The 57,198-nt window shown below is 64.3% G+C and carries 48 protein-coding genes (2 of these 48 cut by a window edge); 28 read left to right on the top strand and 20 right to left on the bottom strand.

Features of this window, described 5'->3' with window-relative positions; all coding sequences use genetic code 11:
* Positions 1-583 carry the start of a sigma-54-dependent transcriptional regulator gene (locus NPS46_RS07375; RefSeq protein ID WP_274105775.1) on the bottom strand. The gene continues 881 nt to the left of window position 1, outside the view, so 583 of the gene's 1,464 nt are visible here — the first part of the coding sequence; its start codon is at positions 581-583; its stop codon lies off the left edge, out of view.
* 220 nt (positions 584-803) lie between these two features.
* Here NPS46_RS07375 and NPS46_RS07370 point away from each other — a divergent pair, with 220 nt between their 5' ends.
* A complete protein-coding gene (locus NPS46_RS07370) occupies positions 804-1,646 on the top strand; it encodes a DUF2242 domain-containing protein (RefSeq protein WP_274105774.1) in 843 nt (280 codons plus the stop codon).
* Positions 1,647-1,710: 64 nt separating this feature from the next.
* Here NPS46_RS07370 and dmpG read toward each other — a convergent pair whose 3' ends face one another.
* From dmpG to NPS46_RS07350, 4 genes are all read right to left on the bottom strand, one after another.
* Positions 1,711-2,739, bottom strand: a complete 1,029-nt coding sequence (gene dmpG, locus NPS46_RS07365) for a 4-hydroxy-2-oxovalerate aldolase (protein WP_274105773.1) — start codon at positions 2,737-2,739, stop codon at positions 1,711-1,713.
* A 10-nt stretch (positions 2,740-2,749) separates the two neighbouring features.
* On the bottom strand, positions 2,750-3,679 hold the full coding sequence (locus NPS46_RS07360; RefSeq protein WP_274105772.1) for an acetaldehyde dehydrogenase (acetylating): 930 nt from the start codon (positions 3,677-3,679) through the stop codon (positions 2,750-2,752).
* 37 nt (positions 3,680-3,716) lie between these two features.
* A complete protein-coding gene (locus NPS46_RS07355) occupies positions 3,717-4,508 on the bottom strand; it encodes a fumarylacetoacetate hydrolase family protein (RefSeq protein WP_274105771.1) in 792 nt (263 codons plus the stop codon).
* 74 nt (positions 4,509-4,582) lie between these two features.
* Positions 4,583-5,356, bottom strand: a complete 774-nt coding sequence (locus tag NPS46_RS07350) for a glucose 1-dehydrogenase (protein ID WP_274105770.1) — start codon at positions 5,354-5,356, stop codon at positions 4,583-4,585.
* A gap of 220 nt (positions 5,357-5,576) precedes the next feature.
* Between NPS46_RS07350 and NPS46_RS07345 the strand changes: the two genes are divergently transcribed.
* The 5 genes from NPS46_RS07345 to NPS46_RS07325 all read left to right on the top strand — a co-directional run bounded on the left by NPS46_RS07345 (position 5,577) and on the right by NPS46_RS07325 (position 12,541).
* Positions 5,577-6,764, top strand: coding sequence for an acyl-CoA dehydrogenase family protein (locus NPS46_RS07345; protein ID WP_274105769.1), 1,188 nt, complete (start codon positions 5,577-5,579; stop codon positions 6,762-6,764).
* Between the two features lie 66 nt (positions 6,765-6,830).
* Complete coding sequence (locus NPS46_RS07340) at positions 6,831-7,853, top strand: ferredoxin--NADP reductase (RefSeq protein ID WP_274105768.1); 1,023 nt, start codon at positions 6,831-6,833, stop codon at positions 7,851-7,853.
* 20 nt (positions 7,854-7,873) lie between these two features.
* Positions 7,874-9,481 (top strand): FadD3 family acyl-CoA ligase, encoded by a 1,608-nt coding sequence (locus tag NPS46_RS07335; protein ID WP_274106039.1) that lies wholly within the window; start codon positions 7,874-7,876, stop codon positions 9,479-9,481.
* Positions 9,482-9,586: 105 nt separating this feature from the next.
* Positions 9,587-11,230, top strand: coding sequence for a DUF1302 domain-containing protein (locus NPS46_RS07330; protein WP_274105767.1), 1,644 nt, complete (start codon positions 9,587-9,589; stop codon positions 11,228-11,230).
* 78 nt (positions 11,231-11,308) lie between these two features.
* Positions 11,309-12,541 (top strand): NADH:flavin oxidoreductase, encoded by a 1,233-nt coding sequence (locus NPS46_RS07325; protein WP_274105766.1) that lies wholly within the window; start codon positions 11,309-11,311, stop codon positions 12,539-12,541.
* Positions 12,542-12,663: 122 nt separating this feature from the next.
* Here NPS46_RS07325 and NPS46_RS07320 read toward each other — a convergent pair whose 3' ends face one another.
* The 5 genes from NPS46_RS07320 to NPS46_RS07300 all read right to left on the bottom strand — a co-directional run bounded on the left by NPS46_RS07320 (position 12,664) and on the right by NPS46_RS07300 (position 19,603).
* Positions 12,664-15,744: an autotransporter domain-containing protein gene (locus tag NPS46_RS07320; RefSeq protein WP_274105765.1), complete on the bottom strand. Its 3,081-nt coding sequence runs from the start codon at positions 15,742-15,744 to the stop codon at positions 12,664-12,666.
* Positions 15,745-15,793: 49 nt separating this feature from the next.
* Positions 15,794-16,612, bottom strand: a complete 819-nt coding sequence (locus tag NPS46_RS07315; RefSeq protein WP_274105764.1) for a sulfotransferase family protein — start codon at positions 16,610-16,612, stop codon at positions 15,794-15,796.
* Complete coding sequence (locus tag NPS46_RS07310) at positions 16,612-17,118, bottom strand: hypothetical protein (protein ID WP_274105763.1); 507 nt, start codon at positions 17,116-17,118, stop codon at positions 16,612-16,614. Before NPS46_RS07310 ends, NPS46_RS07315 begins: the two co-directional genes overlap by 1 nt.
* Positions 17,112-18,191 (bottom strand): hypothetical protein, encoded by a 1,080-nt coding sequence (locus NPS46_RS07305; RefSeq protein WP_274105762.1) that lies wholly within the window; start codon positions 18,189-18,191, stop codon positions 17,112-17,114. Before NPS46_RS07305 ends, NPS46_RS07310 begins: the two co-directional genes overlap by 7 nt.
* A gap of 578 nt (positions 18,192-18,769) precedes the next feature.
* The gene (locus NPS46_RS07300; RefSeq protein WP_274105761.1) at positions 18,770-19,603 is read right to left on the bottom strand and encodes an alpha/beta fold hydrolase; all 834 of its coding nucleotides are present in this window, start codon (positions 19,601-19,603) and stop codon (positions 18,770-18,772) included.
* A 266-nt stretch (positions 19,604-19,869) separates the two neighbouring features.
* Between NPS46_RS07300 and NPS46_RS07295 the strand changes: the two genes are divergently transcribed.
* From NPS46_RS07295 to NPS46_RS07285, 3 genes are read left to right on the top strand one after another with little or no spacing between them, the layout of a single operon-like run.
* Positions 19,870-20,604 (top strand): SDR family NAD(P)-dependent oxidoreductase, encoded by a 735-nt coding sequence (locus tag NPS46_RS07295; RefSeq protein ID WP_274105760.1) that lies wholly within the window; start codon positions 19,870-19,872, stop codon positions 20,602-20,604.
* Positions 20,605-20,615: 11 nt separating this feature from the next.
* Complete coding sequence (locus NPS46_RS07290; protein WP_274105759.1) at positions 20,616-21,389, top strand: SDR family NAD(P)-dependent oxidoreductase; 774 nt, start codon at positions 20,616-20,618, stop codon at positions 21,387-21,389.
* The gene (locus NPS46_RS07285; protein ID WP_274105758.1) at positions 21,389-22,024 is read left to right on the top strand and encodes a nuclear transport factor 2 family protein; all 636 of its coding nucleotides are present in this window, start codon (positions 21,389-21,391) and stop codon (positions 22,022-22,024) included. The genes NPS46_RS07290 and NPS46_RS07285 overlap by 1 nt, the downstream gene beginning before the upstream one ends.
* Before the next feature lie 348 nt (positions 22,025-22,372).
* Here NPS46_RS07285 and NPS46_RS07280 read toward each other — a convergent pair whose 3' ends face one another.
* The 4 genes from NPS46_RS07280 to NPS46_RS07265 are packed head-to-tail and all read right to left on the bottom strand — an operon-like array spanning position 22,373 to position 26,100.
* A complete protein-coding gene (locus NPS46_RS07280; protein WP_274105757.1) occupies positions 22,373-23,251 on the bottom strand; it encodes an SDR family NAD(P)-dependent oxidoreductase in 879 nt (292 codons plus the stop codon).
* Positions 23,252-23,254: 3 nt separating this feature from the next.
* Entirely contained in the window at positions 23,255-23,716 is a 462-nt protein-coding gene (locus tag NPS46_RS07275; protein ID WP_274105756.1) for a nuclear transport factor 2 family protein, read from the bottom strand.
* Between the two features lie 21 nt (positions 23,717-23,737).
* A complete protein-coding gene (locus tag NPS46_RS07270) occupies positions 23,738-24,931 on the bottom strand; it encodes an acyl-CoA dehydrogenase family protein (RefSeq protein WP_274105755.1) in 1,194 nt (397 codons plus the stop codon).
* Positions 24,928-26,100 (bottom strand): acyl-CoA dehydrogenase family protein, encoded by a 1,173-nt coding sequence (locus tag NPS46_RS07265; RefSeq protein WP_274105754.1) that lies wholly within the window; start codon positions 26,098-26,100, stop codon positions 24,928-24,930. The genes NPS46_RS07270 and NPS46_RS07265 overlap by 4 nt, the downstream gene beginning before the upstream one ends.
* 192 nt (positions 26,101-26,292) lie before the next feature.
* Here NPS46_RS07265 and NPS46_RS07260 point away from each other — a divergent pair, with 192 nt between their 5' ends.
* From NPS46_RS07260 to NPS46_RS07215, 10 genes are all read left to right on the top strand, one after another.
* A complete protein-coding gene (locus NPS46_RS07260) occupies positions 26,293-27,183 on the top strand; it encodes a VOC family protein (RefSeq protein ID WP_274105753.1) in 891 nt (296 codons plus the stop codon).
* Positions 27,184-27,197: 14 nt separating this feature from the next.
* Positions 27,198-28,073, top strand: a complete 876-nt coding sequence (locus NPS46_RS07255) for a CoA transferase subunit A (RefSeq protein WP_274105752.1) — start codon at positions 27,198-27,200, stop codon at positions 28,071-28,073.
* A gap of 12 nt (positions 28,074-28,085) precedes the next feature.
* Positions 28,086-28,880 carry a CoA-transferase subunit beta gene (locus tag NPS46_RS07250; protein ID WP_274105751.1) on the top strand — a complete coding sequence of 265 codons (795 nt, stop codon included), beginning with the start codon at positions 28,086-28,088 and terminating at the stop codon, positions 28,878-28,880.
* A 15-nt stretch (positions 28,881-28,895) separates the two neighbouring features.
* Positions 28,896-29,813, top strand: a complete 918-nt coding sequence (locus NPS46_RS07245) for an enoyl-CoA hydratase (protein ID WP_274105750.1) — start codon at positions 28,896-28,898, stop codon at positions 29,811-29,813.
* Positions 29,810-30,934, top strand: coding sequence for an NAD(P)H-dependent flavin oxidoreductase (locus NPS46_RS07240; protein WP_274105749.1), 1,125 nt, complete (start codon positions 29,810-29,812; stop codon positions 30,932-30,934). The genes NPS46_RS07245 and NPS46_RS07240 overlap by 4 nt, the downstream gene beginning before the upstream one ends.
* Positions 30,931-31,683 carry an enoyl-CoA hydratase family protein gene (locus tag NPS46_RS07235; protein ID WP_274105748.1) on the top strand — a complete coding sequence of 251 codons (753 nt, stop codon included), beginning with the start codon at positions 30,931-30,933 and terminating at the stop codon, positions 31,681-31,683. The genes NPS46_RS07240 and NPS46_RS07235 overlap by 4 nt, the downstream gene beginning before the upstream one ends.
* Positions 31,684-31,692: 9 nt before the next feature.
* The gene (locus tag NPS46_RS07230) at positions 31,693-32,856 is read left to right on the top strand and encodes an acyl-CoA dehydrogenase family protein (RefSeq protein ID WP_274105747.1); all 1,164 of its coding nucleotides are present in this window, start codon (positions 31,693-31,695) and stop codon (positions 32,854-32,856) included.
* Positions 32,857-32,866: 10 nt separating this feature from the next.
* Positions 32,867-33,925 carry an acyl-CoA dehydrogenase family protein gene (locus NPS46_RS07225; RefSeq protein ID WP_274105746.1) on the top strand — a complete coding sequence of 353 codons (1,059 nt, stop codon included), beginning with the start codon at positions 32,867-32,869 and terminating at the stop codon, positions 33,923-33,925.
* Between the two features lie 3 nt (positions 33,926-33,928).
* A complete protein-coding gene (locus NPS46_RS07220) occupies positions 33,929-35,080 on the top strand; it encodes an acetyl-CoA C-acetyltransferase (RefSeq protein WP_274105745.1) in 1,152 nt (383 codons plus the stop codon).
* Positions 35,081-35,144: 64 nt separating this feature from the next.
* On the top strand, positions 35,145-36,023 hold the full coding sequence (locus NPS46_RS07215; RefSeq protein ID WP_274105744.1) for an SDR family oxidoreductase: 879 nt from the start codon (positions 35,145-35,147) through the stop codon (positions 36,021-36,023).
* 89 nt (positions 36,024-36,112) lie between these two features.
* On the opposite strand, the gene NPS46_RS07210 is transcribed toward NPS46_RS07215, so the two are convergent.
* Positions 36,113-36,487: a DUF3077 domain-containing protein gene (locus tag NPS46_RS07210; RefSeq protein ID WP_274105743.1), complete on the bottom strand. Its 375-nt coding sequence runs from the start codon at positions 36,485-36,487 to the stop codon at positions 36,113-36,115.
* A gap of 465 nt (positions 36,488-36,952) precedes the next feature.
* Here NPS46_RS07210 and NPS46_RS07205 point away from each other — a divergent pair, with 465 nt between their 5' ends.
* The 9 genes from NPS46_RS07205 (at position 36,953) to NPS46_RS07165 (ending at position 47,369) form a co-directional block, all read left to right on the top strand.
* Positions 36,953-37,738, top strand: a complete 786-nt coding sequence (locus tag NPS46_RS07205) for an SDR family oxidoreductase (protein ID WP_274105742.1) — start codon at positions 36,953-36,955, stop codon at positions 37,736-37,738.
* A gap of 10 nt (positions 37,739-37,748) precedes the next feature.
* Complete coding sequence (locus NPS46_RS07200) at positions 37,749-38,219, top strand: MaoC family dehydratase (protein WP_274105741.1); 471 nt, start codon at positions 37,749-37,751, stop codon at positions 38,217-38,219.
* An 8-nt stretch (positions 38,220-38,227) separates the two neighbouring features.
* Positions 38,228-39,436, top strand: coding sequence for an acetyl-CoA C-acyltransferase (locus NPS46_RS07195; RefSeq protein ID WP_274105740.1), 1,209 nt, complete (start codon positions 38,228-38,230; stop codon positions 39,434-39,436).
* A 173-nt stretch (positions 39,437-39,609) separates the two neighbouring features.
* Entirely contained in the window at positions 39,610-40,584 is a 975-nt protein-coding gene (locus tag NPS46_RS07190; RefSeq protein ID WP_274105739.1) for a WD40/YVTN/BNR-like repeat-containing protein, read from the top strand.
* A gap of 8 nt (positions 40,585-40,592) precedes the next feature.
* Positions 40,593-43,001 (top strand): efflux RND transporter permease subunit, encoded by a 2,409-nt coding sequence (locus NPS46_RS07185; RefSeq protein WP_425312705.1) that lies wholly within the window; start codon positions 40,593-40,595, stop codon positions 42,999-43,001.
* 72 nt (positions 43,002-43,073) lie between these two features.
* Complete coding sequence (locus tag NPS46_RS07180) at positions 43,074-44,318, top strand: LuxR C-terminal-related transcriptional regulator (protein WP_274105738.1); 1,245 nt, start codon at positions 43,074-43,076, stop codon at positions 44,316-44,318.
* Positions 44,319-44,501: 183 nt separating this feature from the next.
* Positions 44,502-45,836, top strand: a complete 1,335-nt coding sequence (locus NPS46_RS07175) for a DUF1329 domain-containing protein (protein WP_274106035.1) — start codon at positions 44,502-44,504, stop codon at positions 45,834-45,836.
* A 200-nt stretch (positions 45,837-46,036) separates the two neighbouring features.
* A complete protein-coding gene (locus tag NPS46_RS07170; RefSeq protein WP_274105737.1) occupies positions 46,037-47,077 on the top strand; it encodes a Rieske 2Fe-2S domain-containing protein in 1,041 nt (346 codons plus the stop codon).
* Between the two features lie 127 nt (positions 47,078-47,204).
* Positions 47,205-47,369 (top strand): hypothetical protein, encoded by a 165-nt coding sequence (locus NPS46_RS07165; protein WP_274105736.1) that lies wholly within the window; start codon positions 47,205-47,207, stop codon positions 47,367-47,369.
* Between the two features lie 130 nt (positions 47,370-47,499).
* On the opposite strand, the gene NPS46_RS07160 is transcribed toward NPS46_RS07165, so the two are convergent.
* The 5 genes from NPS46_RS07160 to NPS46_RS07140 form a co-directional block, all read right to left on the bottom strand.
* Positions 47,500-48,141: an HNH endonuclease gene (locus NPS46_RS07160; protein WP_274105735.1), complete on the bottom strand. Its 642-nt coding sequence runs from the start codon at positions 48,139-48,141 to the stop codon at positions 47,500-47,502.
* 88 nt (positions 48,142-48,229) lie between these two features.
* Positions 48,230-49,726, bottom strand: a complete 1,497-nt coding sequence (locus NPS46_RS07155; protein ID WP_274105734.1) for a TolC family protein — start codon at positions 49,724-49,726, stop codon at positions 48,230-48,232.
* A 59-nt stretch (positions 49,727-49,785) separates the two neighbouring features.
* Entirely contained in the window at positions 49,786-54,105 is a 4,320-nt protein-coding gene (locus tag NPS46_RS07150) for a DUF4347 domain-containing protein (RefSeq protein WP_274105733.1), read from the bottom strand.
* Positions 54,106-54,234: 129 nt separating this feature from the next.
* Entirely contained in the window at positions 54,235-56,334 is a 2,100-nt protein-coding gene (locus tag NPS46_RS07145) for a site-2 protease family protein (RefSeq protein WP_274105732.1), read from the bottom strand.
* A protein-coding gene (locus NPS46_RS07140) for an efflux RND transporter periplasmic adaptor subunit (protein WP_274105731.1) crosses the window boundary here: on the bottom strand, positions 56,335-57,198 show its 3' portion. It continues 456 nt past the right edge of the window; 864 of the gene's 1,320 nt are visible here — the last part of the coding sequence; its start codon lies beyond the right edge, outside the window; it ends in the stop codon at positions 56,335-56,337.

Genomic DNA, 57,198 nt, shown 5'->3' with positions numbered 1-57,198 from the left:
CCGACAGGTCGAAGCGTGCGACCCGCGTGGCCATCTCGCACAAGGCATCCAGCGGCCCGCCGGGGGTGCGGATAATGCGCGCGAAATCGAAGGTGTCGCGCACCCTGGCCAGGGTTTCGCGGCTGCGTTTGCGCAGGGTCGGGGTGCCAGCGCGCAGCTCCAGGTCCAGGTGCTGCATATGCTGGTGCAGCGCCTGGCTCTCCACGGCGTTGCGCACGGTGTTGAGCAGATGTTCGGGCATCCACGGCTTGAGCAGGTATTGATAGATGCCGGCTTCGTTGATGCCGGTAATGATGTCTTCGGCGTCGGTATAGCCGGAGAGCACGATGCGCACCACCTCGGGCCAACGTTCGCGCACTTCCTTGAGAAACTCGATCCCGCTGACCAGGGGCATGCGCTGGTCGCAGAGGATCACCGCGACCCGGTGCTGCTCCAGCAACTCGCGAGCCTGTCGCGCGGAATCGGCCGCGAGCACCTCGAATTCCTGGTTGAGTACGCGGGCCAGGGACTCCCGGGAGCGAAGCTCATCGTCGACCACCAGGATCGTCGGCAGGTCGAAAGGCGTGTCGGGTATCGAGGTCATGGGTCGGCTTGAAAAGAGTGAGCGGTCGCCGCCGGGGCGTGCGGACCGAGGTCAAATCAGGCCGCGATACTAGCATGGCGATTCATGGCCAGTATCGGGATTGTCGGACGAGCCTCAACGACCCGGTCGGGTTTGTAAGACGGGCGAGACACTAAACGGCGCGCCAGCCGTGGCCGATCTGTTGCACAATACGCGCTGATTGTTTTCCTCGGGATTATCGATGTTTAGATCATTTCACCTGCGGGTTGTCGCTCTAGGCTTGTTACTGGCAGGCGCAGCGGGTTGCTCGACCCCCAAGCAGGCCATTTACGAGCATGAGAACTTCGACGATTCCGGGACCTTTTCGCGCAATTACCCGGTCAGTGATGCCGCCTCCTGTGAAGCTGCTCGTCGAGCCTTGCTGAGCCAGGGTTATATCATCACCAGCAGCGATCCCAAGCTGATCAGCGGCAACAAAAGCTTCCAGCAGACCGGCGAGAGCCATCTGCAGATCAGTTTCAGCGTGGTCTGTGCGCCCGATGGCAGTGCGGCGCATCGCTCGACCATGTTCGCCAATGCCCTGCAGGATCGCTATGCATTGAAGAAGGTCAACAACTCCGCGAGCCTGGGTGTCGGGGTGCTGGGTTCGGTGTCGATGCCGATTGGCTCCACCGATGACTCGATGGTCAAGGTCGCGAGCGAGACGGTGTCTTCGGCCAAGTTCTACGAACGCTTTTTCGCCCTGGTGGAGTTGTTCCTGCCACCGGAAGTCAAGCAGGCCGAACCGGTCAGCGAACAGCCCAAGGCCGATCTGGGCGTGCCGGAAGCGCCGCCTGCCAGCGCACCTGCCGTGCCGCCTGCGGCGCCGGTCGTGGCGCCCGAGCCGACCCCAGCCGTCAGTGTCGAGCCGACCCCAGCCCCGGAGCCCGCATCGGCCCCGGTGTTGGAGGATGATCCCGTTACGGTTCCCGCTACAACGCCTGATACGGTCCCCGCGACGGCTCCCGCTACGGCTCCCGCCGAAAGCGCACCGACCGAAACCCCGGCCAGCACACCTTCTCCGGTCGTCCCCCCGGCCCCCTAAAGCGGCAAGCGGCGCAGGCCCGAGCCATCGTGGTCCTGCCGCCCGGCTTGCCGCCGTTACCGGCCTAGGCCTGCTGCCGCTGCCTGGCCAGTGTCATGGCCGTGTCTTCGATCATGTCTTCCTGGCCGCCGACCATCCCGCGTCGGCCCATCTCCACCAGAATCTCCCGGGCCGAGACGCCGTACTTCTTTTCGGCGCGCTTGGCGAACAGCAGGAACGAACCGTAGACCCCGGCATAGCCCATGGTCAGGGCGTCGCGGTCGCTGCGGATCGGGAAGTCCATGATCGGCACCACGAGATCCTCGGCCACATCCTGGATACCAAAGACACTGACACCGGTCTCGATCCCCATGCGGTCGCACACCGCGACCAACACTTCCATCGGCGTATTGCCCGCCCCGGCGCCCAGCCCGGCACAGGCTGCGTCGATCCGGTTAGCGCCGGCAGCGATGGCGGCAATCGAATTGGACACGCCCATGGACAGGTTGTGATGGCCGTGGAAGCCGATCTCCGTTTCCGGCTTCAACGCCGCACGCATGGCGGCCACCCGGGCCGTGACATCATGGGGCAGCAGGTAGCCGGCCGAGTCGGTCAGGTAAATGCAGTTGGCGCCATAGCTCTCCATCAGCAAGCCCTGCTTGACTAGGCCTTCCGGGCTGTTCATATGGGCCATCATCAAGAAACCCACGGTGTCCATGCCCAGCTTGCGGGCCTGGGCAATATGCTGCTCGCTGACATCGGCCTCGGTGCAGTGGGTCGCCACGCGCAGGGTATTGACCCCCAGTTCGTGGGCCACCTTCAGGTGGTCCACCGTGCCGATCCCCGGCAGCAGCAGGGCTGAGACCTTGGCCTGCTTCATCAACGGAATCACTGCCGAGAGGTACTCCTCGTCGGTGTGCGCCGGGAACCCGTAGTTCAGCGAACTGCCGCCCAGGCCGTCGCCGTGGGTTACTTCGATCAGTGGCACGCCGGCGGCATCGAGACCGCAGGCAATGTCTTTCATCTGCTGCAACGTGATCTGATGGCGCTTGGGGTGCATGCCGTCGCGCAGGCACATGTCGTGAACGGTGATTTTCTTGCCGCGAAGGTCCATGGTCGATTCCTTAGGCGAGGGCAGGTTGAGGGGCGGTGGCGCGCAGTACCAGTTCGCCCTTGAGGATTTCCTCGGCAAACATCTCGGCGGTGCGCGCGGCAGCGGCGGTCATGATGTCGAGGTTGCCGGCGTACTTGGGCAGGTAGTCGCCCAGGCCTTCGACTTCCATGAAGATCGACACGCGGTTGCCGTCGAATACCGGCCCGTTGACGAGTTTGTAGCCCGGCACGTAGCGCTGGACCTGCTGGATCATCGCCTCGATGGCGGTGGTGATCGCTGCCTGGTCTGGTTCGGTCTCGGTCAGGCAGTGCACGGTGTCGCGCATGATCAGCGGCGGCTCGGCCGGGTTGATGATGATGATCGCCTTGCCGCGCTTCGCCCCGCCGACCTTTTCCACGGCGCTGGAGGTGGTGCGGGTGAATTCGTCGATATTCTTGCGCGTGCCGGGACCGACCGATTTGGAGGCGGCCGTGGCGATGATTTCCGCATAGGCCACCGGCTGCACGCTGGACACCGCCGCCACCAGAGGAATGGTGGCCTGGCCACCGCACGTGACCATGTTCAGGTTCATCACGCCCAGGCCGAGGTGGGCCTTGAGGTTGACCGGCGGCACGCAATAAGGGCCAATGGCCGCCGGCGTCAGGTCGATCATCAGCACGCCCAGTTCGTTGAGTTTGCGGCTGTTTTCGGCGTGGACATAGGCCGAAGTCGCGTCGAAGGCGATCTGCACCTGGTCGGCCAGGACGTGGGGCAGCAGGCCGTCAACGCCGTCGCTGGTGGTCTTCAGGCCCAGTTCACGGGCGCGGGCCAGGCCTTCGGAGGTGGCGTCGATGCCGACCATCCAGACCGGCTCCAGTACCTCGCTGCGCATCAGTTTGTAGAGCAGGTCGGTGCCGATATTGCCCGGCCCGATCAGCGCGCATTTGATCTTCTTGCTCATGGTCTTTGGCTCCAGGGGAGAGGTTGGGAAAGGGGGCTCAGGGGACGAAGCGCAGGCTGGCCTGACCGAGGCCGCTCATGCTCAGGCTGATGCGATCGCCGGCAACCACTGGCACCAACGGCGCCAGGGCGCCGGACAGGATGATCTCGCCGCGCCGGAACGGAATGCCGAACTCGCCCAGGGTATTGGCCAGCCAGGCCACCGCCGCACAGGGGTGGCCCTGCACCGCCGAGCCCAGGCCGCTGCCGGCCGGCTCGCCGTTTTTCTGTAGGTGCATTTCGACCCGGGCCAGGTCCAGGCCGCGGGGGTCGACCCGCTGATGGCCGAGGGCGAAGACGCCGCAGGAGGCGTTGTCGGCCACGGTGTCCTGGATGCGGATCTGCCAGTCGTCAATGCGTGAGTCGACGATCTCGAAGCAGGGCAGGACCCATTGGCTGGCGGCCATTACGTCGTGCGCGGTGATGCCGGGGCCGTGCAGGTCTTCGCCAAGGATAAAGGCGATCTCGCCTTCGGCCCGGGGCTGGATCAGGTGGTATTGGGCGAAGCTGACATCACTGCCGTCGGCGACCTGCATGGCGTCGGTGAGAAAACCGAAGTCGGGCTGATGCACGTCGAGCATTTCCTGCACGGCGCGGCTGGTCACGCCGATTTTCTTGCCGACCACCTGCTCACCCAGGGCTTCACGGCGTTGCAGGAAGCGCAGGGAAATCCGGTAGGCCTGCTCCAGGGTGATCTCCGGGTAGCGGCGGGTAAATGGCGCGAGCGTGCGCCGCCCGCGCAGGGCGTTGAACAGCTCGTCGCCGAGTTCGGCGATCAGATGGGCATCCATGGGGAACTCGCTCTGTGAGGTGGAGTAAAACGGCCGCCCCCCTCGCAGGGGGCACCGGCACAAAAAGCTGTGGCCTAGCCGGGCCAGACGGTCGAATCGGCGCCGCCGTCGACATCGATGATCTTGCCGGTGACCCAGCGCGAGGCCGGGCTGGCGAAGTACAGCGCGGCGGCCGCGATATCGTCCGGCGTGCCGAGGCACTTGAGGGGCGTGTTGGTTTCCATGGTCAGGCGCATTGCCTCGGGCATCACCTTGGCCAGGGCCTCGGTCAGGGTCGGGCCGGGGGCGACGGCGTTGACCCGCACTTGGGGCGCGAAGTCCTGGGCCAGCAGGCGGGTCAGGTGACTGAGCGCGGCCTTGGCGGTGCCGTAGGCGCTGAAGTGGCGTTGGGCATAGCGCGCCGCCACCGAGCTGATATTGACGATATTGCCGCCGCCGGCTTCGCGCATCAGCGGCACGCACAACTGGCACAGGGCGTAGGCGCTGGACACGTTGAACTGGAGGATTTCCTCGAAGGCCTCGGCGCTCATCGTCAACGGATCGTTGGGCCCGCCGCCGCCGGCGTTGTTGACCAGGTGGGTCACCCGGCCCAGTTGCTCGCGTGTCTGGCTGACCAGGGCCAGGCGCTGCTCGGCATCGGTGACGTCGCAACTGATCGCCAGGGCGCGCCGGCCCAGGGCGCGAACTTCGTCGGCGACGCCTTCGACATCGCTCAGCGAACGGGCACTGCAGACCACATCGGCACCGGCTTCGGCGTAGGCCAGGGCAATGGCGCGGCCGATACCGCGGCCGCTGCCGGTGACGATGGCGACGCTACCGTCCAGCTGGAATCGCTGCAGGATGCTCATGGGCTGTTCCTTCTTTAAAGGTGAATGGGGCTTTGGGCACGCACTGTGCCGAGTATTCCGAGCCCTGTCCGGGCAGGCATCGTCTCAATGGACTAACGCCCGTGGCCTGGGCTTTACAGGGTGGCGTCCTAGTCCGCTTTGACGATGAACGAATGCCCGGGCAATCCGATGATCCATCACGGCTAGCGCACTGGCGCTTCGAGATCGGGAGAATTGACGGATGGAAAGCATGCGAGAAAAGACTCGGGACGAAATGGAGCTGATCGAACGAGCGCGGCGCATGGTGCCAGCGCTCAAGGCACGCACGGCCCAGGCCGACCGCGAGTTCAAGGTGCCGGATGAAACCGTCGCCGAGTTGCAATCGGCGGGTCTGCTGCGCGCCCTGCAACCGCGGGCGTTCGGCGGCTATGAAGTCGATCCGCGAACCTTTTTCGAAATCCAGATGATCCTGGCCGAAGGCTGCATGTCCACGGCCTGGATCTACGGCGTCATGGGCGTGCATCCCTGGCAACTGGCGCGCTACCCGATCGAGGCCCAGCGCGATGTCTGGAGCGACGATCATTCGGCGCTGATCTCGTCGACCTATATGCCTGCAGCGAAAGTCACGGTGGTCGAGGGCGGTTACCGGATCAGCGGGCGCTGGGGGTTCTCCAGTGGCAGCGAGCACTGCCAGTGGGTGTTCCTGGGCGGCATCCTGCCGGCGGACGGCGAGCTGGCGGCCGAGCACGGGACCTTCCTGCTGCCGCGTAGCGACTATGACATTCAGCATAACTGGGATGTCCTGGGCCTGCGCGGCACTGGCAGCCACGATATCGTGGTCGAGGATGTCTTCGTACCGGCCCATCGCGTGCAGCGCACCAATAACTGCACCCTGGATGCCACGCCCGGGCGCCTGGTCAACACCAACCCGATCTACGCAATTCCCTTTGCCCAGGTATTTTCCCGGGCGGTCTCCACCTCCGCCCTCGGTGCATTGCAGGGCGCGATCAATGAGTTTCGCGCCAATGCCGCGCAACATATCGGCAAGCACGGCGCCCGCACGGCCGATGATCCGGTGGCGCAAAGCACCGTGGCCGAAGCGACCATCATCCTCGACAGTCTGAAGCTGGTGCTGGAACGCAACTACGATCACCTGATGCGCCTGGCCCGGGCCGGCGAATTCCCGGATGTGGAAACCCGCTTGCTGTATCGCTACCAGTCGTCCTACGTGACCAATATCTGCGCGGAAAAAGTCAACGAGCTGTTGCGCTGCATGGCGGCCTCGGGGCTCTACAACACCAACCCGGTGGCGCGGCTGTTCCGTGATCTGCACCAGGCTCGTGGGCATATCGCCAATAACTTCATGGCCTACGGCCGCGCCCTCGGTGCGGTGCAACTGGGCCTGCCCAACCCGGACCCCTACGTCTGATCGGCTCCCGTCACCGCCAGTCCCTTCGCCTCTGCCTGCAGCGGCGAGGGGCAACGAGTACCTGATATGACTGACTATCTAGCCTTGCGGGTGGCACGGGTGATCGAGGAGACGGCCGATGCGCGCTCCCTGATCTTCGATGTCCCCGAGCACCTGGCCGAACACTTCCGTTATCGGCCAGGCCAGTTTCTGACCCTGCGCATTCCCTTTGGCGACGATTGGCTGCCACGCTGCTATTCGCTGTCGAGTACGCCGCTGCTGGACGAGCCACTGCGGGTCACCGTCAAGCGCGTGCGTGACGGCCGGGCCTCGAATTGGCTGTGTGGCGAGTTGCAGGAAGGCCAAAGCCTGCAAGTCATGCCACCGGCCGGGGTATTTGTGCCGCGTCAGCTTGACGCTGACCTGTTGTTGTTCGGCGGTGGCAGCGGTGTGACGCCGGTGCTGTCGATTCTGCGTTCAGCGCTGTTGGCCGGGCACGGGCGCATCCTGCTGATCTATGCCAACCGCGACGAAGCTTCGGTGATCTTTCGCGATGAGCTGCGTTTCCTCGCCAGTGCCCATCCAGGTCGCTTGCAGGTCATCCATTGGCTGGACTCGGTGCAGGGGATTCCCGGTGTCGAGCAACTGGCCGAACTGGCTCGCCCGTTTGCCGGCGCCGAAGCCTTTATCTGCGGCCCCGGGCCCTTTATGGACGCGGCGGTCAGTGCCCTGAAACGCCTGGATATGCCGAGCGCCCGGGTGCATGTCGAACGGTTTGTCTCGCTGCCCGGCGAGGGCGAGGTCCTGGACATGCCGAGCAGTGACGCGGCAGTAGCTGCGCAGCTGCAGGTGCGCCTCGATGGTGAAGATTACGCCGTGCCCTGTGACAGCGGCGAGACCTTGCTGGCGGCCATGGAGCGTGCCGGCCTGAACCCGCCGAGCGCCTGCCGGGTCGGTGGCTGTGCGTCGTGCATGTGTACCCTGCAGGAGGGTGAAGTCGAGCTGCTGCACAACGACGCGCTGGATGCCGGCGAGCTGGCCGAGGGCTGGATCCTGGCATGTCAGGCCGTGCCGACCAGCACGGCGCTGCGTATCCGTTTTCCCGAATGATGCCGATGAATGAGCCCGCGATGACCCCGAGCCTTAACCCAGCAACGCCCCTGGCCTGCGCCCCGACCACTATCGCTCAACTGCTGTTTGCCAGCGCCCAGCGGTTTGCCGGACGCGCGGCCATTGAAGACAACGGCCAGCGTACCGATTACGCCGAGTTGCCGACCCAAGTCCTGGCGATTACCCGTGGCTTGATGGCGCTAGGGATTCAGGCCGGCGACCGGGTTGCGGTCTGGGCGCCGAACAGCCGTGAGTGGATCCTGGCTGCCCTGGGCATTCATTGCGCCGGCGCGGTGCTGGTGCCGATCAATACCCGGATGAAGGGCGCTGAAGCGGCTGATGTCCTGGCGCGCAGCGGTAGCCGCGTGCTGTTTGTCAGCCAGCGCTTTCTTGAGGTGGATTATCCGGCACTGCTCGAACCTGTGCGCCCGGACAGCCTGGAGCACCTGGTGATCTTTGATGGTGAGACACCGCCGCGCGCCTGTGACCTGGCCTTCGAGCGGTTCCTGGCCGGCGCCGCCACCATCGAGCCGGCGGCCGCCGAGCGTCGCGCCCTGGCCGTGGGGCCCGAGGACATCTGCGACCTGCTGTTCACGTCCGGCACCACTGGCAAGCCCAAAGGTGTGATGAGTGGCCACGGGCAGAACCTGCGGGCCTTTACCGAGTACGTGAAGATTATCGGCCTGGTGCCGGGCGACCGTTACCTGATTGTCAATCCGTTCTTTCATGCCTTTGGCTACAAGGCCGGTTGGCTGACCTGCCTGATCGGCGGCGCGACCATCCTGCCCCATGCTGTGTTCGATGCTGAAGCCGTGTTCCAGCGTATTGCCCGCGAGCGCGTCAGCGTGCTGCCGGGGGCGCCGACCCTGTACCTGTCGTTGCTGGCCCATCCACGGCTTCAGGAAACCGACCTGTCGAGCCTGCGTATCGCGGTGACCGGCTCGGCCAGTATCCCGCCGGTCCTGATCGAGCGCATGCGCCGCGAGCTGGGGTTCAGTGTGGTCACCACGGCTTATGGGCTGACCGAGTGCGGTGGCCTGGCGACCATCTGCGACCCGCAGGATTCGGCCGAAGTGATTGCCGGCACCAGCGGCAGGCCCATTGCGGGCACCCGGGTCAGTATTCGCGATCCGCATAACCGCGAACTGGCCAGTGGCGAGACCGGGGAAATCTGCCTGCACGGCTTTCATGTGATGCAAGGCTATTTCGACAATCCGGCGGCCACCGCCGAAGCCATCGACACCGAGGGTTGGCTGCATACCGGTGATGTCGGGCGGCTGGACGCGGCCGGTAACCTGATCATCACGGATCGCTTGAAGGACATGTTTATCGTCGGTGGCTTCAACTGCTACCCGGCGGAAATCGAAGCCGGGCTGATCGCCCATCCGGCGATTGCCCAGGTGGCGGTGATCGGCGTGGCTGACGCGCGAATGGGGGAGGTCGGCTGTGCCTGCGTGGTACTGCGCCCGGGCGCGGTGCTAAGCGAGGCCGAGCTGATTGCCTGGAGCCGCGAGCGCATGGCCAATTACAAGGTGCCGCGTCACGTGCGCCTGTTTGAGGCCTTGCCGCTGAACCCGTCGAGCAAGGTCGCCAAGAACGAACTGCGGGCCCGTTTCGCCGACGCGTGATCGGTGGGGCGGGGCAAGCGGACTAAGCCAAATGGATGATGTGCGACCACCCACGGCTTTTCACACTGGCGGCGTAAATCACACAACAAGAATAAGGAGAGGAGCATGTCTAGGTTCAACCGTAGTGCAGGGAAGGGCCATTGCCTGCTGGCTGTTGCCGTCGCCCTGGCCAGTGGCACGGCCAGCGCCGGGCCGAGCTTCCAGTTGGGGGAAAACACCACGCTGGATTCTTCGCTCACCGTCAATTACACCGCCTCGGTGCGGACCGCCAAGCCGGCCCACGAATACCTCAATGACTTCAACAATGACGACGGCACGCGCAACTTCAAGCGCGGTGCGCTGATCAACAACCGCGTCAGCCTGTTTGGCGAATTGCAACTCAAGCATGACAACCTCGGCGCGGTGCTGCGCGGCAGTCACTTCTACGACGATGTCTACCACGAGCGCAACGACAACAACTCGCCGGAGACCGTGAACAAGATCGGCCGCGCCAACGGCTTCAGCGAGGACACCCGGCGCTTGAGCGGCAGCAAGGCGCGTCTGCTCGACGCCTATGTCTACGGCAACTTCGATGTCGCTGACAATCAGTACCTGTCGCTCAAGGCCGGTCGTCATCTGGTCGCCTGGGGCGAGAGCCTGTTCTGGTCCAACATCAGCCAGGGCCAGGCCCCGGTGGATGCGACCAAATTCAACGTGCCCGGCACTGAAGCCAAGGACTCCTACCTGCCGGTGGGGCAGGTCTCGGCATCCTGGTCGCTGAATGAAAACCTCGCACTGGTGGGCTTCTACCAGTACGAGTGGGAAAAGACCCAGCTCAACCCCGTGGGTGACTATTTCGGCAGCGATACATTTGGCCCGGGTGCCGAGTTCTATCGCCTCAATGCCGGAGTGATTGCCAGCCTGCCGGACAAGACCTTCACAGGCGTCAACTATGCCGGCGAAGTCAAACCCAGCGACAGCGGCCAGTGGGGCCTGGGCGTGCGCTATCGGATCACCGAGAACACCGAGGTCGGGCTGTTCCACTACCGCTACCACGAGCGGGTGGGGGCGATGTTCTTCGACTTCAGCGGCCAGACCCAGTATTCCTCCCTCAAGAGTGTCGGCAAGCAGGCCAATACCGGCAGTGCCCCGGCCTATCGCCTGGGTTACTTCGAAGGGGTGGAATTGACCGGTGTGAGCTTCAGTTCCAAGCTGGGTGATTCGGTGCAATTTGCCGGCGACCTGAGCTACCGCGACGGCGCTTCGGTCTACCTGGACAACGGTGTACCGACCACCGGGCAGATCTGGCAGGGCAACCTCAATTCCGTCTACATACTCGGCCCAAGCCCGCTGGCCCAGCAGACCACCTTTATGGCTGAAGTGGTGCACCAGCAGATCCAGGGCGTCGACAAGGTAACGGTCAGCGGTGGCGGTCCCGGCGTGGATGGCACCTTCGACCAGTTCGAATCGGCCACCCAGACACGCGGCTCAACCCTGTTGGGCGTGGGGGTCTATATGGACCATCCGGGGATTGCCGACGGTATCGACCTGACCACCAAAGTGGTCTGGACCCAGAACGTCGATGGCAGTGCCTACCAGGGCCTGGGCCGTGATGAGAAGCGCCTGACCCTGGGCGGCGATTTCAAGTACCTGGGCAACTTCCAGTTCGGCATGACCTACGTGGCCTACCTGAGCTCGCCGGATATTGCCCAGGGCCGCTTGATGGCCGACCGCGACTACTTTTCGGTCAACGCCAAATACACCTTCTGATGCGTGAGACCACGGCGCCGGGCTTCGGCGACGTGGTCGGTTTTCTCCGATAAGCTGCTGTCAAAAAAAAGGCCTGCCATGAACCGTCAACAGCCAGCCTCACCCTTCAGCCCGATTGCCATCGGCCCGCTGACCCTGAAGAACCGCTTTATCAAGGCGGCGACCAACGAAGGCATGAGCGCCCAGGGCCTGCCCTCCAAGCAACTGGTCAAGCTCAATGCCGCGCTCGCCGCCGGCGGCACGGCACTGACCACCGTCGCCTACTGCGCCGTCAGCAGCGATGGCCGCACCTTGCCCAACCAACTGATTCTCGAACCGCGCAGCGTGCCGCACTTCAAGGCCCTGACCGACGCGGTGCACAGCGAAGGCGGCCTGGCCAGCGCACAGATTACCCATGGCGGCTGCTTTACCTTTATTCGCGAGCGCTCGACGCGGCGGCCGCTGTCATCGAGTGGTGGTTTCAACAAGGTTGGCATGCTCAGTGGCATGTTTCTCAAGCAGAAGATGACTGAAGCCGACATGCAGCAAGTGATCCGCGAATTCGCCCAGGGCGCGCGGCTGGCCCGTGAGGCCGGCTTCGATGCGGTGGAAATCCACATGGGTCATGGCTACTTGCTCAGCCAGTTTATTTCGCCGCTGTACAACAAGCGACGCGACCAGTATGGCGGCAGCCTGCAGAACCGCCTGCGGTTTCCGCGCCGAGTATTGCGGGCGGTGCTCGATGCCGTCGGCAAGGACCTGGCGGTGATCTGCAAGTACAGCATCACCGACGGTGTACGTGCCGGCAACAGTGCCGAGGACGGTGCCGAGATCGCTCGTCAACTCGAAGCCGAAGGCGCGCACTTGCTGGTGCTCAGCGCAGGGATGAACGTCGAGTCGATCACCACCATGTTTGGCTCCTCCTTCCCCAAGGAAAACCGCGTCCAACAGAAAAACCCGGTAATCGCCCTGGCCATGGCCATCCAGCGTCTCAACGACCCCGTGGTCGAGTTCCACGAACTGTATCTGCTCGAACATGCGCGCAAGGTCCGTGCGGCCGTGCAGATGCCACTGGCCTACCTGGGCGGGGCGAAAAGCCTGGCGAGCATCGAACAGGTCATGGCCGAGGGCTTTGACTTGATTGCCATGGGGCGCGTGTTGCTGGCCGAGCAGGATTACGTCAATCGGCTGGCCAGCGGGGCGAGCAGGGATTCCATCTGCACCGCATGCAATCGGTGCGTGGCGATGATGTACACGCCCGGAGGTACGTCCTGCGTGTTGGGCCCGCCCGGGGATGCCGAACTGAACCGCCAGCCTGCTGCGGGGCAATGATTCCCTCGCGGATCACCGCCGCCGGAAACCAAAACGCCCTGTGAAAGCTGGCTTTCACAGGGCGTAGATTTTGCCTCCCATTCACCCCGTTGCCGCTGAAGGCGCAACGGGGTGAAGGCGTTTTAGAACGCCCAGCGCGCCTCGGCCGAGGCGGTCTGGTTGAGGTAGTCGCTGCGTTTTTCCAGGTCGTAACGCACGCCCACCTGCACCCGGTCCGAGACCTTGTAGGTCAGGCCGGTGCCGCCGCGTACCAACCAGCGCTGCGCATCGCCACCGTAGGTGGTGAAGCTCGCGCCCGGCGCACCGGCAAAGCTGCTGGTGATCGAGTCCTTGTCCGCCAGGAAGTCATAACCCACACCCAGGTTGCCGCTCACATTGAGCTGCTGGGTCAGGTCATGGCTCAGCTTGCCGTCCACGCCCAGGATGAACTGGTCGGTGGTGCGGCTCTTGGCCTTGAGGTTCAGGTCCTCGGCGCCTTTCTCGCTGTAGGCCTCATCCTTGATCCAGGTGTAGTCAGCCCGTACCGAAGGCGTGAAGCGCGTGGCCGTGCCCAGGCTGATCGTGTGGTCCAGCGACACGCCCGCATGGGCCGTCCAGGAATCGTAGTTGGACTTGGCCTTCAGCCCGGCGAAGTCGATATCGCGCTTGCCTTCGTTATGGTTCTGGCCGCCATCGATCTGGAAGTTCAGGTCGGTGTTATCGCCCAGGTGGTAAGTACCATAGCCGACCAGTTGGTAGACATCGGTTTTCAGGCTCTGCCGCGCGCTGTCGCCGCTGTTGCGGGTATCGGCATTGGCATAGACAAAGGCCGTACCGAGCATCCAGCGCTCATTGAGGCTGGCATCCAGGCCGAAGGCCAGGCCGCCCACTGAAGTGCTGACCCCAGGCACGCCGCCACGGCTTTCCTGGTCGGCCCACGAGCCGAACGGCTTGATCCACAGGTGCTGATCGGTAAACGCCACATCACCCGAGGACAAGCCGCGTACCTGCTCGCTGCGTGCCTGGACCACACCGTTGATACCGTTCAACGCCGTCCGGGCCGCTTCACTGGAACCGCTGACCATGGGCAGGCTTTCGCTGACGGCGCGCGAGACTTCTTCGGCGCTGCTCAATGGAATGAAGTGACCAGCCAGACCGCCATTGGGGTTGCTCGCGATCACGCTGTCCAGAACCTGTGCGGCGCCCCGGGCTGGCGAATTGCCGAGGGCCTGGACGCTGCCGGAAACGCTATTGCCGCCGCCGCTGCTATCGGCCACCACATCCAGGTCGACGCTGTCGATGTGGTAGGTCGGGGTGAAGTTGAACAGGAAGCTGTTGTCGGTGACCGCGCTGAACTGCCCGGTGATGGTGCCATCGGTACGGATGATGTCGGTCAATATATTGCCAAGGGCGAGGGTATTGCCTTGCTTGACATCGATATTCAGCTTGCCGTCCAGATAAGCATCGCCATCCATATACAGCTTGCTGTACTGCGAGTCACTGAGGACGCTGATCTGCAGCGTGCCGAGGCTATTCTGAGTGAAGGATCCACCGATATCCAGTGCGGCAGCCGCCGACGCCGGGGTGTCTAGCACCAGCTTGCCTTCATTGAACAGGTTGCCGGCGATATAGCTATTGCCGGCTCGGAGTGTGCCCGGGGTGTTGATGTTCACCGAGCCCGACAGCTCTGCGTTGTTGCTCAGAATCAGGGTGCCGGCAGTCACGTCCCAGTTTTTGCCCGTGCTGTCGTAGCCGGTCAGGGTCCAGGTGCTATTGCCAGCCTTGGCGAAGCTGCCGAACCCTTGGTACTGCTTGGCATTCCCCACGGCACCGAGCGAGCCGAGATCGAAAATGTTGGCACTGACATTGCTATCGCCGCCCAGTACCAACTTATCGGAGCCGCCACTGAAGCTGACGACATTGCCGTTGATCACGGAGCCGGATTCCAGCGTCAGCGTATTGTCACCGTAGCGCAGTTCTATCGCATTGGCGCGGGGGCCAGCGCCGCCATTGCCCAGGCCACCGGAAATGGTGCCTGAGTTGACGATGGAGGAGTCCCCGCTCAACAGGATACCAATGCCGCCGGAACCGGCGGTGCCCGCCAGGCCGTTTGCGCCGCCTACGCCATCCATGCCGCCTACGCCTGGCACCGGGGGTTTGGTGCTGGTCCCGGCAATGCCACCTGCGCCACCCGCGCCGCCTCCGCCCGCCGTCCCGCCGTTGCCGCCCTGGATGGTGCCCCGGTTGACGATTTCGAGAGTGCCGCCCTCAATGCCGTTACCGCCGGCGCCACCGTTGCTACCGTTACCCCCGCGGCCGCCTGCTCCACCTGCGCCGCCATATTTAGCTGCATCGGTGGAATTGCCGCCAGTGCCACCGGCTCCGCCAATGCCGCCCGCCGCGCCGTTGGCCCCGTTGCCGCCGGAGATGAGCCCGCTATTGGTTACTCTGGACGCATAACCGCTGACGCCCGCGCCCCCGGAAGAGGCCGCCTGGCCATTGGCCCCGGCACCGCCGGCGCCCCCGACTTGCCCCGCCCAACCGGAAGCACCGATTCCGCCAGTACCCCCGGCACCCAGCACGGGGCTGATGCCGCCATGGCCGCCAGTGAGGGTGGCGTTGCTGCTCAGGTCGAAGTACGAGCCGCTGATCGCCGCCGAACCTGCGCTGACCATGCCATGGGTCCCGGCCCCGCCAGCCGCGCTACCACCAAGGCCAGGAGTACCGGCCGAGCTTGTCCCGCCCGAGCCAACTTGGCCGTTGAACTGCCCGGTGATCGTCGTGGTCAGGAAACCATTGCCGTTGCCCGCAAGCTCCAGGGCGTGGCCACTGCCAATCAAACCAGGGCCGGTAATGGTCAAGGGGCCATTAGCGATCAGTTCCACCGGCCCGGCATACAGGGTGATACCTGAGGTCAGCGCGATGGTGCTGACAGCCGAGTCGATGTGCAGCAACCCACCGCTGAGCATCGCCTCACGCAGCGAGCCGGCTCCAGCATCGGCGCCGGTCGTCACGTCATAGGGCGCCGCGCAGACGGCAGAGGCAATTCCCAGTGACAGCAAGGCCAGCGGCCAGGCCGCTCGGGTTCCCTTGCGCGACGTACGCGCCCCTGGCCCACTGCTCGTTACAGAGCCGCCGCAGCTTTTTGACTTGGCGACCTCAGAAACGACCTGCAGCGCCCCCATGCCGCTGTTCCAGACCAACCGATAAATGCCCTTGTTCATCTACAGAAACTCCGTGTTGTGTCGTTTTTAGTATTTTTTGAACGCGTACTCAAAGAATCTTGACCCCTTGAGTGTTGTTACTGGCGTGTTGCCAGAATGCGTCATTGGTAAAGCGTGCGAAGACATCTGGTGGCAAAATGGTTGCGCGGTGATTGACCTCCACGCTGGGGCGCACCTCATGCAGCCCTGGCGTGCCGGCACGCCGATCGAACTCCTGCGCGTCGAACTGGATGTTGTGCAGGTCGTGGGTGAAGGCCGGCTCGCCAATAAAGGCATAGATGCCATCCAGCACGGCCTGCGGATTGCTGACCAGGCTCTCGTAGCGCACCAGCAGCAAACGGCTGGCGTGTGCGCCATAGAATGCTTCTTTCAGGGCGTTGTAGGGGTAGCCGAGCATGCCCTCGGCACCCGCCAACCCTTCAGCACGGCTGTACACGGTGCCGCCGGACTGGAAGTTGAAAATGGCCGACGGCGATAGTGCATTGCGCTGCACCAGCCGTTCGATGCTGTCGATAATCCATGGCACCTCGCGTACGCAGGCAATCACCTTGCTCTGGGGAAACAGGCCGTGCAGCAAGGCCATGCGCGCGCACCAGGCGCGGTTGCTGTCGAAGATCACCGGCTGGGTAAACTCCTCGCCGTAAAATTGCTCGAACAACCCGCGCAGGATGCGCTGGCGCTGCTGATCGCCGATAAACAGGGCGTACTCATTGCTGCCGCTCATGCCATTGAGCAACTCATGGACCAGGCCGGCCACGGGGCTACTCATATGGGCATGCAAGCGCGGGTTCTGGCGCAGCAGGGCCGAGAGCAGCGTCGAGCCGGAACGGGGCAGGCCGGAAATAAAATGCAGGGTACGCTCAGCCATCATGCTGGCTCCCCATGGGCTAAGGGTCGGAACAGCAGGTGCCAGACACTTTGGCCCTGCTCGTTGTAGCCCAGGTGCTGCAAGCCGACGCGCTGGCTGATACGGATGCCGGCGGGTGTTTCCAATTTTGGGTTCTCGGAGATGACCATCATCCCCACCGGGCCCGCCGCTTCATTGCCATAGGCCAGGGCCAATTGCTCGCGGGTCGCGGTAAACAGCCGGGGGGCCAGGCCCATGTCGCGGCAGTTTTCGCGGATAAAGGTGCGATAGAACCAGTACGGCGCGCCAGCGCCATAAGCGCCATACACCGAGCTGACGCCGACCACCTGTCCCGCGCCATCCAGGGCCACGCAGGCCACCTCGAAGGTACGGCGCCACGCCTCGAAGGGATCTTGCAGTGCACCGTTGTCGCGCCAGAAGTCGACCAGTTGTTGGCGCAGCATCGGCGTGACCTGTTGCCAGACCCAGAAAATGTGATGATCGTTAAACACGCTAATGGCTAGCACGGCAGCGTCTCGCTCAGGGTTCGGGAAGTAACGCTCGCCGCCGGCGGCTGCCAGCGCAGGCGATCGTCATTCAAAAAGAGTTCACACCACAGGCGCCAGAGTTTGATCAGCCGGGCCTGGCCGTCCGCCTGGCGCATTTCGCGCGTTGCGCGGGTCAGCACACTGGCGAAGGATTGGGCATAGAGCCGGCAACTGCCGCAATCGATGTTGGGCGTACAGCATTTGCCGCTGCTCTGGCTCAGGTCGGTGTGGTAATGGCGCAGCGCCGGGGTGAGCAGTACGCCGCAATCGCGGGTTACCGCACCCGGCTCCTGGGCATCGGGATAGAGCCCCGCGGGGTCGTGGATCAGCTCGTTGAACTCAGGGTTGTAAAGGATGCGCTGCCCGGGTTGCTGCAGGAGCAGGGCAATACGGTCGCGGGCCTCGCGCAGATGGTCGGCGCCCAGCACCAGGTTGTCGTCCGCCGTGCTGGTGAGGTGGTACTGGTCGGCCCCGGCGCCGCTGGTGATGAAGTCCCGGTACTTGGCGGTCGGGCTGTAGTGGTTGAAGGTCAGGGCCAGGTCGTTGTCCGCGCAGACCTGGGCGATGTACGGGATATCGTCGAGATTGCGCGCGGTCAGGGTAAAGACAAACACCGCCCTGGGGTCGTTGCGATAGTTCCTGATCTGCTTGGCCATGATATCGGCCCCGCGCAACTCGCGGCTGCGCTCGGGGTTGCCCCAGATCGACACATGCACGCGATAGTCGATCTCGCGGCTCAGGCGCTTGATGCCATTGGTAAACACCGCACCATAGGGAATGTGCCGGCTGGCGATGACCAGCTTGTCCTCGGCCAGCGAGGGCTCGGCCCCGGCGAAGTAACCAAAGCGCACGCCCCGGGCGCCTTCGCTGGCGAAGAACGCCTCGATGCGCTGCAGGTCCGTGACATCCTTGTGGCCAAGGTAGTCATCGCCGGAAAAAAACAGGCAGCCTTCGCACGTCAGGTTGCAGACCGAGGTGAGGTCGTACTGGCTGGGGCGAAACGGCAGAAACTCTTGGCGCAGCAGCTTCCAGAATTCAGTATCACTGAGCATAGGATGACTCTGATGAGATCGAAGCAGAACACTCCAGGCCCGAGTTCGACCCTTTCGAAGCGTTATACAAGGCGTAGGGACGTCGGCCACCGTCGCTGTAGCTGCACCGTATAAATTGGGTATTTCGTGCGAGCATTTGACGACAGAAGTATGGCTATTAGATATCACTGGAAATAGGTAATTTTCGGATCGATCCGGTTGCCCCGAGGAAGCCGTTGGATATTGATGTCAGTGTTTTCGATTCCCAATGTTTTCAGGGGCTGGCGGCGCACTTTTCTGGAGTGATGCAGCCGCTTGCCCGCTGTGTATCCGCCAACGTCGACAGTGAAGGAGGGCCGGGCAGGGGGAAAGTGCGCGCGTTTTCAAGGCTGGAGCCCGTCAGGGCGGGTTTTGCTGCGGGCAGTTAGTCGGTCTGCGCGGTCAACTGGCGGTTTTCTGGGCCCGTCGCCATGGGGGGGCAGCCGGCTCGATTGGGTTCGGGGTCACCGTGTCAGTGCAGGTAGGCACTGCCGGGCATTGGGTTGCGGTGTCGCAGAACGGCAGGGTTACGCCGTTCTGCGGCCTGCCGCCTTGGCGTACTAGCCGTGGGTGAGGAAGTCCACGCACGTGCGGTTGAACAGTTCGCGATGCTCGACCTGGACCCAGTGGCCGCAGCGATTGAGCACGATAAACCGCGCATTGGCGGTGCCATTGATAATGCGCTGGGCGCCACTGACCGGGTTGAAGTTGTCGTTGCTGCCCCAGAACCCGAGGATCGGCGCCTGGATCTCGCCCAGGCGCGCTTCCATGTTGGGCACCATCATGGTGCTGAACAGGTTTTTCGGCTGGGTTTGCGCCACCGCGACCCGCTCTTCGAGCAGGCTTTGCGGCAGGATCGAATCGTCGAACAGTTGCAGGCGCATCATGCTGCGCATTTCTTCCAGGCCAATAGGGCCGGCGCTGAATAGGTTGACCATGCGCACGATGCCTTCCATGCGGAAATAGGCTTCGCGCTCTTCGACGCCACCCGGTGCCAGCAGAATCAATTTTTCGATCAGCGCGGGCTTGAGCAGGGCCATACCCAGGGCAATCGCGCCGCCCAGGGAGTTGCCGAGCACCGTGCAGCGCGGTACATCGATACGCTCCAGCAGGTCCACCACGCAACTGACAAAAAATTCCAGGTGGTACTGCACGTCGTCCGGTTTGTCCGAACGCCCGAACCCTGGCAGGTCGAGGACGATATTGCGGTAACCGGCCTCGACAAAAGCCGGGAAGTTGCCCTTGAAATTACTGAAGCCACTAGCCCCCGGGCCGCTGCCATGCAGCCACAGCACCACCGGCCCGCTGCCTTCGTCCAGATAATGCAGGCGCAGGCCGTTGCTCAGGGTCGCGTAGTGGCCGGTGGGCAGGGGCAGGTCGACGGGTTGGTTCATGAGTTTTCTCCAGAATGTGCGGGTTCAAGGGGCGATCACCGGGCGGGCCGGCCTGAACTTGAAGGGGTGTGTGCGGTGTACACCCGCTCCGGCTTTCGCCAGCGGGATCGTCCGCCGCGCCTGCCATGGGGGCATCGTCCATTTAGACCAGACGCCGCGTTAGTCCTATCGGACGATGCCCCGGGGGCGGGCACCGACCAATCATGGGGTGGTAGGCCTGCCGTCGTGCTGGTGGGCTCCCAGGCAACGAAACCCAGGAGTGATCCATGAAATTGCAGAATAAAGTCGCTTTCGTCACCGGTGCCGGCCAGGGCATGGGCCAGGCCATGGTCCGGCGGTTTGTCGCCGAAGGCGCGAAGGTGGTGGCGGTCGATCTGAACCACAGTGCCCTGGCCGACGGCCTCGCCGACCTGGGCAGCAGCGTGCTGGCCCTCGCCTGCAATGTGGCCGACAGCGCTTCGGTGAGCGCGGCCATGAGCCAGGCCGAGGCGCATTTCGGCGGCCTCGATATCCTGGTCAACAATGCCGGCGTCGGTGCGCTGGACAGTTTTCTGGAAACCCCGGACGAGAGCTGGGCGCGGGTCATCAATGTCAACCTGACCGGCACCTTTCTCTGCTGCCGCGAGGGCGCGCGCTTGATGGTCAAGGGCGGTCGCCAGGGCGCCATCATCAACCTCTCCAGCACCGCGGCGCTGACGGGGGAAGGCCCCAGCCACTACTGCGCATCCAAGGCCGGTGTCATGGGCCTGACCCGTTCCATCGCCCGGGATCTGGCTGCCAGCGGCATCCGCGTCAACACCCTGGTCCCGGGCCCGACCAATACGCCGATGATGGCTGGCATTCCCGACGAACACATGCAGGCCCTGCTCAAGAATGTCCCGCTGGGGCGCATGTGCGAGACCGACGAAATCGCCCGCGTGGCGGTGTTCCTAGCCAGCGACGACGCCAGCTTTATGACGGGGCAGAACATCGCGGTCAACGGCGGCATGGCCTTTATCTAAGGGGATAAGCAATGAGTAAACGTCTGCAAGCAAAGATCGCTTTTGTCACTGGCGCCGGTTCCGGTATCGGTGAAGCCACTGCCCTGCGCTTTGCCGAAGAGGGCGCGACCGTGGTGCTCTGCGGCCGGCGCGTCGAGCCGCTGCAAGCGGTGCTCGAGCGGATTGTCGGGCTCGGGGGCAAGGCCGAGGTGGCCGTGGCCGATGTCAGCGATGAACAGGCTTATGTCGCCGCTCTGGAAGGTGCGGCCCAGCGTCACGGGCGTCTGGATATCCTGGTCAACAATGCCATGGCCTACACCTGGGGCAGCATCGAAAGCACCTCGACCGCCGACTGGCACGCCAACTTTGCCACCACTGTCGACGGCACGTTCTGGGGCACGCGCACGGCCATGCGTTTGATGAAAGACCAGGGCGGTGGTTCGATCATCAACCTGGCTTCGATCTGCGGCCTGTTCGGCACTGCCTGGATGGCCGGCTACTCGGCAGCGAAGGCGGCGGTGATCAACTTCAGCCGCGCGGCGGCCAGTGAAGGGGCGCCCTTGAATATCCGCTGCAATGTGGTCGTGCCCGGTGTGGTCGACACCCCGGCCACCGCCGGTATGCTCAGCGATGAGAAAGCCCGCGCCAATACCGAGAAAGTCATCCCGATGAAGCGGGTCGGCCTGCCGGTGGAACTGGCCAATGCCATCCTCTTTCTGGCCAGCGACGAGGCTTCCTATGTCACCGGCGCCAGCCTGGTGGTCGATGGCGGGCGCAGCTCCGACCTGTACACGGTGCTCGACTGATGAGTGCCGATAGCCACGCCTTGCTCGAACGGCTCGATCGCTTGGAATCCCTGGATGCCATTCGCCAACTGGCCGGCAAATATGCCCTGAGCCTGGATATGCGCGATATGGACGCCATGGCCAACTGCTTTGCCCCTGATGTACGGGTCGGTCGCGACAAGACCGGCCGCGCCCATCTCAAGGCCTGGCTCGACGAGACCATGCGCAAGCAGTTCCACGGCACCTCCCATCATCTGGGCCAGCACCTCATCGAGTTCAGCGACCCGGACCATGCCACGGGTGTGGTCTATTCCAAGAACGAGCATGAGACTGGCCCCGAGTGGGTGATCATGCAGATGCTCTACTGGGACGATTACGAGCGGATCGACGGGCGCTGGTGTTTCCGCCGGCGCCTGCCGTGCTACTGGTACGCCACGGACCTGAACAAACCACCGATTGGCGGCTTGAAAATGCGCTGGCCGGGGCGCGAGCCTTACGCAGGGAGTTTCCATGAGCTGTTTCCGTCATGGGATGCGTTCTGGGCCCAGCGCCCGGACAAGGATGCCTTGCCGCAGATTGCCGAGCCTGCGCCGTTGGAGGGCTTTTTGAGTCAGCTGCGCCGTGGTGCGGGCGACCCGAAGATTCGCGTGCGTTAGTCGCATGGGTGTGTGCCGGGACACGGCGCTCACTCGATAAAAAAACGCCGCCACCTCCCAAGGCATGGCGGCGTTGCATTGAGTCTGCGGCGGGTAACGTGTGAGGGATTTTGATGCGCTGCGAGCGTTTGGCGGCTTACTTATAGGCGGCTAGGTGTTGGCGTTTGCCAATGGCCAATAGCAGGATGGCGAGGCGTTCATCCTCAACGCAATACACCCGCCGATAGGCAATGTGATCTTGTCAATGGGCTCTTGGAGCAATCCTGAAACCGTGGAGGGTATCTGCCCTGGCGCGCCTGCAGTTTGCGCAGCAGTTGCGCTGGCCCGTGCCTGCCAGCGCAGTTCTGCTCAGATCACCCGCGCCGGATGCTGTTGGCGAGGCGCGCCGAGCATCTCGCGGTAGGAGGGGGGCTGGCGCCCGGCGTCTTCAGTGATGCCATAGCCCGCAGCCAGCTCGGCGCTGATCAGGGTCTGGCCACTCAGGTCCAGGCGCGCCGGGTCCTCCAGCAGGGCGTGAATGATCCGTCCATTGAACTGCGGGGTTTCCAATTGGCCGAGGAAGGCTTCGTACTCTGCCTCGCGGGCCTGCACGGCGATGGCTGTGCGCTCGGTCCGCTGCGGGCCGATCCACAGTGAGACCGTGGCCACGCCGCTGCCTTCGAAATCGACGGCCATATCGGCCGCCAGCTTGTCGCAGCCGGCTTTTTGCGCGCCGTAGGCCGGGCCGTGCATATAGCAGCCGGCCCCAAACGAGGAGATAAACACCAGCAGCCCGGCGCCGCCGCGCACCAATAACGGTGCGGCGTGGTAGCTGGCGACATAGGCCGAACGCAGGCCGACATCGAGGATGTCCACCAGTGCCAGTGGCTTGGCCCAGAACGGCCCCGGGTCGATCAGGTTTTCATGCAGCAGGGCCGCATTGTTGACCAGCAGGTCGAGGCGCCCGCATTCGCGCTCGACCCGGGCAAACAGCGCTTCGACCTGCGTATCGTCGCCATGGTCGCAGGCCACCGCGATGCCCAGCCCTCCGGCGCGGGTCACGGCCTCGGCGGTTTCCAGCAGGCTGCCCGGCAAGGGCTGGCCGCGCAGGGTGCTGGTGCTGTGGTCCAGGGAGCGCCCGCTCAGGTAGACGGTCATCCCGGCGGCGCCCAGGGCCAGGGCGATGCCCTTGCCGACACCCCGGCTGGCACCGGTGACCACGGCGACTTTAGGTGAAGAACTGGCCATTGCTCAGGCCCCCCCGGTCGTAGCGGCAGGGCCCTGGCCACTGGTTTGTGAATGCAGCACGGCCCGGGTGGCGACGATCTTCCACTGGCCATCGATGCGCTGGTAGCGGTCGTGATACTGGCCGCCCAGTTGGCGGGTGGCGCCGGTCTCGCGGTCGATATTGAAGTAATACAGCGCCCACAGGCCCCGCGCATGGTCGGCATCGAGCAGTTCGATTTCCTCGTTGCTGCCATGGTGCAGATCGATCACCCGGGCGTGGCAGGCCAGGTCCTGGAACAGCCGGATAAAACTGTCACGATCATGGAAGGTGCCGAGTGGCCCGTAGTCGATCAGCACCGTGCCTTCGGCGAAGCAGGCACGGATATCGTCGACCTGCTTCATGTCGCAGGCATTGAGGTAACGGTGCTTGAGCCGGCGGATGCTTTCCAGGGCTTGAAGCTGTTCGATGTGGCGTTGCAGGTCCATGGGCGATTCCTCTTCGCGGAGTCAGCCGCGTAGACGCGGTTCCCGGGGCATGCCCAGGGCGCGTTCGGCGATGATATTGCGCTGGATTTCATTGCTGCCGCCGTAGATCGTGTCGGCGCGGGTAAACAGAAACAGCGATTGCAGGCGGCTCAGTGCATAGGGCCCAGCGTCGAGGATTTCCGCTTCGCTGCCCAGCACGTCCATGGCCAGCTTGCCCAGCTCCAAGTGCCAGGTGGACCAGGCCAGCTTGTAGATCATGGCCTCTTTGCGCAGGCTGCCATCCTGGGGGCCGGAGAGCATGCGCAGGGAGTTGTAGCGCAGCACTTTGAGCCCAGCCCAGGCCTGGGCGATGCGCTGACGCAGGATGGGGTCGCGGGCGGCGCCGTTGTCTTTGGCGATGCGGATGATTTCATCCAGCTCATTGTGAAACTGCATTTGCTGGCCCAGGGTCGAGACCCCGCGCTCGAAGCCGAGCAGGGCCATGGCGATCTTCCAGCCATCGCCGGGCTTGCCCACCAGATTGGCCGTGGCGGTCGGGGTCTGGTCGAAAAACACCTCATTGAATTCGCTGGTACCAGTCAGTTGCTGGATCGGCTGGACGCGGATGCTCGCCTGGGCCATGGGCACCAACAGGAACGACAGGCCGTGATGGCCGCTGCTGCCCGGTTCCGTGCGAGCGAGGACAAAGCACCAGTCGGCCTCGTGGGCGAGGGAGGTCCAGACTTTTTGCCCGCTGATCAGCCAGTGCTCGCCGCTGTCGTCGAGCACGGCGCGGGTCTTGACGTTGGCCAGGTCGGAGCCGGCGCCCGGTTCCGAATAGCCCTGGCACCAGAACTGGGTCCCGGCGAGGATGCCCGGCAGCAGGCGGGCCTGCTGTTCAGTTGTGCCGAATGCGGCCAGTGTCGGGCCGACCAGGCCTTCGCCGATATGGCCCATGCGCCCGGGGCCACCGGCCCGTGCATATTCCTCGTGGAAAATCACCTGGCGACTGAGGCTCAAACCGCGTCCGCCGTGCTCCGGCGCCCAGCCGACGCCGATCCAGCCGCCACTGGCCAGCAGCCGTTCCCAGGCTTTGCGCTCCTCGGGGAAGCTGTGCTCGTCGCCGGGGCCGCCGCGAAAGCGCAAGGGCGCGAAGTCGCCCTTCAGGTGCTGTTCCATCCAGGCGGCGACCGTCTGGCGAAACGCTTCGTCGTCGGCGTTGAATCCGATCTTCATGGCTGTTCTCCGAAAATCCGTGCGGCCAGGCGTTCACGGTGCAGCGTCGGATGGCCGAACAACTGCTCGCTGGCGCGGGCCCGTTTGAAATACAGATGCGGGTCGTATTCCCAGGTGAAACCGACGCCGCCATGCAACTGGATCGACTCGGCGGCGCAGTGGAAAAACGCCTCGCTGGCATGGATCTGCGCCGTCGCGGCTGCGTCGCCCAGTGCCGCTGCGACCTGTGGCTCGCCCTCGGGGGCCAGGCGCTCCTGGGCCACGCAAGCGGCGTAGTAGGTCGCCGAGCGGGCGCATTCGAGGGCCAGCATCATGTCCGCGCAGCGGTGCTTGATCGCCTGGAAGCTGGCGATGGCCCGGCCAAACTGCTGGCGCTCGGCAATATAGGCCAGGGTCAGGTCGAGGCTTTGTTGGGCGCCGCCAGTCTGCTCGGCGGCCAGGGCAATGGCGCCGATGTGCAGGGTGTCGCGCAGCAGTGGCCAGCCCTGGCCGACTTCGACCAGCAGATGGCAGCTGTCGAGTTGCACATCGTGCAGTTCGATCCGGGCCAGGCGCCGGGTCTGATCCAGCGTGGGCAGGGCGGTCCGCTTGATTCCCGGCGTCTCGGCCGGCAGGGCAAACAGGCTGATGCCGTGCTCGCCCGTGCTGGCGGGCAGGCGCGCCGCGACGATCAGCAACTGCGCCTGGGCGCCGTCGAGGACTTGGGCATACGTGCCGTTGAGCCGATAGCCCGACGCGTCGGGCGTGGCCACGGCCTGCACGCTGTCGGCATCCCAGCCCGGGCCGCTGGCAAAGGCCAGGGTCGCGCGGGTCGCCCCGGCGGCAATCGCCCCCAGCCAGTCGGCTTGCACCGCCGGGTTACTGCTGAGCATCAGCGCCGGGGTTGCCAGGGCGGCCGTGGCGAAGAATGGCGAGCCCAACAGATGCCGGCCGCTTTGCTCCAGCAGGATCGCCAGTTCGACAAAGCCCAGGCCCAGGCCGCCGAATGTTTCGGGAATCATCAGGGCCGGCCAGTACAGCTCCTCGCCGATCCGTTGCCAGACCTGCGGGTCATAGCCCTCGACGCTGTCCATGGCTCGGCGCACGGCGTGGGAGTCGCAGGTCTGGGCGAGAAACCGCGCGGCGGTCTCCTCGATCATCAGTTGTTCCGGGGTAAAGGCGAACTCCATGGCGGGCTCTCGGCAGGGGACAGATAGAGGCCGAGTCTAGGGGCGCCACCCGGGCGCTCGAATCATTGAAACGGACTAGTCCGCCGGCCGGGCCTGCCCGCGGGTTTGCGTAGTCTCAACGGACGATGAAGAGCGCGCTGTCGATTCGCACAATGCCTGCCACGCACTGAATTCAGTCACCAGGAGAACGGCATGATCCATATTCGCGGTTTGAGCTATTTCGTCTCGCAGATCGAGAACCTTAGCCAGTGGCAGCGCTACGCCGAGGATGTCTTGGGCATGCAGGTGCAGCCAGCGCCCGGCGGCGGTCTGTACGTGAAGATGGATGAACGGCCGTTTCGTATGTTGATCGTCGAGGGCAGCGAGGCTCGCTACCTGGCGTCCGGCTGGGAACTGGGCTCGGAAGCCGCGTTCAAGGAGGCCCTGGCTAGCCTGGAGGCCGCCGGGGTCGAGTGGCAGGTGGGCAGCGCAACTGACATCGAGCAGCGTGGCGTGCAGGCCCTGGTCAGTGTGCTCGACCCGTCCGGCAACCGTCACGAACTGAGCTGGGGCCATCGCTCCGACTGCCAGCCCTTTGTCTCGCCCCAGGGCGTGCCGCGCTTTATCACTGGCGATATGGGCCTGGGCCACACCGTGCTGCCAGCGCCGAACTTTGATGCGACCCTGGCTTTTGCCAAGGACGTCCTGGGCTTTGAACTCTCGGACATCTTCAACTTCCGCCCGGATCCATCGGCGGCGCCGATCCGCATCCACTTCCTGCATTGCCGCAATGCCCGCCACCACAGCCTGGCATTGGCCGAATACCCGGTGCCTTCGGGCTGCGTGCATGTGATGGTCGAGGTCGATTCGATGACCGAAGTCGGCCGTGCCCATGACCGCATGCAAGGCCACGCCGCCAAGCTCTCGGCGACCCTGGGACAGCACCTGAACGACCGCATGACCAGTTTCTACATGAAAACGCCGTCCGGTTTCGACCTGGAATACGGCTACGGCGGGCTGCAAGTCGACTGGGCCGAACACTCGGCCTTCGAGTTCACCCGCGTGAGCATTTGGGGGCACGACTTCTCGGTCGGCCAACAATAAGAAGGAGTGTGCATATGAACAAACAACTGACGGCGGCCGATGCGGTCGCCCAATTGCGCGATGGCATGACCATCGGCTTTGGCGGCTGGGGCCCGCGCCGCAAGCCTATGGCCATGGTGCGCGAGATCCTGCGCTCGCCGGTCAAGGACCTGACCGTGGTCGCCTATGGCGGCCCGGAAGTGGGCATGCTCTGCGCGGCCGGCAAGGTCAGGAAACTGATCTTCGGCTTCGCCACGCTCGATGCGATCCCGCTGGAACCCTACTACCGCAAGGCACGTGAAGCCGGCGAGCTGGAGTTGCTGGAACTGGACGAAGGCATGTTCCAGTGGGGGCTGCGCGCCGCCGGTATGCGCCTGCCGTTCCTGCCGACCCGCTGCGGCCTGGCCACCGATGTCACGCGGCTCAATCCCGAGCTGAAAACCATCGTCTCGCCTTACGCCGACGGTGAGGTGTTGCTGGCCATGCCGGCGCTGAACCTGGACATGGCCTTCCTGCATGTGAATCGCGCCGATCGCCTGGGCAACTGCCTGGTTACCGGCCCCGATCCGTACTTCGATCATCTGTTTGCCCGGGCGGCCGAGCGCTGCTTTGTCTCCTGCGAACACCTGGAGGAACGTCTGGAACTGAGCGCCGAGCAGGCGCGGTTCAACACCTTCGAGCGCTACCTGGTGACCGGCGTGGTCCATGCGCCGCTGGGCGCACACCCGACGTCCTGCCCATCCGACTACGGCTGGGACTTGGCTCATCTCAAGCAATACGTGGCTAGCAGTCAGGAAGAGGGCGGTTGGGCGAACTATGTCGCGACTTATGTGACGCCGGGCGAACAGGCTTACCAAGCCAGCAACGGCGGTGCCGAACGCATGGGCGCCTTGCCCCTGCCCGTGTTCTGAGGAGGATGGAAAATGTCTGCTACCTGTGATTTCACCCTCGCGGAATTGATGATTGTCGCCGCCTGCGAAGCCTGGCGCGGCAATGGCGAAGTGATCGCCTCGGGCCTGGGCGTGATCCCGCGCCTGGGTGCCAGCCTGGCCAAGCTGACCCACAGCCCGGAACTGTTGATGACCGACAGCGAAGCGTTCCTGGTCGAGGAGCCCATCCCGCTGGGACCGCGTGGCGATTATGTGCCGCGCTATTCGGGCTACATGTCCTTTGAGCGGGTGTTCGAATGCGTCTGGGGCGGGCGTCGCCACGCCATGATCGGGCCGACTCAGATCGACCGCTGGGGCCAGACCAACCTGTCGTGCGTCGGTGACTACCGCAAGCCGAAAACCGCGATCCTCGGCGTGCGCGGCCTGCCGGGCAACAGCATCAACCATCTCAATTCGTTCTTTGTGCCCAACCATAACACCCGGGTCTTTGTCAGCGGTGAAGTGGACATGGTCTCCGGCGTCGGCTTCAAGGCCGAGCGCTGGCCCGAAGGCACGCGGCGCGACCTGATGGATATCCGCCTGATCGTCACCGACCTGTGCACCCTGGATTTCGACGGACGCGACCGCGCCGCCCAGGTGCGCAGCCTGCACCCCGGTGTGAGCTTCGATGAAGTGCAGGACAAGACCGGCTTCCCGTTGCTCAAGTCGGCGCACCTGTGCGAGACCGTGCACCCCACCGCCGAGCAGTTGGCGTTGATCCGCCGGCTCGATCCCCACGATTACCGCGCGGCGGCGATCAAGGGCAATCCGCCCGGCATCCGCACCTGAGGCAAGGGGACTGACATGCACAGCAGCGACAGTGAATTCGTGGTCCGCGACGATCAGGCGGTCTATGAGACCGAAGAGCCGGTGCTCTATGGCGTGGCCGATGGTATCGCCACGCTGACGATGAACCGGCCGACCTTCAACAACGCGCAGAACTCGCAGATGACCTACGCGCTGGATGCCGCGTTTCGCCAGGCGGTCAACGATGACCAAGTCAAAGTCATCGTATTGCGCGGCAACGGCAAGCACTTCTCGGCGGGCCATGATATCGGCACGCCAGGGCGCGACATCAACAAACCCTTCGAGCGCGCCAGCCTGTGGTGGGATCACACCAACAAGCCCGGCGGCGAGCAGCTCTATGCCCGCGAGCAGGAGGTCTACCTGGGCATGTGCCGGCGCTGGCGCGAGCTGCCCAAGCCGACCATCGCCATGGTCCACGGTGCCTGTATCGCCGGTGGGCTGATGCTGGCCTGGGTCTGTGACCTGATCGTCGCCAGCGACGATGCGTTTTTCCAGGACCCGGTGGTGCGCATGGGGATTCCGGGGGTCGAATATTTTGCCCACCCCTATGAAATGAACCCACGTATCGCCAAGGAGTTCCTGTTTACCGGCGAGCGCATGGGCGCCGAGCGCGCCTACCAGTTGGGTATGGTCAACCGTGTGTTGCCGCGTGACGGGCTGGAGCAGGCCACCTATGCCCTGGCCGCCGTGATCGCCCAGCAACCGCGCATGGGCCTGGCCTTGACCAAGCAGGCGATCAATCACGTCGAGGAGCTGCAAGGCAAGCGCAGCGCCATGGATGCGGCTTTTGCCTGGCATCACTTCGCCCATGCGCACAACGAACTGCTGAGCGGCGACAAGCTGGGCGGTTTCGATGCCAAGGGCATGGTCGCGGCCAACAAGCGCGCGGCGAGTAACGGGGAGCCGTCGGCATGAGCGGCTGGCTCGATACACCGCTGACCCAGGCCCTGGGCTGCCGCTACCCGATTGTGCAAACGGCCATGGGCTGGGTGGCCGACGCCAACCTGGTGATCGCCACCACCGAGGCCGGCGGCTTCGGTTTTCTGGCCGGGGCGACCATTGCCGCCGAGGCATTGGAAGGTGAGATCCGCAAGGTCATCGACGCCACCGGCGGCAGTAACTTTGGCCTCAACTTCCATATGTTCCAGGACAATGCCGCGCAATGCGTGGACCTGGCCATCCAGTACCGCCTGCGCGCCGTCAGCTACGGACGGGGCCCGGACAAGCAGACCATCGCCCGTTTCAAGGCGGCCAAGGTGCTGTGCATTCCCACGGTCGGTGCGCTCAAACATGCGCTCAAGGCCGTCGAGCTGGGTGCGGACATGATCACCATTCAGGGCGGTGAGGGCGGCGGCCATACCGGCGGCGTGCCCAGCTCGATCCTGTTGCCCCAGGTCCTGGCGGCCGTCAACGTGCCGGTGATTGCGGCCGGCGGCTACTCCACCGGGCGCGGCCTGGCGTCGGCCCTGGCGGCGGGCGCGGCGGGGATCGCCATGGGCACGCGTTTTCTGATGACGCGCGAATCGCCGACACCTGCGGCGACCCTGGAGCGCTACCTCAAGGTCGCCGATCCGCAGCAGGTGCGCGTCACCCTGGCGGTGGACGGCATGCGCCACCGGATGATCGAAAACCCCTTTATCAATCGCCTCGAACAGGCCGGCCCGTTCGGTCGCCTACGCATTGCGCTGGCCAGCGCCTGGCACTGGAAACAGCAGACCGGCATGAGCCTGGGCCATATGGCCAGGGTGTTTGTGCAGGCCCTGCGCGAGGACCCCGGCGCGCTGTCCCAGGTGGTGATGGCCGCCAACCAACCGGTGCTGTTGCAGCGTTCGATGGTCGACGGCCAGCCTGACGAAGGCATTTTGCCCAGCGGCCAGGTCGCTGCGGCCATTGGTCAATTGCACAGCTGCCGCGAAGTGATCGAAGGCATTGCCGACGAAGCGGAGCGCTGCCTGGACGCCTTGCTGGCCCGGCGCACTACGGCCCCGGCCAACCCCGAAGCGACTCGCCCGGCGAGTCTTGGAGAACCCCTATGAATTCGGCCTTTACTTCACAGATCGATGCCGGCATCGCCGAACTGGTGATCGCCAAGCCGCCGGTCAACGCCCTCGATAGCCGCGAGTGGCAAGCCCTGGCCGAGCACCTCGATGCGCTGGGTGCGAACCCCGAGGTCCGGGTGATTGTGATCCGCGCCGAGGGCCGTGGCTTTTGTGCCGGTGTCGACATCAAGGAACTGGACGCCCATCCGGAGCGCATCGTGGCGGTCAACGCCGGCAACTACGCGACCTTCAAGGCGGTACACCGCAGCCCAGTGCCGGTGATCGTCGCCGTACACGGTTTTGTCCTGGGCGGCGGGATCGGGATTACCGGCGCCGCCGATATCGTGGTCGCCTCCGAGTGCGCGACCTTTGCCCTGCCGGAAGTCGACCGTGGCGCCATGGGCGGCGGCGCCCACCTGCAACGCCTGTTCCCGGTACAGAAGGTGCGCTACCTGTTCTTTACCGGCGCCACCATCGGTGCGCCCGAAGCCATGCAGTATGGCTTTATCGAACGCCTGGTCAGCAAAGCGCAATTGCGCGAGACGGCTTTGGAAATAGCCGCGCGCATTGCCGAGAAAAGCCCGCAGATGATCCGCATCGCCAAGGAAGCCCTCAACGGTATCGAGGACGGCAACCTGGAAGACAAATATCGCTGGGAGCAGGGGTTCACCCTGCAGGCCTACAGCAGTCCTGACTCGGCGGAAACCCGCCGGGCCTTCGTCGAAAAACGCGACGCCAAGTTCTGAGGGAACGCCATGGAACTTACCTATACCGCCAAACAGCAAGCCTTTCGCGCCGAGGTCCGGGCCTGGCTGGCCGAGCATCTGCCGCGCGAGCCCCTGGCCAGTTATGACACCCGCGAAGGCTTCGAACAGCACCGGGCCTGGGAGGCGAAGCTGTTCGACAGTCGCCTGTCGATGGTCATGTGGCCGGCCGATCTGGGAGGGCGCGGTTGCGACCTGATCGAGTGGCTGATTTTCGAAGAGGAATACTACGGCGCCGGCGCGCCAATGCGCGTCAACCAAAATGGCCAGCTGTTGCTGGGCTCGACCCTGATGGAGTTCGGCACCCAGGCGCAGAAGCAGCGCTTTCTGCCGCCCATGGCCGCCAGCGCGGAGATGTGGGCCCAGGGCTGGTCGGAACCCAATGCCGGTTCCGACATGGCCGCGATCACCAGCAAGGCTTTGCTCGACGGTGACCACTATGTACTCAACGGCCAGAAAACCTGGTCGACTCGGGCGATCTTCGCCGACTGGCTGTTTGGCCTGTTTCGCAGTGAGCCCGGTTCCAGCCGTCACCACGGCCTGTCGTTCCTGATGGTGCCACTGGACGCGCCGGGCGTGAGCATTCGCCCGATCAAGGCGTTGAACGGCAAGGACGCCTTTGCCGAAGTGTTCTTCGACGATGTGCGGGTGCCGGTGGCCAACCGGATCGGCGCCCAGGGCGAGGGCTGGCATGTGGCAATGGCCACGGCTGGTTTCGAACGCGGCCTGTTGCTGCGCTCGCCGGCACGCTTCCAGCACACCGCCCGCAAGTTGGTGGAGCTGTACAAGGCCCACCGTGACAGCGCGGACCGCGATCCGGGGTTGCGTGAGGCGGTAATGGAGGCCTGGATGGGCGCCGAAGCCTATGCGCTGTCGGCCTATCACACGGTCGGCCGGCTGAGCCGGGGCGAGGCGATTGGCGCCGAGTCGAGTATCAATAAGATTGTCTGGTCGGAACTGGACCTGAAGATGCACGAGACCGCCATGCGCATTCTCGGCGCTCGCGGCGAATTGCTGGCCAAGGCCCCGGCGGCCGGGGATGCGGCCGGCTGGCTGGAGGGCTTCCTGTTTGCCCAGTCCGGGCCGATCTACGCCGGCACCAACGAGATCCAGCGCAATATCATCGCCGAGCGGATGCTCGGTTTGCCGAAGTAAGGAGCGGGCCATGGACTTCACTTTTACCGATGACCAGCTCGCGTTTCGCGAGGCCATCAGCCGTTTTCTGATGACCGAAGCCGCGCCGGAAATGCTCCGGGAAATCTGGGAAACCGATGTCGGGCGCTCGCCCGACCTGCGCAACAAAATCGCCGCTCAGGGCCTCACCGCGTTGTCGGTGCCCGAAGCGCTTGGCGGCCTGGGCATGGACGATGTGGCCTGGGCGCTGATGACCCAGGAACTGGGCTACTACGCGATCCCCGATTCCCTGGCCGACACCGCCTATGTTGCGGCCGGCCTGCTCAGTGCCCTGGGCGACGGCCATCCGGCCCGTGAGCGCCTGCTGCCACGGATTGCCGATGGCAGCCTGCGCCTGGCCATCGGGCACCCGGTCAATCTGTTGGTCAGCGATGCCCAGTTGGCCGAAGTGCTGATTCTGTTGGACGGCGATCAAGTGCATGCGGTGAGTCGGGCTGAGGTCGATGTCGAGGCCAATCCGAGCATCGATGCCTCGCGCCGCCTGGGCCGGGTCAGTTGGACCCCGAGCGCAGCCACTTGCCTGGCCTCGGGCGAGGAGGGTCGGGCACTGGGTGCGCAACTGCTCGACCGTGGCGCGCTGTCGGTGGCCGGGCAATTGCTCGGGCTGGCCCAGCGCATGCTCGACCTGTCAGTGGACTATGTGGCCCAGCGCAAACAGTTCGGCAAGCCGATCGGCAGCTTCCAGGCGGTCAAGCACCACCTGGCCGATGTCGCCCGGCAGATCGAAATGGCCAAGCCGGTGCTGTACCGCGCAGCCCACGGCCTGGCCCACGGCGAAGCCGCTGCCAGCCTGTGGGTGTCCCAGGCGCGCCTGGCCTGCTGCGAAGCCAGCTGGCTGGCGGCGCGCAAGGGGATCCAGGTGCATGGCGCCATGGGCTACACCTGGGAAGTCGACCTGCAAATGTTTATGAAGCGCGCCTGGAGCCTGGATGCGTCCTGGGGGGATCGCGGTTTCCACAAGTCCCGTGTCGCCGAGTACCTGTTCGGCGATCAGGCCCGGCTGGGCCCGGGCCACACCTTCGAGGAGTAAACCATGGCCCAGGCCTATATCGTTGATGCCCTGCGCAGCCCTACGGGCAAGCGCAAGGGCGCACTGTCGGAGATTCACGCCATCGACCTGGGCGCCCACGTGCTCAAGGCGCTGGTGGCGCGCAACACCATCCCGGCCGAAGACTATGACGACGTGATTTTCGGCTGCGTCGACACCATCGGTTCCCAGGCCGGCGATATCGCCCGCACCAGTTGGCTGGCCGCCGGCCTGCCACTGAACGTGCCGGGCACCACGGTCGACCGCCAGTGTGGTTCGTCGCAGCAGGCCGTGCATTTTGCCGCCCAGGCGGTGATGAGCGGCATGCAGGACGTGGTCGCGGTCGGGGGTGTGCAGACCATGACTCAGATCCCGATTGCCTCGGCCATGCTCGCTGGGCAGCCCCTGGGCTTCCCCGACCCGTTCTCCGGCAGCCGGGGCTGGCAAGCGCGTTTTGGCAACCAGCCGGTGAACCAGTTCTATGCCGCCCAGCGCATCGCCGACCATTGGCAGATCAGCCGCGCGCAGATGGAAGTCTTTGCCCTGGAGAGCCATCGCCGCGCGTTGGCGGCCATCGACAGCGGGCGTTTTGTCCGCGAGATCGTCGCCTGTGAAGGGCTGAGCGTGGATGAAACGCCGCGCCTGAGCAGCCTGGAAAAAATGGCCAGCCTGGAGCCGGTCGACCCGCGGTATCCGTCGATTACCGCCGCGGTGTCGAGTTCGACCTGCGACGCCTCGGCGGCCTTGCTGGTGGTCTCCGAAGCCGCGCTCAAGCGCTATGACCTGACGCCGCGGGCGCGTATCCATCATCTGACGGTGCTGGGCGACGACCCGATCTGGCACCTCACGGCGCCGATTGCCGCGACCCGCCGCGCCCTGGAAAAGGCCGGCCTGCGCATGGCCGATATCGACCGGGTGGAAATCAACGAAGCCTTCGCGTCGGTGGTGATGGCCTGGGCCAAGGAGCTGGACTACGACCCGGCGCGTACCAACGTCAATGGCGGGGCGATTGCCCTGGGCCATCCACTGGGTGCTACCGGCGTGCGGTTGATGACCACGCTGCTCAATGAGCTGGAAGTCAGTGGCGGGCGCTATGGCCTGCAAACCATGTGCGAAGGCGGCGGGCAGGCCAACGTCAGCATTATCGAACGCCTGTAGGCAGGCGTTTTCCCTTTAACGCCGGGCCCATCCGTGTGGCTCGGCACGTTCAGGAGTGACCCCCATGGCTATTTGTAACGGCCGTACCGTGATTATCACCGGTGCCGGCGGCGGGCTCGGCCGTGCCTATGCGCTGGCTTTCGCCGCCGAAGGCGCGAATGTGCTGATCAATGATATTCGCGGTGATGCCGCCGAAGACGTGGCCGGCGAGATTCGCGCCAGCGGCGGCCAGGCCATTGCCAACAGCGATGACATCACCACGCTTGCGACCGCCCAGCGCATTGTCGACGCCGCCCTGGCCGCCTTTGGCGAAGTGCATGTGCTGGTCAATAACGCCGGGGTGCTGTGCGACCGGATGTTTATCAGCCTGACCGAAGACGATTGGGACAAGGTGATGCGCGTGCATCTCAAGGGCCATTACTGCCTGGCCAATATCCTCGGCCGCCGCTGGCGCGACCTGGCCAAGGCCGGTACGCCGGTGGACGGGCGGATTATCAACACCAGCTCCGGGGCCGGCTTGCAGGGCTCCATCGGCCAGTCCAACTATTCGGCGGCCAAGGGCGGCATTGCCGCCTTGACCCTGGTGCAGGCTGCCGAACTGGCCCGCTATAGCGTGACCGCCAATGCCCTGGCCCCGGCGGCGCGCACCTCCATGACCGAAAGCGCCATGCCCGATGTGGTGAAGAAACCCGAGGACGACAGCTTCGACGCCTGGGCGCCGGAAAACGTTGCGCCGCTGGTGGTGTGGCTGGGCAGCAGCCAATCGGCCCATGTCACCGGGCAGGTGATCGAAAGCCAGGGTGGACGGCTCTCCCTAGGGGACGGCTGGCGGACCGGTGTTACCCGCGACAAGGGCGCCTTGTGGCGCGTGGACGAAATTGGCGCGGCGCTCGATGCGCTGGTGGCGCAAGCGCCTGCGGCGCAGAAAGTCTGGGGCAGCTAACACACCGATCGCCCTGGCGGCCGTGCCAAACGCCTGGGAAACCTATCCAGGCGTTTACGCGCCGACAACCGGGACAGGGCGGGCGTGTGCTAGCGGTGAGTGGCGCCGGGCCGGTTGCCGGCCAGCAGGGCGTCGACCACAGTGCGAGCCATTTCTACCGTGTGAATGATCGAGCCGATCAGCCCCGGCTCGATCCCGCTGCCTTGCTCGGTCACGGCATCGCCGACTTCCTCGGCGCATTTGAGCAGCAGGGCCAGGTGTACCAGCGCGTGTTCGGCCGGGATCCCGGCTTTGACGGCAAACAACGAATGGTCACCGACCGAGGTGGCCACGGTGGCGTTCAAGGGGGCAAAGACAGGACGTTCGGGCTGGTTGGCCAGAGCCTCGCGGATGCGTTGGCTGGCGAGTTTCAGCGCCAGTAACTGGCGGGGCGTACAGGGTGGGTCGGGGACGATTTTCTTCATGGTCAAGCTCCAATGTTCAAGTGGAGCTGCCGGCAATCGCGACTAAACGAAGGGGAGGCAGCCGTACGCAGGTTAGTCGACCGGAACATTGGGAACCCGGCGCACCCGAAGGTGCCCTGCGCACAGCCACCATAAACACAGACGAAAACGACTGAGCTAGAAAGTGGCGCATACGCCCAATGTGTCATGCCGGGCGACTAAACCCGATCACTGTTTGCAGTGACGAGTCGAAGCCTAGCCATGCGCGCTATTGGGCACAAGCCGCCGGAAGTTTCTAGGAAATTTCGCTCGATGAAAAGCGCTAAAGCGGCCTCTCGATTTCCGGTCGCCGCTGCCCTGCGCCGGCGCCTCTCGGGTGGACGCCGGTGAAGCGCTGCTCGGGCCACCCCGTCCGTTTTGACGATGTGCCCGCCAGGGCGGGGCCGTATACCTGACAGCGTATTGATTTCTTCCGAGGTGATCGCTGTGAAACAAGCTCCCCCGTATGTGCCGGGCCATCAACTGCTGGCCGGAAAATCCGTGTTGATTACCGCCGCTGCCGGCGCCGGTATCGGCTACTCCGCCGCCCGGCGCAGCGCCGAAGAGGGCTGCCGGGCCCTGATGATTTCCGATGTCCACCCGCGGCGCCTGGAAGAGGCGGTTGAGCGGCTCAAGGCCGAGACCGGTTTGCAGGCTGTCTATGGCCAGCTGTGCAATGTCACCGTCGAAAGCGAGGTCCAGACCCTGGTCGCGGCCGCCGAGGAAGTGCTCGGCGGCGTCGATGTGTTGATCAACAACGCTGGCCTGGGCGGGCAGAAGTCGGTGGTGCAGATGAGCGACGAGGAGTGGTTGCGGGTTATCGATGTGACCCTGACCGGCACCTTCCGCATGACCCGCGCGCTGTTGCCGCACATGCAAAAGCGCGGCGCCGGGGCCATCGTCAACAACGCTTCGGTGCTCGGCTGGCGGGCGCAGAAAGAGCAGGCGCACTACGCCGCGGCCAAGGCCGGGGTCATGGCGTTCACCCGGTGCGCCGCCCTGGAGGCCGCCGAGTTCGGCGTACGGATCAATGCTGTGGCGCCGTCCATTGCCCTGCATGACTTTCTCAAGAAAGCCTCCAGCGAAGCACTGCTGGCCCAGCTCGCCAGTCGCGAGGCCTTTGGCCGGGCGGCCGAGGTCTGGGAAGTGGCCAATGTGATGATGTTCCTGGCCAGCGACTACGCCTCCTATATGGTTGGCGAAGTGCTCTCCGTCAGCTCGCAACAGGCCTGAGGTGGCGTTCATGACCCATATTTTCAGCAGTGCCCAGCAACTGCTCGAGGCCCAGGGCAAGGACCTGGGCTGCACCGATTGGCTGACCATCGACCAGGCGCGCATCGACCTGTTTGCCGAGGCCACCGGCGATCACCAGTGGATCCACGTCGACCCGGTGCGCGCTGCCAGCGGCCCGTTTGGCGCTTGCATTGCCCACGGCTACCTGACCCAGGCGCTGGCCAACCTGTTTATGCCGCAGTTGATGCGCCTGGAAAACATGGCCATGGGCGTCAACTACGGCAGTGACCGTGTGCGCTTCCCGGGTGTGGTGCGGGTCGGCGCGCGGGTGCGCGGGCGCGGCGATGTGCTGCGCGCCGAACGCCTGGGCGACGCCGTGCAGATGGTGGTGCGCATCACCGTGGAAATCGAGGGCGAAGACCGCCCGGGCTGCGTGGTCGACACCATCAGCCGCTACACCTTCAACCCTATTGCCGAGTGAACCTGTCCATGGATCAGAATGAAGTTGTGATTGTCGCCACCGCCCGTACCGCGCTGGCCAAGTCGTTTCGCGGGTCGTTCAACGACACCGAGGCGCCGGTACTGGGCGGGCATGTGGTGCGCGCTGTACTCGAGCGCGCCGGTATCGAAGCCGACGCCGTGGAAGATGTGATCATGGGCGCCGCCGTGCAGCAGGGTACCCAGGCCTACAATATCGGCCGGCTGTGCGCCTACACCGGCGGCCTGCCGGACAGCGTGCCGGGCATGGCCCTGGACCGCATGTGCGCATCGGGCCTGATGACCATTGGCGTGGCGGCCAAGACTATCCTGGCCGGTGAAATGAGCATCGCCATTGCCGGCGGTGTCGAGTCGCTATCGCTGACCCAGACCAAGCACAAGAACACCTACCGGGCGCAGTCCGAGGCGGTGTTGCAGGTGATGCCGAGCGCCTATATCCCGATGGTCGAGACCGCCGAGATTGTCTCGCGCCGCTATGGCATCAGCCGCGCCGCCCAGGACGAGTACTCCCTGCAGAGCCAGTTGCGCACTGCGGCCGCCCAGCGCGCCGGGTTGTTTGCCGAGGAGATTGTCGAGCTGAGCGTGAACAAGCTGTGCTTCGACAAGGACGGCCAGCCCAGCGGCCATGAGCGTGTGCTGGTCAACCGCGACGAGTGCAACCGCCCCAACACCACCCTGGAGGATTTGGCGGGCCTCAAGCCGGTGTGGAAGGACGGCAAATGGATCGAGCAGGGCGAGTTCATCACCGCCGGTAACGCTTCACAGTTTTCCGATGGCGCATCGGCCAGCCTGTTGATGAGCCGCGCCGAAGCCCGGCGCCGGGGCTTGACCCCGCTGGGCATCTATCGCGGGATCGCGGTGGCGGGCTGCGCGCCGGAAGAAATGGGCATCGGCCCGGTGGTGGCGGTGCCCAAGCTGCTCAAGCGCTTTGGTCTGAGCGTGGCGGATATTGACCTGTGGGAAATCAACGAGGCCTTCGCCTGCCAGGTGCTGCACTGCCGCGAGGCCCTGGGCATTGCCCCGGAGCGCTTGAACGTCAATGGCGGGGCCATCGCCATTGGCCACCCTTTCGGCATGTCCGGGGCGCGGATGGTCGGGCATGCCTTGCTCGAAGGTCGGCGTCGCGGCGCCCGTTATGTGGTCGTGGCCATGTGCATTGGTGGCGGCATGGGCGCGGCCGGATTGTTCGAACTGGCCTGAAGCCCACGTACGCCGCCGCTGTAGGCCTGGTCAGAGGGCGGCGAGCGCTCTGACTAGGCCGTTTGGACGATGTAGGCGGACCGGGGTGGTCTGATGATCCTTGAAACAAAATCAAGAGGATCGCCCCCCGTGAAGCCAGTCCCGTGCCTGTTTTTCCCGTGCTGGAGCCTGCTATGCGCCAGCTGATCGGATACGCCATGAGCGCCCTTATCCTGGCCGCCGTCGCCTTGGCGTTTGCCCCGCGGACCCCGACGCCCCTGGCGCCCACTCAGCTGCATGCCGACCGGGTGCAGATCAACGATCTGCGCGCCAACGGCGAGCAACTGGTCGCGGTCGGTGAGCGCGGCACCATCCTGCTGAGCCGCGACAACGGCTTGTCCTGGCAGAGCGCCCAGGTGCCCGATACGCGTGAAGCCACGCTGACCGGCGTGATTGCCTTGAGCCCGGCGGTGCTGCTCGCGGTCGGCCATGACGGCTGGATCCTGCGGTCGGTGGACAGTGGGCGCACCTGGCAGGAGCAGCACTACGACGCCAGCCTCGGCGAGCCGCTGCTGGGCGTGTGGAGCAACGATGGCGAACACGTGGTTGCCTATGGCAGCTACGGCAAGTTTCTAGAGTCCAGTGATGGCGGCGAGCATTGGACGCCGCGGGAAATGCCTGGCGAGGGCGCCCACTTCAATGGCATGGACGGTGGTCGCGATGGTCGGCAGATGCTGGTCGGCGAGCAGGGCCTGGTCCTGCGTTCGGACAACGGCGGCCAGGACTGGCAGGCCCTCGAACCCTTCTATAACGGCTCGCTGTTTGGCGTGGTGCGCCTGTCGGCCGAGCGCTGGCTGGCCTATGGCATGCGCGGGCAGGTGTTTCGCACCGACGATTTTGGCGACAGCTGGAGCCGCGTCGAGATCGGCAGCCAGCAGCCCCTCTACGGCCATGCCTTGCTGCCCGAGCGCAACGGGCTGGTGCTGGTCGGCGCGGGTGGCAGTCTGATTCGCCTGGATGGCGACGGGGCGCTGCTCGACAGCTCGCGGCGGGCCGGGCTGGGCACGCTGACCTCGGCCACGGTGCTCAATGCCCGCCACCTGTTGGTGGCCGGTGAACGTGGGGTTTTCCAGGGCGCCGACAGCAGTCTCGCCGCCGTCGCACAGTGAGAAAAGACATGACTCAGACAACTGGCTGGATGGAACGCTGCGTACAGGCCTGCGCGGACCGCTTGATGCAACACCGGCGTGCGCTGCTGGCGCTGTTCGCCCTGATCACCCTGGGCCTGGGCTATAGCGCGACCCAGGTGCGGCTCGATCCGGGCTTCAACAAGCAGATCCCGGTGCGCCATGAATACATGCTCAATTTTCTCGATTTCAGCCGGGTGTTTACCGGCGCCAATCGGCTGTTGGTCAATGTGCACTGGAAAGGCGAGGGCGATATCTACAACCCCGAGTTTCTCCAGGTGTTGCAACAGGTCACCGACGATGTGTTTTTTATCTCCGGTGTCAGCCGACCCAGCGTGACCTCGTTGTTTACGCCGAATGTGCGTTACATCGAGATCACCGAAGAAGGCTATGTCGGCGACCTGGTGGTGCCGCCGCAATACGCCGGCACCCCGGAGGATCTGCAGAAGGTGCGCAGCAATGCCGCGCGGGCCGGTCAGGTCGGACGGCTGCTGGCCAATGATCAGCGTTCGGCACTGGTGCGTGCCGACTTGCAGGACAGTGACCCGAAAACCGGCCAGCCGGTGTCCTATGTGGAGATCGCCAAGCGCCTGGAAGAGATCCGCGCCAAGTACAACAGCCCGACCATCGAGATCAATGTGGTGGGCTTCGCCAAGCTGGTGGGCGATGTGGTCGAAGGGCTGAACACGGTGATGCTGTTCTTCGTCATGGCTTTTCTGATTACCGCCGGCCTGCTCTGGCTGTATTCACGCTCGTTGAAACTGACCCTGGTGGCGCTGGCCGTGGCCTTGCTGCCGGTGATCTGGTTGCTGGGCCTGCTGCCGCTGCTGGGCCTGGGCATCGACCCGATGTCGATCCTGGTGCCGTTCCTGATCTTCTCCATCGGCGTGTCCCATGCGGTGCAGATGACCAATGCCTGGAAGCAGGATGTGCTGGCCGGCAGCGATTCGGTGAGCGCGGCGCGGGCGGCGTTCTGCAAGATCTTTATTCCCGGTTCCCTGGCGCTGCTGATGAACGCCCTGGGGTTCGCGGTGATCATGCTGATCGATATTCCCATCGTCCATGAACTGGGTGTCACGGCGTGCATCGGGGTGATGTTGATGATCATCACCAACAAGATGCTGCTGCCGTTGATCATTGCCCATCTGCGCCTCGAAGCTTCGGCCCGTGCCAGCGAGACGGATGCCCAGGCCGCGCGGCACCCTGTGTGGTGGCGCCTGTCGGCCCTGGCCGAACCGCGCCCGGCCCTGGCGGTGTTTGCCGTGAGCCTGTTGCTGCTCGGTTTCGGTGTGGTCAAGGCCCGCCAGCTGGAGGTTGGCGATATCGGCGCCGGAGCGCCGGAGCTGCGCGCCGATTCGCGCTACAACCAGGATAACCAGGCGATTATCGGCAGCTACTCGATTGGCCTGGATGTGCTGGCGGTGTTTCTCCAGACCCAGGGCCTGGACGAGGCCTGCCTGAACCCCGTGGTGATGCGCGCGGTGGAGTCGTTCGATTTCCAGATGCGCAATGTCGCCGGGGTGCAGTCGGTGCAGAGCGTGGCCGGGATGGGCAAGGAAATGATTGCCGGCAATAACGAGGGCAACCCGCGTTGGTCGGCGATTCCCGGTTCGTCCCGGGGTTTGCAGCAGGGCTCGATGGCCTATTCGGCCGACTCCGGGCTGGTGACCGATGGCTGCAAGCGCATGCAGATTCTGGTGTTTCTCAACGACCACGAAGGCGCCACGGTGTTTCATGCGGTCAACGAGGCCAAGCGCATCATTGCCGGGATCCACGCACCGGGTGTCGAGTTCAAGCTGGCGGGGGGCAATATCGGCGTGATGGCGGCCTCCAACGAGGCGGTCAAGCGCGCCGAAGTGGTGATGCTCGCGGCGCTGTTCTGTTCGGTGGCGCTGTTCTGCCTGCTGACCTTTCGCTCGATCCGCGCCGTGCTGTGCATCCTGGTGCCCTTGGGGATTGTGGCGATTCTGTGCAACGCGCTGATGGCCATGCTCGGCATCGGCCTCAAGGTCGCGACCCTGCCGGTAATGGCCCTGGGCGTGGGCGTGGGGGTGGACTACGGGATCTACCTGTACGAGCGCATCGAGCATGAAATGGCCGACGGCCAGAACCTGCGCAATGCCTTTTACCGGGCCATGTGCCAACGCGGCACGGCGGCGGTGTTTACCGCCCTGACCATGTCCATTGGGGTGGGCACCTGGGCTTTTGCCCCGCTCAAGTTCCAGGCCGATATGGGCATCCTTCTGGCCTTTATGTTCCTGGTCAATGTGTTCGGCGCGATTTTTCTGCTGCCGGCCCTCGCGGCGTGGTTCAACCAGGGCTGGCCGCTGGTAAGGTCACGGCGCGCGCCATCCGCCCCGGCGTCCATGGCCTCGGCCGGGACACTGGCCGGGCGCTGACGCGCAGGTTGCCCATAACAATAAAAAGGCGGGCAGGGCCACTGCGTTCTGCCGCGCCCAAGGGGAATGTCTATGCAAACCACCGTGCCTAACGTGCAGGTCCTGGCGGACATGGGGCTGGATCTGGCCGAGTATGAGCAGATCATCGGCAATATGTACGACGCGGCCCTGGATACCCGCTGCATGGGCGAGTCGCTGCGCCAGATCCGCCGCCTGTTCAAGGCCAAGTTTGCGACCCTGATCCTGCGGGTCGTAGACGAGCCTTACCTGTCACCGATGATGGTGGCGGGCGATGTGGAGTTCGAGGACGGCATCAACTATTACGCCTACCACTGCAAGTCCACGCCGTTCCACAACCTGCCCACCGATGTGGTGTTTACCATCGAAGACTTGATGAGCGAGGCCGAGTGGCTCAGCTCTTCGTTTTATCTGTTGTATTGCGAGCCCTACGACAGCTGCCAGGTGCTGGGTGCCGACATCGTCATGCCTGATGGCGGCAAGGTGCGGTTTCGGATCAACCGCTCGCGCAACGATGCGCGCTTCACCGCCACCGAGCGGGCGATGTGCGCCATGTTATTGCCCCATCTGCGCCGGGCCTTGCATATGCATTCGTTGCTTGATCGCAGCGAGTCCCTGGGCAGCCTGTATTCCCAGACCATCAGCCGGCTGGCCGTGGCCGCGATTGTGCTCGACGAAAACGGCCATGTGCTGCAGCTCAACCCCGTGGCTCGGGAAATTCTCGACAGCAATGATGGCCTGAAAGTGGTGGGCGGGCGCCTGGAAGCGACCTATCCCAGTGATAACCGCGAGCTGCAGCGCCTGGTGCGCCATGCGTTCGCCCGGCCGCAACAGGGCGAGGAAGCGCTGACCGGGGCCCAGGCGATGTCGATTTCCCGGCCTTCGGGGCAAGTCAGCCTGGGGGTGGTGGTGGAGCCGGTTCCGTCCCATGAACTGGTGGAGGGCAAGGGCCAGCCCACGGCGGTGGTGTATGTGCGCGATGCGGTGGGCAAGTCGCTGGTCAGCAACGGCGTCACGGCCCAGTTGTACAACCTGACTCCGGCCGAAACCGCGCTGGCCCTGGAGCTGGCCAATGGTTTGTCCCTGGAAGAAGCCTCGGAGGAATTGAACATCCGCCGCAACACGGCGCGGGCGCATTTGCGTTCGATTTTTTCCAAGACCGGGGTGCGGCGCCAGACCGAACTGGTGCGGATCATGCTCAACAGCGTGGTGGCACTGGGTGAGCCGGGGGCGGTGCAACTGCTGCCCGGGGCGCTGGCGCCAGCGTTGCGCGGCCAGGGTGGGCGAGGGCGGGCCTGACGGGCGCGGTTGGTAAAAATGCGTTAGTCCGTGCGGACGATGCTCCCCCCGGCAGGCCCTGTCGATACTGGGCCACCGCCATCGAAAACCTAGGAGAACAACAAGATGACTGGCAGTAATCTGGCCCTGCGCCGCTTTGTGCGGCGCCCTGTAAATGACCTGCATACCTTTGGGTTGGCCCTGATGCTGGGGTGCAGCGTGATCGGCAACGCCAGCGCGGCGCCGGAAGATGTGGCCCGCCTGGGGGCGGACCTGACCTGCCTGGGCGCCGAGCAGAAGGGCAATGCCGACGGCACCATCCCAGCGTTCAGCGGCAAGTGGCTGGGCGTACCGCCGGGCGTGGATTTCAAGGGCACCGGTAATCATCCGGTGGATGCCTACCCGGATGAAAAGCCGCTGTTCGTGATTACCGCGGCCAACCTGGCGCAGTACAGCGATCACTTGTCCGACGGCCAGAAGGCGCTGTTCAAGCTGTATCCGGCGACCTACAAGATGCCGGTTTTCGAGTCCCATCGCGACTTCCGCTTCCCCGACAAGGTCTGCCAGGCCACCCGGGAAAACGCTGGTATCGCCAAGTTGGTCGACGACGGTGAAGGCGTGGTCGGCAAGACCGGCGGTACACCGTTCCCGGTGCCGCGCAATGGCCTGGAGCTGTTGAAGAACGCCTCGACCTTTACCCTGCGCGCCTGGACCGAGGAGTACACCTCCGACAACGCCTATGTGCTCAAGGATGGCAATATCAACTGGGGCCGCGTGCATTCGCGCAACCTGGCGCCGGGGCTGGAGCCGGGCAAGATCGGCGAAACGACCGGCAACTCCTCGTTCTACCTCAATGAAACCCTGTTGCCCCAGCGTGACAAGGGCGAGGTCAATACCGGCACCGAGTTCTGGAATGACAAGACCGAACCACGCCAGAGCTGGCGCTACGACCCGGGCACCCGCCGCGTGCGGCAGTCGCCGGGTTATGGCTTTGACATGGCGTTCCCGGGTTCCGGCGGTTCGATCACCGTGGACGAGGTGCGGATCTTCAACGGTTCGGGCCAGCGCTATGACTGGAAAATCGTCGGCAAGCGCGAGCTGTATATCCCCTACAACACCTACCGCCTGCACTCGGCCAACCTCAAGTACGCCGATCTGCTGACCCCGGGGCATATCAACCCCGATGCCATGCGCTACGAGCGTCACCGCGTCTGGGAGCTGGAAGGCACCCTCAAGCCCGGTTATCGCCACCTGTATGGCAAACGCAAGATGTACATCGACGAAGACACCTGGTTCCCGATCATGGCGGACAACTACGACAACCGTGGCGAGCTGTGGCGCACCTCGATGGTCAACTACTTCTACGCCTATGAGAGCCAGGGCCCGCAAGCCGGGGTCGGCCTGTACTACGACCTCAACGCCGGGAGCTACCTGGCGTTCAACCTGATCAACGAACAGCGCAATGGCTACTCGCTGAACAAGGGCGGCTTCAGCCCGCGCGACTTCGGCCCCGAGGCGGCTCGGCGAGTCGGGCAGTAAGGGCGGCTGGCGGAGCGAGCCTGCTCGCCCCGCCAGCGAGCTGCGCAGGCCGGTCTGTTTTTTGCGCACTTGTGGCCTCTAGTCCGTTTGGACGATGAAAGCCTTGCCTGCGCTGCTCAATGATGTCGGTTATGGAGTTTCCCCTTTATTTGTAGGGGCATAGGTCAATCGTGGAGCTTTACGCCGAGGAATAACAAGAAATGACGAAACTCGCTGAAATCAATATCGAGAATATCCAGGGTACCCATCGCTATGCCCGTGGCTGGCATTGCCTAGGCGACGCCCAGGACTACCGCGATGGCCAGTTGCATACGCTGAATATCTTTGGCACACGGCTGGTGGCCTTTGCCAACAGCGCGGGCGCCATCAGCATTCTCGATGCCTACTGCCCGCACATGGGGGCCGACCTGTCCCAGGGCACCATCGAGAACGACACCGTGGTCTGCCCCTTCCACCACTGGAAGTACGACACCAGCGGCAAGTGCGTCGAGATTCCGTATTGCAAGCGTATCCCGCCCAAGGCCAAGACCCGCAGCTGGTTGACCTGCGAGGAGAACAACCTGCTGTTCGTCTGGAACAACCCCGAGGGCCATCCGCCCAAGGAGAACGTGGTGATCCCCCATCTGGCTGAGATGGACGACGAGGCGTGGATCCACGACTGGAACATCGACACCATGCTGATCGAGACCAACCCGCGCGAATTGGTCGACAACCTGGTGGACGCCCAGCACTTCGGTCCGGTGCACGGTACGCCCACCAAGTACTTCGCCAATATTTTCGAAGGCCATATCGGTCATCAGATCTTCCATGGTGATTCCGAGCGTCTGGGTGGCGACCTGATCGCGCCATCGGCTTACTACGGTCCGGCGACCCACTTCACCCATTTGAGCTCGATGTTCGGCGAAACCCGGATTCACGCCATCCTGCTCAACAGCCATGTGCCGGTCACACCGAACAGCTTTGTGCTGCGCTTTGGCTGCATGGTCAAGAAGGTCCCGGGCTGGACCGAAGAGCAGAACCGCGAGATTGCCCAGGCCTATGTGCAGGGCAACCGTGCGTCCTTCTACCAGGACGTGGACATCTGGAAGCACAAGGTGCGTATCGACAAGCCGGTATTGGCTGAAAACGACGGCCCGGTGTACCAGCTGCGCGAGTGGTACCAGCAGTTCTTCACCGATGAGGACAAGGTGCCGGCGAGCATGGCCGAACGGCGCGAGATCATCACGGTGGATGAGCGCTAGGCGACAGGTTTCACGCGGTACGTTTCAAGCGGGAAACGACAGGCTGCAGGTGGTTGGCGGCTTGTCGTGCGTTTCGCCGCGGCGCCGGTCGGCGTCGCTTCGATCCCAGGTCATGAGAGAGCCGACAATGAAAATAAAAAGCCTTCTAGCCTATAGCGTTCCACTGCTGATGTTGCTGTTGGTACTGGCCGTAATCGCGGCCCGCCCACCCGAGCCATTGCGGACCACGCTGTGCAATTACTCGATGTGCATGACCTTGTCCGGTTTCCAAGGCTGGCCGAACTTGCGCTGAGCGGCGCTTCGTTCGCGCCTGCGGCACGGGACACGCCCGGCGAGATTATCGCCGGGCGCCTTGGCGCCTTTCGGGTCGCGTTTGCGGTCTTCACGGCTGCCGACGGTGCGCGCTCGCGTGCTGGCTGCGGCTACTGCTCAAGCCTGCGTGCGCGTATCTCCTGCAGTTCCTGAATGCTCTTCACCGGCCTTTGCCGATGGGCCATCGCGTGGCAATTGGGGCAGAGCGGGCGCAGGTCGTTGATGGGGACCAGTTGGTAGCTCTGGCCGTAATCCGCGATGGGCTTGAGGTGATGAACATGGATATAGCCCGCGCCCAAGGCGCCAAAGACAGCTTCGAAGTCGAAGGCGCACACCTCGCACTTCACTCCCCATTTATCGATGCAGATTTCCCTTGCCTTGGCGCTGCGTTGGTAGCGTACGCCCTCTGTCTTGGTGGGCTGGCCTTCGGTCACCGTGATCGGCTCGTCCAGGGTTGCGCCGAGGTAGGCCTCGACGAGTTCTTCTTCCCGATATTCGCCCCAATAGCGAATCCGTGCGCTGCCCCACTCGGCGGGGGCTGTTTGGTATTCGTGCTTGTGCAGTAAACCCTCATTGGCGAACCGATTGAGGTGATGGGCCATGCGGCTATAGGCGCTGTAGCGGGTCTTGGCGCCTTTGCCACCGCTGCCATGCTGTTGTTCGATCTGCGCCCACTCGGCCGGGAATTGCTCGCGGTAGCGCTCGATAAACTGCAGCGTGGAAAATGCAGCGCCGTTGAACAGGTGCAGCACGTGGGTGAAATGGGGCTTTTGCAGGGTGACTCCTCAGGCGCAGGGCCAGACAGCGACCCGCCCCTGGCGGGCGGGTCGCGGGGCGGATTCAGGAGCCTGGTTTGATATCGCCGCGATCCCAGCGGCTTTCGCTGTCGCCCAGGGCCTGGGCAATATCGGCGAGCTGGCTGGACGGCAGTTGCTGGGGCAGGGGGTCGAGGCCGGCACTGGCAAACAACTGGCTGTAACTGTTGCGCAGTTCGGCATAGGCCAGGTCGCGGCGCAGGTCGGCCTGCAAGGCATTGAGCTCGCCCTGGATCAGTTCCAGCTCGCCAATGCCCTGGGCCTTGTGACGGTTGCGCATCTGTTCGGCAATCTGGCCGTCCAGGCTGGCCAATTCCTGGCTGGTCTGGAACTGGCGCTGGGCTTCATGGAAGTTCGCGTTGGCCACGTACAACTGGGCCAGAATCGCCATGGACATGGCTTGGCGCCGTGCCTCGGCCACTTGCTCGCCGGCCTTGGCGACCTTGATCGAGGCCGGGGCGGACAGCACGTTGAACAGGTTCCAGGTGATCTTGACGCCGTAGTCGGCCCAGCTCTGGTTGACCAGGAAGGAGTTGCTGTCGTAGTGCCCGCCGGCGGAGAACTCCAGGCCTGGCAACAGGCGCAGCATGGCCTTGCGGGTTTCGGCGGCACTGATGCGCGCCTGGTAGTCCTGCTCGCGCAATTCCGGACGGCTGGCCAGGGCCTGTTGCTCCAGGGCCGCGAGGTCGACGCGTAATTGCGGTACCTGGTAATCGGCGTTGGCCGCCAGGGTCAGGTCGGTGCCGATCGGCAGGTTGATCAGGGTGGCCAGTTCGGTCTTGGCCAGCGCCAGGGCGCGGCGTTGCTGCTCCAACTGGCGGGTGGCTTCGATCAGGCCACGCTGGTAGCCCAGGGCCTGGATCGGATCGCCGATGCGCTGATTGCCCATGGTCTGGCTATTGCCCCGGGCCTGGTCGACGCGGGTCATCAGGCTGTCGATCTGCTTGAGCAGCCGTTCGGCCGCGACGGCGCGCCAATAGGCCGAGCGCACGTCCTGCAGGATGGTCTGCACCACCTTGCGCCGACGTTCCTCGACGATCAGGCGTTGGTCGCCCTGTTGCTTGGCGCCGATATAGGCGACGCCGAAATCGAGCACGTTCCAGACCATGGTCAGGTCCGCCACTTCGCGATCGCGGTCCTGGGAGGTCGACGGTTCCAGGGACTGGGTGCCGGTGCGCACGCTCTGGCTGCTGGAGGCGCTCATATTGTTGCGCCCGGCGTAGCCGGCGGACAGGGCCATGCGCGGCAGCATATCGAAGGTGGCCAGGTCGACCTGGCGCTGGGACAGGGCCTCTTCCATGACCTTGAGGCGTGCCTCCAGGTTGTATTTCACGGCGCGGGCCATGGCCTGCTGCAGGGTCAGGGGGCCGCTGAGCGGCTCCTGGTCCTTGAACATGTTCTGCAGATCACTCTGGGCCCGCTGCTCGCTCACGGAGCGGTCGATGGGCTGGCTGGTGACCGCGCAGCCGCTGACGGCCAGCGCCAACAGGCTGGCCGTGAAAAGCTTGTAGGTTGTCTTCATCCTTGCGCCGCCCCCTAAGTACGGCTGAAATTGGCTTGTTATCGTTCTATGCCGTGGTGTCAGGCGTGCGTTGCCGGTTCTGTGATCTGGCCGAGGGCCAGGGCCAGCTCGCGCAGGCGTTGTGGATCGTTGTGCTGGAGCTCGTGCAATTGCTGGCCCAGGCTTGGCGCGCCAAAGACGCCGCGCAGGCCCTGGCCGACATCGTTGCCGGATAGGTTGCCGAAGACCGGTGGGGAGGCGGACTCGGGGGTTGCGCTACTGAAGATCCCTGCCAGGCTGCTGGAGCCGAAAATCCCGCCATCGCCGCTGCCAAAGCCGAGGAAACCGCTGCCTGAGTCGATGCCGCCACTGTCGCTGCTGGCAAACACCTGGGCGATAAAGCTCGGGGCCAGGGCGCCGTTACTGATAAAGATAGTGCCCAGGCTCGGGATGCCGCTGCCCAGGGTAGGTTGTTCGAACAGTGGCGCCGGTAGCAGCGGCGAGGTGGCATCGGAGGTAGCCAGGCCCGGTACGCTGGGCCACAGCACGTCGGTGGCCGGTGGCGGGGCCTCGACCGGCGGGTAGGCCATCAGTTGCGGGTCGCCGCTGGGCGCCGTCGGCAGTGTGGAAGGTGCCGTTGGGGGCGGTGTATTCACGGCGTAGCCCGGGGTGCTGAACGATACTGCCAGGGCATTGCCGTGGCTATCGACAATGCCGCTATTGGCGGCATTAAGGGTCAGGCCGAGGGTGCCTTGGCCATCGACCGTGTCAACGGTGACGCGGTAGGTGTTGGGCGAAATTTGCGTCACCGAGCTCAGTGCGCCGCTGGCACTGCCGGTGGTCAGCAGGTTGAAGTCGCTGCCGCTCACGCCGCTTACGTTCTCGCTGAAGGTCACGGTAAACACCAGGGTGCCCGGCGCGGCCGGGCCGTCAAAGCTGATACCGGTGACTTCGGGGGCCACGGCATCGACCTGAACACCGGGGGTGGCGCCGGCGGTAAACGTCGGGTCCAGGGGGTTGCCGGCGGCGTCATGGATGCCGCTGCCCGCGAAATGGACGTTGTTGGACAGCACGATGCCATCGCCATCGTTGTCACCGCTCTGCACGATGTAGCGAAACACCAGCGTACTGGTCGCTGAGCCGCTCAGGTATTCGGCATGACGGATCTGGCCACCGATATTGATTTCCAGGTACGGCGTGTTGCCGCTGTTATCAACCGTGACGGCTTCTGAGAAGTTAAGGGTGTAGTCCAGCGCATCCCCAGCGACATAGGTGCCGTCGGCGGGCACGGAGCCCCAGTTTATGGTGGGCGCGATACCGTCGATCACCATGCTGGCGTTCGCCCCCATGGAGCCGGCGCTGCCGGGAGTGGGCAGGGCTATTACAGCATTGTCCGACTGGCTATTGGCAATGGTGGCGCCGTTGAGCGCCAGGGCGGTGCTGGAGTGGTAGTCCAGATCGGCGCTGCGGTCGCCCGCCTGGACGGTGTAGGTAAAGAACAGGGTGTTGGTGCCTGAGCCGCCGGCATAGGTGGCAACCCGATCGATGCTGCCGGTTTCCAGTAGCAGGGTCGGCGTGCCGCCGGAGACGTAGATATGTTGATCGAACGCCACGACCACGGTAATGGTGTCGCCCGCTTTGTAGGGACCATTGCCGTTGGTGCCGAAGGCGCTGACGTCGCTCACAACCGGGTTGGCGCTGGTGACGGTGAGTGTGAAGGTATCGGCGACGTTGCCGCCGTTGCCGTCGCTGGCCGTCACCTTGACGCTCAGCACACCGACCTCGCCGGCGCCCGGCGTGCCGCTGAAGGTCCGTGTCAGGGGATCGAAACTGAGCCAGGCGGGTAGCGCCCCACCTCCGGCCAATTCGGCCGTGTAGCTTAGGCTGTCGCCGACATCGATATCGTTGAAGGTATTGCTGGCGAACTGGAAGTTGAGGGCCGAACCTTGCCTCACCTGTTGGTCGGCAATGGGGTGGGCCACCGTCGGCGCGTCGTTGAGGTTGGCCACTGTGAGCGTGAAGTCATCGGTAACCGTACCACCGTGGCCATCGCTGGCGGTGACCACGATGGTCAGGGGCCCAACATCGCCATTGTCCGGCGTACCGCTGAAAGTGCGGGTGGTGGCATTGAAACTGAGCCAGGCAGGCAGGGCGCCGCCGCCGGCCAGTTGGGCGGTGTAGGTCAGCGTGTCACCGTCCGGGTCGTTAAAGGTGTTGCCAGCAAATTGAAAGCTAAAGGTCGCGTTTTGGGTGGCGGTCTGGTTGGCCATGGGGTAGGTGACCGTCGGGGCATCGTTGACGGCGCTCACGCTGACGGTTTTAGTCGTTGCCGCGCTTTCACTGGTGCCGTCATTGACGGTGAAGGTGATGGTGCGATCGCCAGTATTGGGCGAATTCGAATTGTTGGAATAGGTTACGGCCCGCAGAGCGGCCTGCCATTGGGCCAGAGTGGCAGTGGCGCCGGCGGAGCTCAGGAGCATTTCCCCGGTGCCGGTGTTGTAGCTGGCAATGATGTTGCCGGTATTGGGGCCGAGGGTGATCCACAGAAGGTCCTCGGCACTCTGCAAGCCGCTGCTGATCTTGACCGTGGCACTGGTCAGGGTGCTGCTGTCCAGATCATTCAGCACCAGGCCGCTGTCGATGGCGATGGCACTGCTGCCTTCGGTGTATGCCGTGGTGTCGCTGCTGGTCGTGGCGATCGGCGTATCGTTGACCGCCGTTACTGTGACGATCCGGGTTCCGGCGTTGCTCTCGTTCGTGCCGTCATTGGCGCTGAAGCTGATGGTCCGGTTGCTGGTGTTGGGGCTTTCCGAACTGTTGGTATAGGTCACCGACCTCAGCGCTGCCTGCCACTGAGCTGCGCTAGCGCCGCCGCTGGAGGTCAGGGTCAGGGTGCCGGTGCTAGCGTTGTAATTGCCGGTGATATCGCCCATGGTTGCGGCGTTCGGGCTGAACCCCAGGCTATCCTCGCCGGCCTGGAAATTGCCGCTGATCACCACTTTGGCGCTGGCCAGGGTCGGGCTGTCGGGGTCGCTGAGGGTCAGGCCGGGGTCGATGGCCACCGGGGTGGACGCGACATTGTTGCCTTCGACAAAGCCCGCACTGCCGCCACTGGTGGTGAGCACGGGGGCGGGGCTGGAGACTACTGCGGCGGCGAATTTCAGGTCATCGACAACAATAACAGTGTCAGTGCCGGTAATCCTGATTTCATCAATGTTCTGCCAGGCGCTGGAGAAGGTCAGCGTGCCGCCAAACCCGTTGGCGATGCCATTCTTGGTGTAGGTCACCGAGCCTGTTGAATCCGAGGCGGCGGTATCCAGGGTATCGGACGCCACTGCAACGCCGTCGCGGTAGCCCCTGATGATTAAGTGGCTGCTTGTGTTGAGGCTGGTGCCCGTGTCGATTTCCATTGAAACAAGGCGGAACGTTGATCCGTCCGCAGACGCCATTCGTGCATCGACTGGTCCGGGGATCGTTATGACGCCGTCAAAGTTGAACATGATTGCCCGATCAGAGGACCCTGTGATGCTGATAAACGCGGGTGCCTCTGTGATGGTCATGGCTCCGCCGTTTGCATCCGTTGGTTGGAGCATCGAGTAGGTGATGCCGTCAATGGTTTCACCGGCACTATCCAAGTAGCGCGGCACCTGAATGTCGAAGTTCTGGTCCGCCGGTGTGGCCAGCAGACTCCGATAGTCGACCAGATTCAATGAAGCCGCTTCAATCTGGCCCGTCTGGCGCTCCAACTGCCAATCGCCGCCTTTGTCGGCCGCACCTGTGGGGTCGACGGAGCCGGCCACATCGGCCTGCGTCAAACGCGCCAGTTCATTGAGCAGTGCGGTGCCCTGCGTGCCTTCGGCGGTACTGCAGCCATAGACCAGGATATCGCCATCGGCGGCCAGGGCCGCGCCAATGGCATTCAGGGCCGCGCTGTGCTGGCCAATATTTTGGGCATTCAACCAGGTGTTGCCCAGTTCGACCGTGCCGTCGGAACCGTGGCTCAGCAGATGGATGGCATCGACGTCGGAACGATTCTTCAGGTAGTCGGCGATCTGCTGTAGGCCGTCCTTGCTGCTGTCGAGCACCACCACTTCGGTGCCTGGCTTGAGACCGGTGATCAGTTGTTGTTTGTTGTCGACTTTGCCATCGATAAATACCACTTCCTGGCGTTGGTCGGAGGTGGCGGCGGGCGGCACGGCATCGCTGGCATGCTGGCTGGCGTCATCGCTGGGCCTGGCGGCATCGGCGGTGCTGGCGTGTTCGGCGCTGGCAGCGGTTTCAGCGACCGTGGCGGCAATTGCGCCGTCGAACAGCATGCGCGGTTCCAGGGCGGCGGCCAGTGGGGCGCGGGCGGCGGTGAAGGGGCTTGCTTGACGCTTGAACAGGTCCAGAAATTTCACGCAAACCTCCTTGTCGACCGCGCGCGCCGAAATACGGGCATGCAAAATATTCAGTGAACTATCCATAAAAAAATATGTCGGCGCAATCGAAAACCCGGCCTGGCTGAGGCTTAATCGATTAACCAGGGCTCAGAAACCACTTTCCCGCACACCCAACGCCACCATGCGCCGCCAGACAAACCCCAGCAGTGACTCAGCGCGACCTTGCAGCACCACCATGCCGCGCAAGGGTTGCTGTGGCGCCGCGGCATCCGGGTCGATCACGCGCAGGTGCACACCGTATTGCGCGCGCAGCGGTTCGGCTTCGCGGGCGGCATTGCGGCGTACGGCAATGGGCCCCTGGTGATCGGACGCCAGGGCCTGCAATTGCAGCTGGCTGGCGCCGGTGGCGTCGATTTCTTCCAGGCGTACGGCGGGCGCTGCCCGGCTCGGATCGTCGCTGATAAAGCGGCCTTCGGCGCCCGGTTCTACGCGCCACAGCGCTTCTTCCTGTAAATAGCCGCGCAGGCGCACACCGGGCTCGACCACCCGGGCGAGGGTGTTTTGCGGCGCCAGCCAGCGGCCGGGACTCAGGTTGGGCAGCAGATCGCGCACCACTCCGGCGGTGGGCGCCCGTAACTGCAGGCGTTGGCGTTGGGCCTGCTGGCCGCGGTATTCGGCCAGGGACTGGGCCAGTTGCTGCTCCAGCACGCCGACATCGGCAATGGTCTCGCTGCGCCCGGCCTGGCGGCGCAACTGCAATTGCAGCAGGGCGATTTCATGGCGGATGATCGTCATGCGCGCATCTAGGTCGGGGGATTCGAGCTCCAGCAGCAGTTGATCCCTGGCCACGACCTCGCCGTCGCGCACATGTAAGTGCTTGACCCGGGCCGGCAGCGGCGCATGCAAGGCGGTACTGCCTGACGCTTCGAGCAGGGCGGGGATGTCCACGCTGCTGCGCCACGGCACCAGCAACACGGCCAGCAGGGCCAGCAGCCCCACGCCGACCAGCAGCGCATTGCCGGCGTGGGCCTGGTCGCGGCGCTGCCACCATTGTTGGCCTTCGCGCCAGATCGGCAGGACGATAAACCACAGCAGTTCGACCGCCATCAGGAACACGCCGAGCAGCTTGAAAAACATGTGGTAGACCGCCAGGGCGATCCCCAGAAACAGCGCCGCGCGCCACAGCCACGAGCCGTAGCCCCAGATCAGCAGGCGTCGGCGCAGCGTCGGCGGCCAGGGTTCGGGCATGGGTTCGCCATAGCCGAACAGCGCCTCGCGCAGGCGCCAGCGGCACAGGGCGAAAGCGCGGTTCTGCAGGTTGTCCACGCCCCACCAGTCGCTGATCAGGAAGTAGCCGTCAAAGCGCATAAAGGGGTTGAGGTTAATCACCAGGGTGGTGATCCAGGTGGCGCTGGCCAGCATGAAGGCCGCGGTGCGCGCCGGGCCATCTGGCAACAGGGACCAGGCCAGCAGCGCGACACTGGCCAGCAGCAGTTCGGCCATCACACCGCCGGCGCCGATCAGCAGCCGCGAGCGGCGGTCGTTGATCCGCCAGGCATCGCTGACATCGGTGTAGAACATCGGCAGCATCACCATAAAGGCCAGGCCCATGCTCTGGACCCGACAACCTGCGCGCTTGGCCATATAGGCATGGCCGAATTCATGGCACAGCTTGGCAAAGGTCAAGGCAATGGCGAAGGACAGGGCGCCGCCGAGGCTGAACAGATGGGGGAAGGTCGCGATAAAGCGTTCCCAGTCCCGCGCCACCAGAAACCCGCCCAGGCCCAACAGCATGGGTAGGCCCCAGCGCAGCAGACGTGGGCCGTAGCGTGCGAGCCAGGGCCAGGTGCGGTCGAGAAAGGCATCGGGGCGCCATAACGGAATGCGGAAAAACAGGTACTGGTGCAGCAGTCCCTGCCAGAAACCCTGGCGCTGCTGGGCGGCCTTGGGTGCATAGCTGGCGCGCTGTTCTTCATCCTGGGCGGCGACCAGGTCGTGGTTGCGCACAAACTTGAGCAGTTCTTCCAGATCATTGCCGTCCAGGGACATGCCCGCTTCGCGATTGGCCGCCTGCAGCACGGCGTTGGCTTCGCCCAGGTGCCAGTGCCGCAACAGGCGCATGGCCGTGCCGCCAAGCTTGAAGTAGCGCCCGCGCAGTGGATCGGCCAGGGTCCATTGGGGTGAGCCGTCCAGCGCCGGGCTGGCGGCGGACAGTTGCAGGTCGGGGCGCAGCGGTGGCAGTTGCATCTACAGGCCCACGGTCTGGCGCAGCGCGGCCAGTGGCCGGCGTAGCAGGTACAGGACCAGGGCGGTGCGTTCGCCATACAGTTTGGCGGTGCCGCGCAGGCCGATGCGCGGTGGCGCCTGCTCGAACTCGCCATCCAGGCGATAGGCCAACTGGCCACTGGCGACCTGTTCGGCCTCATAGGCGCTGCGTTGCAGGTGCGCGACATGACGGTGCAGCGGGTCGCTGTCGAGGAACAGATTGATTTCGCTGCCCGGCTTGAAGTCCAGGGCATCGCCCACGGCCAATTCGATGCGCAATTGGGCCTGGGACGGGTCGGCGACTTCCAGCAGCCGCTCGCCGGTCTGCACCGGTTTGCCGGTCCAGCGCTGGGCATCGGCGAACACGGCAATGCCGTCGCGTTCGGCGCGCACTTCGGTACGGGCCAGTAACTGGCGGGCGTAGTCGCGTTCGGCGCGTTTCTGCTCGACCCGGGCGGCAAACAGGTCGATCCGCGCACTGGAATCGGCATCGGCGAAAGCGCGTTGGGCATTGGCCTTGAGCTCGGCTTCGGCGACATTCAGCGTGCGCTCGGCCACATCGGCCTGGGCCTTGATGCTGGTGGTGTCAAAGCGCAGCAGCACATCGCCCTTGCGCACGGCCTGGTTGGGCTTGACCAGAAACTCGGCGATCACCCCGTCCAGCGGCGCGGCGACCACCTGGCCGCCCAGGGGCACCACTTCGGCTGGCGCCAGCACCGATTGGCGCATCGGCACCAGCAGAACCAGTAGGGCTGCGGCGCCCACGGCGAGAATCTTTTTGCGCGGCCAGCGCAGCCGCCACGGTTTGCCGGGCTGCAAGGCTTGCCAGGCATGGGCGTAGCACTG

Origin of the sequence: Pseudomonas putida (assembly GCF_028682395.1) — a bacterium.
Taxonomy (GTDB): domain Bacteria; phylum Pseudomonadota; class Gammaproteobacteria; order Pseudomonadales; family Pseudomonadaceae; genus Aquipseudomonas; species Aquipseudomonas putida_AB.
This window is presented reverse-complemented; position numbering and strand designations above follow the sequence as displayed.

What these genes read in the sequence shown, in the direction of transcription:
- NPS46_RS07170 (WP_274105737.1), top strand. Translation starts at nt 46,037, where the DNA reads ATGACGAAACTCGCTGAAATCAATATCGAGAATATCCAGGGTACCCAT.
- NPS46_RS07255 (WP_274105752.1), top strand. Translation starts at nt 27,198, where the DNA reads ATGAACAAACAACTGACGGCGGCCGATGCGGTCGCCCAATTGCGCGAT.
- NPS46_RS07285 (WP_274105758.1), top strand. Translation starts at nt 21,389, where the DNA reads ATGAGTGCCGATAGCCACGCCTTGCTCGAACGGCTCGATCGCTTGGAA.
- NPS46_RS07225 (WP_274105746.1), top strand. Translation starts at nt 32,867, where the DNA reads ATGGACTTCACTTTTACCGATGACCAGCTCGCGTTTCGCGAGGCCATC.
- NPS46_RS07290 (WP_274105759.1), top strand. Translation starts at nt 20,616, where the DNA reads ATGAGTAAACGTCTGCAAGCAAAGATCGCTTTTGTCACTGGCGCCGGT.
- NPS46_RS07260 (WP_274105753.1), top strand. Translation starts at nt 26,293, where the DNA reads ATGATCCATATTCGCGGTTTGAGCTATTTCGTCTCGCAGATCGAGAAC.
- NPS46_RS07370 (WP_274105774.1), top strand. Translation starts at nt 804, where the DNA reads ATGTTTAGATCATTTCACCTGCGGGTTGTCGCTCTAGGCTTGTTACTG.
- NPS46_RS07245 (WP_274105750.1), top strand. Translation starts at nt 28,896, where the DNA reads ATGCACAGCAGCGACAGTGAATTCGTGGTCCGCGACGATCAGGCGGTC.
- NPS46_RS07145 (WP_274105732.1), bottom strand. Translation starts at nt 56,334, where the DNA reads ATGCAACTGCCACCGCTGCGCCCCGACCTGCAACTGTCCGCCGCCAGC.
- NPS46_RS07240 (WP_274105749.1), top strand. Translation starts at nt 29,810, where the DNA reads ATGAGCGGCTGGCTCGATACACCGCTGACCCAGGCCCTGGGCTGCCGC.
- NPS46_RS07305 (WP_274105762.1), bottom strand. Translation starts at nt 18,191, where the DNA reads ATGCTCAGTGATACTGAATTCTGGAAGCTGCTGCGCCAAGAGTTTCTG.
- NPS46_RS07355 (WP_274105771.1), bottom strand. Translation starts at nt 4,508, where the DNA reads ATGGATGCCCATCTGATCGCCGAACTCGGCGACGAGCTGTTCAACGCC.
- NPS46_RS07180 (WP_274105738.1), top strand. Translation starts at nt 43,074, where the DNA reads ATGCAAACCACCGTGCCTAACGTGCAGGTCCTGGCGGACATGGGGCTG.
- NPS46_RS07195 (WP_274105740.1), top strand. Translation starts at nt 38,228, where the DNA reads ATGGATCAGAATGAAGTTGTGATTGTCGCCACCGCCCGTACCGCGCTG.
- NPS46_RS07230 (WP_274105747.1), top strand. Translation starts at nt 31,693, where the DNA reads ATGGAACTTACCTATACCGCCAAACAGCAAGCCTTTCGCGCCGAGGTC.
- NPS46_RS07175 (WP_274106035.1), top strand. Translation starts at nt 44,502, where the DNA reads ATGCTGGGGTGCAGCGTGATCGGCAACGCCAGCGCGGCGCCGGAAGAT.
- NPS46_RS07345 (WP_274105769.1), top strand. Translation starts at nt 5,577, where the DNA reads ATGGAAAGCATGCGAGAAAAGACTCGGGACGAAATGGAGCTGATCGAA.
- NPS46_RS07360 (WP_274105772.1), bottom strand. Translation starts at nt 3,679, where the DNA reads ATGAGCAAGAAGATCAAATGCGCGCTGATCGGGCCGGGCAATATCGGC.
- NPS46_RS07185 (WP_425312705.1), top strand. Translation starts at nt 40,593, where the DNA reads ATGACTCAGACAACTGGCTGGATGGAACGCTGCGTACAGGCCTGCGCG.
- NPS46_RS07300 (WP_274105761.1), bottom strand. Translation starts at nt 19,603, where the DNA reads ATGAACCAACCCGTCGACCTGCCCCTGCCCACCGGCCACTACGCGACC.
- NPS46_RS07165 (WP_274105736.1), top strand. Translation starts at nt 47,205, where the DNA reads ATGAAAATAAAAAGCCTTCTAGCCTATAGCGTTCCACTGCTGATGTTG.
- dmpG (WP_274105773.1), bottom strand. Translation starts at nt 2,739, where the DNA reads ATGGACCTTCGCGGCAAGAAAATCACCGTTCACGACATGTGCCTGCGC.
- NPS46_RS07210 (WP_274105743.1), bottom strand. Translation starts at nt 36,487, where the DNA reads ATGAAGAAAATCGTCCCCGACCCACCCTGTACGCCCCGCCAGTTACTG.
- NPS46_RS07320 (WP_274105765.1), bottom strand. Translation starts at nt 15,744, where the DNA reads ATGAACAAGGGCATTTATCGGTTGGTCTGGAACAGCGGCATGGGGGCG.
- NPS46_RS07340 (WP_274105768.1), top strand. Translation starts at nt 6,831, where the DNA reads ATGACTGACTATCTAGCCTTGCGGGTGGCACGGGTGATCGAGGAGACG.
- NPS46_RS07335 (WP_274106039.1), top strand. Translation starts at nt 7,874, where the DNA reads ATGACCCCGAGCCTTAACCCAGCAACGCCCCTGGCCTGCGCCCCGACC.
- NPS46_RS07265 (WP_274105754.1), bottom strand. Translation starts at nt 26,100, where the DNA reads ATGGAGTTCGCCTTTACCCCGGAACAACTGATGATCGAGGAGACCGCC.
- NPS46_RS07220 (WP_274105745.1), top strand. Translation starts at nt 33,929, where the DNA reads ATGGCCCAGGCCTATATCGTTGATGCCCTGCGCAGCCCTACGGGCAAG.
- NPS46_RS07325 (WP_274105766.1), top strand. Translation starts at nt 11,309, where the DNA reads ATGAACCGTCAACAGCCAGCCTCACCCTTCAGCCCGATTGCCATCGGC.
- NPS46_RS07215 (WP_274105744.1), top strand. Translation starts at nt 35,145, where the DNA reads ATGGCTATTTGTAACGGCCGTACCGTGATTATCACCGGTGCCGGCGGC.
- NPS46_RS07315 (WP_274105764.1), bottom strand. Translation starts at nt 16,612, where the DNA reads ATGGCTGAGCGTACCCTGCATTTTATTTCCGGCCTGCCCCGTTCCGGC.
- NPS46_RS07155 (WP_274105734.1), bottom strand. Translation starts at nt 49,726, where the DNA reads ATGAAGACAACCTACAAGCTTTTCACGGCCAGCCTGTTGGCGCTGGCC.
- NPS46_RS07250 (WP_274105751.1), top strand. Translation starts at nt 28,086, where the DNA reads ATGTCTGCTACCTGTGATTTCACCCTCGCGGAATTGATGATTGTCGCC.
- NPS46_RS07235 (WP_274105748.1), top strand. Translation starts at nt 30,931, where the DNA reads ATGAATTCGGCCTTTACTTCACAGATCGATGCCGGCATCGCCGAACTG.
- NPS46_RS07280 (WP_274105757.1), bottom strand. Translation starts at nt 23,251, where the DNA reads ATGGCCAGTTCTTCACCTAAAGTCGCCGTGGTCACCGGTGCCAGCCGG.
- NPS46_RS07350 (WP_274105770.1), bottom strand. Translation starts at nt 5,356, where the DNA reads ATGAGCATCCTGCAGCGATTCCAGCTGGACGGTAGCGTCGCCATCGTC.
- NPS46_RS07270 (WP_274105755.1), bottom strand. Translation starts at nt 24,931, where the DNA reads ATGAAGATCGGATTCAACGCCGACGACGAAGCGTTTCGCCAGACGGTC.
- NPS46_RS07190 (WP_274105739.1), top strand. Translation starts at nt 39,610, where the DNA reads ATGCGCCAGCTGATCGGATACGCCATGAGCGCCCTTATCCTGGCCGCC.
- NPS46_RS07330 (WP_274105767.1), top strand. Translation starts at nt 9,587, where the DNA reads ATGTCTAGGTTCAACCGTAGTGCAGGGAAGGGCCATTGCCTGCTGGCT.
- NPS46_RS07200 (WP_274105741.1), top strand. Translation starts at nt 37,749, where the DNA reads ATGACCCATATTTTCAGCAGTGCCCAGCAACTGCTCGAGGCCCAGGGC.
- NPS46_RS07275 (WP_274105756.1), bottom strand. Translation starts at nt 23,716, where the DNA reads ATGGACCTGCAACGCCACATCGAACAGCTTCAAGCCCTGGAAAGCATC.
- NPS46_RS07295 (WP_274105760.1), top strand. Translation starts at nt 19,870, where the DNA reads ATGAAATTGCAGAATAAAGTCGCTTTCGTCACCGGTGCCGGCCAGGGC.